Genomic DNA, 57,671 nt, shown 5'->3' with positions numbered 1-57,671 from the left:
TCATTGCGCGGCGTCTTTTCGCCTGCGGCGCAGCATTGTGGCAACCACGACGGCGGCCCCGACTCCGGCGGTCCACCAGAGCGCGTGCTTTTCCCCGTCTGCGTCCGGGCCTGGCTCCGGGACGGCGTGCCGGCGCAGTGAGCGGCCCTCGGCCACGAGCAGCAGCTTCTTGTCGCGCTTCTTGGCGCTGGCCGCAACGTCCCGCGGCGGCAGCTGCAGTTCCAACTCTGCCTTGATGCCGGCCATCAGCTGGCGGCCGCGCTCAAGCTCCGAGTCGAGTTCGGCACCCAGCAGCAGCATGAGGTTCAGGATCCAGAGCCACAGCAGCAGCACGATCATGCCCGCGATGGTGCCGTAGGTTTTGTCGTACTTGGAGAAGTTGCTGACGTAGAAGCCGAACCCGGCGGAGGCCACCACCATGGCGACCAGGGCCACTGCCGCGCCGACGCTGATCCAGCGGAATTTCGGCTGCCTGACATTGGGCGTGAAATAGTACAGGACCGCGATCAACACAATCGCAAGAATGGCCAACACCGGCCATTTGGCGATGTCCCAGACGCCGAGGGCGGCGTCGCCTACGCCCAGCACGCCGCCGATGGCCTTCGCAACCGGCCCGGAAACCACCAGCATCAGGGCGATGGCGGCAATCATCAGCACGGTGGCCAATGTCACCAGCAGCAGCGCCGGGCGCAGCTTCCAGACCGGCCGGCCCTCGTCGGTGCCGTAAATGCGGTTCATGGCGCGGCTGAATGCGCCCACATAGCCGGAGGCGGACCACAGGGCCGTGACCAGGCCGAGGGCGAACGTCCAGCCGGCGGCCGGCGAGGAGACAAGATGCTCAATGGGACCTTGGAGGGTTTGCACCATTTCCTTGCTCACCAGGCGTGCCACGAGGTCCAGCATGACCTTGGCGGTCTGCTGGGCCTGTCCCACCAGTCCCAGGATGGACACCAGTGCCAGAAGCGCCGGGAAGAGCGAAAAGACTCCATAGTACGTCAGTGCGGCCGCCATGTCGGTGCACGCGTCGGAGCTGAATTTTCCCACGGTGCGCTTGGCCACGTACTTCCACGATTGCGCCGGCAGGCGGCCTGGTTCCTTGGGTTTCCGCGGGTCATCGGGCGCCGGTGCATTCACCTTGTCAAGGGCGGAGTAGCTCGGTGCGGCGTACTGGCTCATCTGGCAGTCCCTTCCGTGGGGGCCGTGGACGTGGTTTTACCCTAGCGTGTGCAGCGGCCTGGACACGTCTTTGCACCTGCAGTGTTTGGCTGGCTGTCCCCGGTGGCGTTCACCGGCGCCGGAACCGCCGCGCCATGCGGCTGGGCCTGGGGGGAACCGGGCCGGGTTCCTGGGCGCGGGACGCGGCGCGCTGAGCCGGGGCCGCCCGTGATTCGGCCCGGGCACGCCACGCGGCGAGTTCGGCGTCGAGGTCCCGCAGCCGCGTGGTCACCGGGGGCCCGCCGGACAGCTGGCGGCGGGCCTCGATGATCCGAGCGTTGAAGTCGGCCAGGATGGCCCGCACGCGCGCCTCGGAGGCCTCGGCGTCCAAAGTTTGTTCGAGTTCAGCGTCTTCCTTGCGCAGCATTAAAGCCGGTGGGCCAAGGCCGCTGACGTGTTCGCGTTGCAGGAGCCCCTTGATCCACCAGTCGGGGTCGTCGGCGCCGCCCAGGCCGGGGATGGGCTTGCCGGCGTAGGCCAGGTTGTCGAAGTCCCCGCGGGCCATGGCGGCGTCAATGGCATTATTGGCGACCTCCCAGACCTGGTCTGATTCGTGGAACGCGCGTGGCGCGGTCTCCTGCCCCTCTCCCTCCCGGCCGAGGGTGCGCCCGGCCGCGCGGGCATGGTCGTCGGCAGGAACGGGCGTTTCCGCAGCGGCCCGGGCATCCCGGTACCTGGCCGCCCGCAGGGCATGGTCGCCGGATTCCCGGTGCTTGTTGCCGCGTGCCATCCGGCCACCCCGTTCCCCTGCCGCGGATTTCCTGTAAACAACCCTAGGCAGTGCTTCCGGCCAGGGTCAACGGCCCGCGGCATTCAAGGCAACGGGAAACGGGCCATGGGCGGCGGGCCATGGCGTGCCGGCCCCGGGAGGCGGACGGCGGAGGGGAGCCGCCCGCTACCGTGCCAGCGCCGCCGTGACGTCCGCCGCCACGGCCGCCAGGGCGCGGGCGGCCTCCTCCCGGGCGGCGGCGAGTTGGGCACGCCCGGCGGCGGGCACGATGACCTCCAGGTAGCACTTGAGCTTTGGTTCGGTGCCGCTGGGGCGCACAATCACCCGGCTTCCGTTTTCCGTCAGGTACAGCACGCCGTCCGTGGCGGGCAGCTCCGGGGTGCCCTCTGACAGATCTGTGAAGACCTCGACGGGGGAGCCGTCGAAGGCCTCCGGGGGCTCGGCGCGCAGATGCGCCATCATGGAGGTGATCTCCCCGAGGTCCTCCACCCGGATGCTGATCTGGTCGCTGGCGTGCAGCCCGTGCTCCAGGGCAAGGTCGTCCAGCACGTCAAACAGGGTCCGGCCCTCCGCCTTGAGCGCCGCGGCCATTTCGGCGATGAGCAGCCCTGCGGAGATGCCGTCCTTGTCCCGGACCAGTTCCGGCGCCACGCAATACCCCAGCGCCTCCTCGTAGCCGAACGTCAGGTGCGGCACCCGCGAAATCCACTTGAAGCCGGTCAGGGTCTGCACATGCGGGTAGCCGGCGGCGGCCGCAATCCGGCCCAGCAGCCTGCTGGAGACGATCGAGTTGGCGAACACGGGCACCTGGGCGGCATCCGGCGTCGTACCGGTTTGGGCGCGGCCGCCGCGGGAGGCCAGGTGGGAGCCAAGCAGGGCGCCCACCTCGTCGCCGTGGAACTTGCGCCACTGCCCGGTGGCCGGGTCCGGGGCGCCCACGGCGGCGCGGTCGGCATCGGGGTCGTTGGCCAGCACGACGTCGGCCCCCACCTTGTGTGCCAGGGCGAACGCCAGGTCGAGGGCGCCGGACTCCTCGGGGTTGGGGAAGGAAACGGTGGGGAAGTCCGGGTCCGGGGCGGACTGTTCGGGGACGGCGTGGATGTCGGTGAATCCGGCCTTGGTCAGCACGTCCAGGGCGGTGCCGTGCCCTACGCCGTGCATGGAGGTGTGGACGATGCGCAGGTCCCGTGACGGGAACTTTGCCGGGTCGGCGAGGGCCGTGACCGCGGCAACGTAGCCGGCGGCGAGGTCGTCGCCAAGCACCGTCCAGCCGGATTTGGCCAGCGGGATGGAGGAGGTGTCCCCGGCCTCCGCCGTGGTGGAGAACGTGGCGATGTGGGCGGCGATGCCGGCATCGTGGGGGGCCACGATCTGCACGCCGCGGGCCTCCGGTGCCACGGCCCGGCCGCCCAGGTAGACCTTGTACCCGTTGTCCGCCGGCGGGTTGTGGCTGGCGGTGACCATGACCCCGGCCTCGCAGTTCAGGTGGCGGACGGCAAACGCCAGCACGGGCGTGGGCAGGGCCGCCGGAAGAAGGAAGGTCTCGATGCCGGCCGCCGTGAAAATGGCCGCCGTCTCCGCGGCGAACGCGGCCGAGTTGTGCCGGGCGTCGTAGCCCACCACGGCGCGCGGGGTGTAGGCGGGCTGCTCGGATTGCTCCGGTGCGGGCCGGTCCGGGCCGGGCGGGTCCTGGCCCGGGTTGTCGCTACCGGGCAGGGGGGAGGGGAAGGTGTCGGGCGTTTCACGGCTGGATCCGTTCCGGGCGAGGTCCAGCAGGTGGGCGGCCACCCCGGCGGCCGCGCGGCGTACCACGGTCCGGTTCATGCGGTTCGGCCCCGGCGCCATGGCGGCGCGCAGCCCCGCCGTGCCGAACTGGAGGTTGCCGTCGAAGCTGTCCTCGAGCTCGGCGAAGGCGTCCGGGCTGCTGCCGGCACGGCCCGCCAGCGTCTGCAGCTGGGCTGCCGTGGCGGGGTCGGGGTCGTGGGCGGCCCACTGGGAGGCCGCGGCGGTCAGGGCGGCGGTTTCGCGTGCTGCGGCCGACTGGGAACGTGTTTGCGAAGAATGGGTCACCGGACCAATCTAGCGGCAGGGCGGGCGGCAGAGGTACACGGGGGGTGCCCCGCCCTGTTCCGTCCTGCGTGGCGCCCGCCACGGCCGGTGCGCAGTGGAGTGCCGGGCGCCGCCGTCGTGGCGTCGGCGGCGCGGAACGGGCCGGCCCGTGACCCGGTTCTTCCTCCACAGGACGGGTGACCCCGGGACTTGTCCACATTTGTCGGATGGGGCGTGTTGAGGCCGGCTGTTTCCGACCACGATGGAGTCATGAATTCGCTCAGGGGAACCCCCAACTTTCCGTCGCGGCGGCCATTGCCCGGCTCGGACAGGTTGCGCGGCAGTCCGAGTTGCTGTCTCTCGGGATCACTACCCGGCAGCTGCGCACGGGCGTCCGATTCCCGGCGGTGCGGTCCACCGCCTGTCCGGTGAACCGCACGCTGCTGGAGGTGTTGCGCCAATGTGTGACATGTGGCAGTGACCTGGAGGCACTCGTCATCCTGGAATCGGCGGTCGTCAAGAACAAGTGCAGCATCGACCAGCTCCGCACTGGGTTCTCGCGGAGGGGCGACACGCGTGCCCGCGGCATCGTCGAGAAGATCGATCCGCAGTCCATGGCCATCACCGAAACCGAGGGCAGGTTCCGGCTCAGGGACGCCGGGCACCTGGACCTGTTGGTGGACGGTGTCCTGGGCCTTGAGGGGGACGGGAAGGAACACCACGACACGGCGTCCGGCTGGGCCGAGGATCTGCGAAAGGACACCATGTATGTCCTGCGCGGCATGTGGCGGCTGCGGATTCCGGCTGCGGTGGTGCTCTACCGGCCGGATGTCATGCTGCGGAGGGTCCGACAGGCCCGGGCCATGATCCGGCCAGCACCGGGCCCGGGCCGAACGTGGCGCGGGACATTGTCCTGCGCCACGGCCGCAACTGGCATGGCGAGCAACAGGACGGCGGCGCGGGACCCGCGGACGCTACAGCTTGGCGATGATGTCCGCCAGCAGCCGGGAGATGCGCGGCCCGGCGGCCTGGCCGGCCTCGAGGACCTCGGCATGGCTGAGCGGCACCGGGCTGATGCCGGCGGCCAGGTTGGTGACCAGGGAGATGCCGAAGACCTCCATGCCTGCGGCGCGCGCGGCAATCGCTTCCAGCGCCGTGGACATGCCCACCAGGTCGGCGCCGATCCGCTTCGCGTACTGCACCTCGGCGGGTGTCTCGTAGTGCGGACCCGTGAACTGGGCATACACGCCCTCGTCCAGTGACGGGTCGACTTCGCGGGCCAGGGCGCGCAGGCGGGAGGAGTACAGGTCGGTCAGGTCCACGAAGGTGGCGCCCTCCAGGGGAGAAGCTGCCGTCAGGTTTATGTGGTCGCTGATGAGCACGGGCGTGCCGGGGGTCCAGGCCTCGTTGAGACCGCCGCAGCCGTTGGTCAGCACCATGGTCTTCGCTCCCGCGGCTGCCGCGGTGCGCACGCCATGGACCACGGCGCGGACGCCCTTGCCCTCGTAGAAGTGGGTGCGCGAACCCAGGACCAGCACGTTCTTGCCATCCGGGGTGCGGATGGACGTCAGCGTGCCAACGTGGCCCACGACGGCGGGGGCGGAGAAGCCGGGCACGTCCGCGGCGTTGAGGGTGGCGGTGGTCCCGCCGATGAGTCCGGCCGCCTCTCCCCAGCCGGAGCCCAGGACCAAGGCCAGGTCGTGTTGTTCGACGCCGGTGGCTTGGGCAATGTAGGCGGCGGCCCGGCGGGCCAGGTCCGCAGGGTCGGTGTCGGGGAAAGCTTCTTGGGTGTTCACGAGACCAACCTACCGGCAAGCCCTGGGACGCGCCACGCGCCCTGCGTCCCTGAGTCCGCGGGCTTGTAGAACTTGGTGCCTGTGCCCGGATAGGCGAGAATGTTCAATTGTGACCAGCGATCAAGATGTTAACCACCCCTTTGCCGTTCCGAGCCTGGCGATCCTTGGCGGTGGCCCCGGCGGCTATGAAGCCGCCATGGTTGCGGCCTCCATGGGCTCCGAGGTGACCATTGTGGAGCGGGCCGGCCTGGGCGGCGCCGCGGTGCTGACCGACGTGGTCCCGTCCAAGACGCTGATCGCCACGGCCGAATCCATGAACCGCAGCATTGACTCCACCGAACTGGGCGTGAGCTTCAACGCCGACGACGGTGACGTCAAGACAGCACTGCGCGCAGACCTCAAGCTGATCAACCGGCGCGTGAAGCTGCTGGCCCGGGAGCAGTCCACGGACATCCGCCGCGGCCTCGAGGCGCTGGGCGTGCGCATTGTGATCGGCACCGGCCGGCTTCTGGACGGGCGCACCATCGAGGTGGACCGCGGCGAGACCAAGGAAATCATCAAGGCCGACGCGGTGCTGGTCTCCGTCGGCGCCCACCCCCGCGAGCTCGCCACGGCCCAGCCGGACGGCGAACGCATCCTGAACTGGACCCAGCTTTACGACCTCGACGAACTGCCCGAGGAACTCATCGTGGTGGGCTCCGGTGTAACTGGCGCCGAGTTTGCCTCCGCCTTCAACGGACTGGGCTCCAAGGTCACCCTGATTTCCAGCCGCGAGCAGGTGCTGCCCGGCGAGGACTCGGACGCCGCCGCCGTGCTGGAACAAGTGTTTGAGCGCCGCGGACTGCGGGTGCTGTCCCGTTCCCGCGCCCAAGCTGTGGAGCGCACCGCCGACGGCGTCATCGTCACCCTGGGCGACGGCAGCAAGGTCACGGGCACGCACTGCCTGGTCTGCGTGGGATCCATCCCGAACACCACGGACCTTGGCCTGGAGGCTGCAGGGGTGGAACTGACCCCCAGCGGCCACATCAAGGTCGACGGCGTTTCCCGCACCAGCGCCCCCAACGTTTACGCCGCCGGCGACTGCACGGGCGTGCTTGCGCTGGCCTCCGTGGCGGCCATGCAGGGCCGCATCGCCGTGGCACACCTGCTGGGCGACAGCGTGCGCCCGCTCATGCTCACGCGGGTATCCTCCAACATCTTCACCTCGCCGGAGATCGCCTCCGTGGGCGTGTCCGAGGCCGACCTGGACGCCGGCAGGTACCAGGGCGACGTGGTCAAGCTGCCGCTGCAGACCAATGCACGGGCCAAGATGCGCAACGTCAACGACGGCTTCATCAAGATCATCGCGCGCAGGGGCTCGGGCACCATCATCGGCGGCGTCGTCGTGGGTGCCGGTGCCTGCGAGCTGATCTTCCCCATCGCCCTGGCCGTGGCCCAGAAGCTGCACGTGGACGACGTCGCCAACACGTTCACGGTGTACCCGTCCCTGTCCGGTTCCATCGCGGAGGCCGCGCGCCGCCTCCACGTCCACATGTAGCCCGCGTCTACAGGTAGCCCACGTCCACATGTAGCCCACGCCGCTGTAAGGTCATCCCGGCCCGGGGGCGCGCGGCAGCCGGATGCAAAAGCAGGCGCCGGCGGTGTCCGTGCCGGCCGGCTCCACCGTGAGCCGCAGTCCGAGCCGCTGGGCCAGCCGGGCGGCGATGGAGAGCCCCAGCCCGCTGCCCACGGGCCGTTGCCCGGCGTACCGCCGGTAGAGGACGCCCCGTTCAAACGCCACGGCGGCGTCCTGGACGGTCAGCCCGGGACCGCTGTCCCGCACATCCACCGCAACGACGGCGGGTCCGGCCCCGACGGCCGTCCCCATCCCTGATCCTGCCGCGGATACCGGGGATGCCGGCGAATATTCCAGCCTGGCTTCGAGCACCAGGGGTTTTCCTGCCGGCGTCACCCGCAGCGCGTTGCCGACCAGGGCATCGATGATCTGCCGCAGGCGCTGCCCATCCGTAACGACGGTCAGCGGGCCGCCACCGGCGGGCAGGCGGACTTCCAGCCGCACGCCGGCTTGGACTGCGGCCCCGCGCCAGGCCTCCTCCACCTGGTCCAGAAGGGCCGCGACATCCACGGGCCCCGCCTCCAAGGCAAAATCCTCCGCCTCCAGACGCGCCAACGCCAGCAGGTCCCGGACAAATCCGTCCAGCCGGTCCGTTTCAGCGGCCAGGACCTGCCCCACGCGGGCGACGTCGTCCGGCGGGACCAGCCCGTCGACCAAGGCTTCCGCGTATCCCCGCACCGCCGTCAGCGGGGTCCGGATCTCGTGGGAGATGGACAGCAGGAATTCGTGCTGGCGGGCCTCACTGGCCATAAGGGCATGATCCAAGGTGTTGACCGCCTCTCCGATGGCCCGCACTTCGGTCATGCCGGACGGCGCCAGCTCGACCGTGCGCTCGCCGGCGGCGATCCGGCGGGCGGCCGCCGCTGTCCGCACCAGTGGACGGGAGAGCCGCCGGGCCAGCAGGGTGCCTGCCAGGACCGCAATCAACAGTCCGATGGCGAGGGCCAGCAGCGTGCGCCCAAGCACTTGGGCGGACTCAGCGTTGACATCCTGAAGCGAACGGGTCAGCACAATGCCGCCGCCACGCTTCAGGACCCGTGCCTCCACCAGCAGCTGCCCGCCGTTCGCGTCCAGGGTCCGGGAGATCTTCTGCCCGGAGAGCACCTGCCCGATCTCGGCAGGCGAGAGGAGGTTGGCGGCGGCTCCCCGGACGGTTCCGGAGGCGGTGATGGTGGACAGCTTGTAGGTGTCCGGCCCCAGCAGGTAACGCTCCCGGAGGTCAAGGGCGCGCGACGCCCCGGGGACCGCGGCGTAGGCGTCCGCCTGCCGGGCGAGTTGCTGCCGGGCCTGGTCCACGGTGGCCGAGCTGATGAGGGGAAAGGCAACCAGCCCGGTGACGAGGACTGCCAGGACGGCGACGGCGGCAGTCACCAGCGTTATCCCTCCGCCCACCGAGTGAAGCCACGCCGTCGCGCCGTCGCGCAAGTGGGCCGTCCTGCGGGCCGGGCGTGCGCGATCGTTGTCCTTCATGGACGGCCGCTGGCGGGCGGCAGGCTGCGGGCCGTGTAGCCGACGCCGCGCAGGGTGTGGATCGGGCTGGCGGCGCCCAGCTTGGACCGGAGTGCGGCAATCTGGACGTCAACGGTCCGCCCTGCAGTGTAGCTGGCCTGCCCCCACACCGCGGAGAGGAGCTGTTCGCGGCTGTAGACGCGGCCGGGGCTGGCCAACAGGTAGGCCAGCACATCGAATTCCCGCGCCGTCAGCTCGACGGGGGTGCCGCCCGCGCTGACCGTGCGGTTGTCCGGATTCAGCGCCACGGAGCCGACCCGAAGCACTCCGCTGCGCGGGACCGCCGGGCCGCGGCGCAGCACCGTCTTGACGCGGGTGACGAGCTCGCGGGGGGAAAACGGTTTGGTCATGTAGTCATCCGCGCCCAGCTCCAAGCCCAGGATCTTGTCCACTTCCTCGTCCCGGGCCGTGACAAAAATGATGGGGGTCCAGTCATCCCGGGCGCGCAGCCGGCGGCAGAATTCGATCCCGTCAATGCCGGGCAGGCCGACGTCGAGCACAATGGCCACCGGCCGCTGGCTGTGTATCCTTTCCAGTCCTGCCTCACCGCTTGTCTCGACATGGACCCCAAAGCCGGCACGGCGCAGGTACAGGCGCTCGACGTCCGCGATCGCGCCGTCGTCTTCCACTATCAGGACCAGGCCGCGGGACTGCGGTGCCTCTGGGCCGATCGCTTGCTCCATGGTTCCATTGAACGCCCTGCGGACGCGCGTGGGGAGACGCGCCGCGCATTCTTTACCTGGCGCTTACATTCCCCAAACCGGGGGTGCATGCCGGTCAGCCATAGTGGAATCCCCACCGACCGGGGGAACATAACGAGACCCCGCACCCCCCTGCAGCCCCAGGAGCAGTCATGACCAGAGCCATCTTGAACACCGACCCCAACGCGACCACCACCGGGGCGCCGTCGGGCAGGCGGTGGCGCAAGCGCGCCGCGGCCGCAGCCGCCGGCGCCCTGCTCATCGGAGCGGGCGTCCTCGGGGCGACGGCCGCTTCCGCCGGAACGTCCCCGTCGCCAGCGCCCAGCCTGTCCGCGGCGACCGCCAGCGCACAAACTTCCGGCGCCCAAACTCCCGGTGCCCAGGCACGCGGAGCAAAGGCTCCACAAGCAGCCGCGAAGCATCCTGGCAGGCGTCCGGAGGTCCGCCTGCTCCGCAGGGAACTGCGCATCGACATCCAGGCGAAACCCGGGTTCGGGGACAAGGCCCATGTGGTGGCGTACGGCCTCATCCACCACCCCGCCGCCTTCGCCACGCTGCCCGCGCAACTGCGTACCGACCTGTTGTCGCTGGAGGCGGCCGCGGCGGGATCCCGCGACGCGGACGCGGCATCGATCAAGGACACCGCCCTGGGCGGTGGTTACGGCGCCACAATCCAAAAGGAAGCCAAGGCCATTGCCGCCAGACTTGCCGCCGCGCCGGCAACCCGGGCGCCGGCAACCCAGGCACCGGCATCTCAGGCGCCGGCGACCCAGGCACCCTAGCGGCCAGGGGCTGCCGGCCCCGCCCCATGAGAACTGTGGGTCGGAAACTGCACGATTGCACTGGACCATTTCGTCCGCCTCTCCGGTTGCACCACGCCGTTTCCGACGCAAAGCCGGCAGTGGCACAAGGCAGTGGCACAAGGCAGTGGCACAACGGTGGTGGCAGGGGGGGATCAGGCGGGTGTGGGGGCGCCCTGAAAATGCTGTTCGATCAGGGCCCGCACCTCGCCGTGGCAGCCGCCGCAGCCCGTGCCCGCCCTCGTCCGGGCGGACACCTCGGCCACGGTCCCGCAGCCTTCGGCCACGGCTGCGGCGATGGTCCGCTGGTCCACCCCGGCGCAGCGGCACACCGTCCGCGAGGGGTCGTTGGGCGCCGGCAGTCCCGCACTGTCCAGCCCGAGCAGCGCCGACCTGTCCGCGGGAAGCTCGGCGCCGCGCTCAAACAGCAGCACCAGCTCGGCAGCCGCCCGCGGCATGCCCACGCTGACGAACCCCTCCAGCACCCCGTCCCTGGTGGCCATCTTCACGTACTTGCCGTGTTCCGGGTCCGCCCACACGCTGACCCGCAGGGGCGCGGGGGCGCCAGCCACCGCGCCGGGACCGCCCGCCGGGTTGTCCAACGGCAAGGGGTCGAATGGCCCGGCCGCCACGTTCCCGGCGGCCGCCACATCCACGCCGCGGGCCTTCAGGAGCATGACGGGAGCCTGCTCGGCGGCCAGCGGCGGGGCCGGTTCCGCGGGCCGGACCAGAAACCCCGCCAGCCATTCCGCCTGCCGCCAGCCGGGCCCGATCAGCCCCTGCGGGCCGGCGCTGCCTGCGCATTCCCGGCAGCCGGCGTCAAGGCAGCGGATCTCGGCACAGTCGCCGATGGCGAAGACCTGGGGGTCGTGGTGGGCCTGCAGGGAGTGGTCCACCAGGATGCCCCGGGCCGTGCGCAGGCCGGACCCCGCCGCCACCTCGGTGCGCGGCCGCACCCCGCAGGAGAGGACCAGCAGGTCGCCTGGGACGGTGCCGCCCCCGTCGAGCTTCAGGGCCGTGAAGGAGGCCTCCGGCGGAACGTCCCCGGCAGGCGCCGCGTCCAGGACCACCGCCGTCGAGCGGGCATGGGCCGCCACGGCGATCCCGCGGGCCTGCAGCGCCCCGGCGAGCACCTGGCCGGCGTCGGCGTCGATGCTGCGGCCCAGCGTGTGGGCGCCGTGGTGGACCACCGTGACGCGGGCGCCCTCCTCGGCCGCAGCCAGCGCCGCCTCCACGCCCAGGATCCCGCCGCCGAGCACCACCACACGCCGACCGCCCAGCACGGCGCGGTGCAGGGTGGCGGCGTCCTTGAGGTCGCGCAGGGTGGTGACGCCGGCCGGCAGGCGCAGGGGCACGTTCGGGTCCGGGTTCAAGCCGTGGAGCTTGGGCACCACGGGCCGGGAACCGGTGGCGAAGACCAGCTTGTCGTAGTGCACGGCCCGGCCGTCGGAAAGGTGGACCAGCTGGCGGGCGCGGTCCACGCGCCGCACGCAGCGGCCCAGATCAAGCACGACGCCGGCCGCCTCCAGTTCCGCCGTGGCCGCCAGCGTGATGGCGTCCACCGTGGTCCGGCCCACGCCGAGATCGGCCACCAGAACGCGGTTGTACGCCGGGTGCAACTCGTCGCCCACCACCGTGACGCCCAGCTGCCCGGACTGGACGGCGGGCAGCAGCCCGTCGACCAGCCTGGCGGCGACGGGGCCGAAGCCGATGACCACGATGTGCGGCATGTGTGCCCTCGCCACCTGCGGCCCGGGGCGTTCCAGCGGCATCATGCGCCGCCCCTTTCAGTGGCCGGCGTTCCTGGCCGGGCGCCCGCCGCACGCAAGGCACCAGCCATGTCCACGGGGCCAGGGTCTGAAGCTCCCCTCGCCCCGGCCCGGAGCCCGGTGACGACCCGGTGCCCGGTGCTGCCCTGGCCTGCCGGGACCCTGCCGGGCGCCACCGTCACGGAGCTGGTCTTGAACTCGGGCATCCCGGACACGGGGTCCGTGGCGGAGGAGGTCAGCAGGTTGGCGCCCTGCAGGCCCGGGAAGTGGAACGGCAGGAACACGGTGTCCAGGCGCTGCGCCGTGCTGTATTCGGCGGTGCAGTGCGCCTCGCCGCGGGCATTGGCCACCGTGACGGGGCCGCCGTCGGGGATGCCGCGGGCGGCGGCCGCTGCGGGGTGGATGAGCAGCCGGGCCCCCGGGCTCGCCGCTGCCAGCTCCGGCACGCGGCGGGTCTGTGCCCCGGACTGGTAGTGCTCCAGCAGCCGCCCGGTGGCCAGCGCCAGGGCGCCGCCGGCGAACAGCGGGTCCCGGGTGACGGCGTCGTGCCCGCCCGTGGCGGCGGGGGCGACGGGCACCAGGGCCGCCCGGCCGCCGTCGTGCGCAAACGCGTCCAGGAACAGCCGCGGCGTCCCCGTGCCGCCGGACGGGTACGGCCAGTACGCGGCCGCGCCGCTGTCCAGCAGCGCGTAGTCGATCCCGGAATAGTCGGCGGGCCCGCCGGCCGACGCCGCCCGCAGCTCGGTGAAAACCGTCTCGGGGTCATCGCTGAAGCTGGACGGCGCGCCAAGCCGGGCGGCCAGCCCGGCCATGATCCACAGCTCGGAGCGGGCCCCGGGCGGCGGCGGCACGGCCGCGCGGCGGCGCAGCACGCGGCCCTCCAGGTTGGTCACGGTGCCGTCCTCCTCGGCCCACTGCAGCGCGGGCAGCACCACATCCGCCAGGGCCGCCGTCTCGGACAGGAAAAAATCGCACACCACCAGCGCGTCGAGGCTGCGCAGCCGGTCAACCACGCGGGTGGAGTCGGGCGCGGACACGGCCGGATTGGCCCCGTGCACAAAAAACATGCGGACCCCTCCGGGCCGCCCCAGCGACGCGAGAAGTTCGACGGCGGGAAGCCCCGGCCCGGGGATGGCGGCCTCCTCGACTCCCCAGACCTTGGCGACGTGGGCGCGGGCCGCAGGGTCCGTGATCTTGCGGTAGCCGGGCAGCTGGTCAGCCTTCTGGCCGTGTTCGCGCCCGCCCTGGCCGTTGCCCTGGCCCGTCAGCGTGCCGTAGCCGCTGTGCGCGGAGCCGGGCAGGCCCAGCAGCAGGGCCAGGTTGATGGCGGCGGTGGCGGTGTCGGTGCCGTCCACGTGCTGCTCCACGCCGCGGCCGGTGAGGATGTAGCTGCCGCCGCTGCGGGCGCCGGCGGCCAGCAGCCGCGCTGTTTCACGGAGCTGCGCCACGGGGACGCCGGTGGTGCGGCTGGTCCGTTCCGGCCACCAGGCGGCCACGCTGCGGGCCAGCGCGGCGTAGCCTGTGGTCCTGTCGGCGAGGTACGCCTTGTCCGCCAGGCCGTCGTGGATCACGAGGTGGCACAGGCCCAGAAGCAGGGCCAGGTCCGTGGCCGGGACGGGCTGGAGGTGGAGGCCGGCGCCGTCGGCAGTGAAGTCGGCCGTGGCCGTGCGGCGGGGGTCCACCACCACCAGGCCGCCGGACTCCCGGGCGCCCCGCAGGTGCTGCACGAACGGGGGCATGGTCTCGGCCACGTTGGAGCCCAGGAGAAGGATGGTGTGGGCGCCGTCCAGGTCCGAAACGGGGAACGGCAGGCCCCGGTCCACCCCGAAGGCGCGGTTGCCGGCCGCCGCGGCCGAGGCCATGCAGAACCTGCCGTTGTAGTCGATGCGCGACGTTCCCAGGGCCAGCCGGGCAAACTTTCCCAGCTGGTAGGCCTTCTCATTGGTGAGCCCGCCGCCGCCAAACACGCCGACGGCGTCTGCGCCGTGGGCGGCCCGGGTCGCGGTGACCTGGGCGGCCACCCGCCCCAGGGCCGCGTCCCAGCTGGCGGGGCGCAGCACGCCGTCGTCCGCCCGGACCAGCGGGGTGGTGAGCCGTTCCGGGTGGTCCAGGAGGGCGGCCGACGTCCAGCCCTTGCGGCACAGGCCCCCGCGGTTGGTGGGGAAGTCGCGGCCGGCTATCTCCGGCGGGCCTCCGGCCGCCGGGGTGATGGTCATGGCGCACTGCAGGGCGCAGTACGGGCAGTGGGTGTCCGCCCCCACTAGATGCCTACCAGGGAGGCTGCGGAGGAGCGGCGCAGGTAGACGAACCATGTCACGGCCATCAGCAGCAGGTAGGCGGCGACGAAGCCGGTGAAGGCGCCGGCGTAGCTGCCGGTGGCCAGCCGGGAGGCGTTGAGGACCTGGGGCACCAGAAAGCCGCCGTATGCGCCGAGGGCGGAGATCAGGCCGAGCGCGGCGGAGGCGCGGCGGGCCGAGCTGACGGCGCCCTGGCTGGCTGTGCCCTGGCTCGCTGTGCCCTGGCTGGGGGAGCGGAGTGCGAAGACCAAGGGGATCATGCGGTAGGTGGAGCCGTTGCCTGCCCCCGCGGCCGCGAACAGCACCAGGAACAGGGCGATGAACAGCGGAAAGCTGCCCAGCGGGAGCGTCAGCATTTGTGTCAGGGCGGTGAGGGCCAGAACGGCGAAGCAGGCCACGGTGACGCGGGCGCCGCCCCAGCGGTCGGCCAGCCGCCCGCCGAAGGGCCGGGCGAGCGACCCGACCAGCGCCCCCAGAAACGCCAGCGAGATGGTCGCTGTGCCGAGTGTGAACCCGACGTGCTGGCCGAAGGTGTCCGCGATCAGCTTCGGGAACACGGCGGAAAAGCCGATGAACGAGCCGAAGGTGCCCACGTAGAGCAGGGCCAGGATCCACAAATGGGGTTCCCTGAGGCAGGCCAGCGATCCGGCGATGTCAGACTTGGCGCTGGAAAGGTTGTCCATGCACTTCCAGGCACCCCACGCGGCCACCAGGACCAGAGGCACCCAGAGCAGCCCTGCCAGCGGCAGCCTGAGCGTGCCCGCGGCGAAGGCCGTGACGGCCACTGGGACCATAAGCTGTGCGACGGCGGCCCCCAGGTTCCCGCCGGCAGCGTTCAGTCCCAGCGCCCACCCCTTCTCGCGTGCCGGGAAGAAGTAGGTGATGTTGGCCATGGAACTGGCGAAGTTGCCCCCGCCCAGGCCGGCCAGCGCTGCCACGGCCAGCATGGCGCCGAACGGGGTGCCAGGGTTGCCCACGCAAACGGCCAGTCCCGTCGTGGGGGCCAGCAGCAGAAGTGCGGAGACGACGGTCCAGTTACGGCCTCCGAAGCGCGCCACCATGAAGGTGTAGGGGATGCGCAGCGTGGCGCCGACCAGGGACGGGACGGAGATCAGCCAAAAGAGCTCGGAGGAGCTGAAGTGGAAGCCGGCCGCGGGCAGGTACACCACCACGATCGACCACAGCTGCCAGACCACAAAGCCTAAAAATTCGCAGGCGATGGACCAGCGCAGGTTCCTTGTGGCAATGGTGCGGCCGCCGCCTTCCCACTGCTGCGTGTCCTCGGCGTCCCAGCCGTGGATCCACCGGCCGCTGGCGCCCTGCCGGCTGATTCCTCCGGCGGGGCCTTCGGCGGTGAGGGCCGGCTCCGTTGTTGCGTCGACTTTCACGTGTGACCTCCAGCGTTGAAAGAACAGTTGGTGTCCTTGACGCTATGGGGCCGCCGTTTCCGGGGCGGTCACCCGGTGTGAACTCCCTGTGACATCTCCCTCACCGGGTCGCCGTCGCAGCGGTGAGGGGCACATTGCCCCGTCAGGCGGTGTCCATATCCTGATGCGGATCGTCCATTGGGTGAACGCCGTTCGATGCTATCGGGGACAACGGCGTGGCTGGGGCGGCTTGTGCGGGCCGCAGGGGCACCCTGGTGGCCTCGCTGCTGGTCATCGCTTTCACGCACATGGGCCTCCCCTTCGGGCCGCCGGCGGCAGCACCGTCCTGGTGGGGCTGTACCTTTCCGCGATGGCCGTCCTGGCGCTCATTGCGCCGGCGACCATGAAGGAAACCCGCGGCCTGGAGCACGTCTCCAACGTCAGCTGGGCCCGGATCCAACTGTGACGCACCGGGTGCCAAATCCGGGCGGATTTTCAGCGACAAGCGCTTCACAGGTGGGTTGCCGCACGGCAGCGCTCCCGGCTCAGTCCTCGATGGTGGCCAGGACGGCTCCCGCCGAGACGGTGTCGCCCGCCGCGGCGCCGAGTCCCGTGACGGTGCCGGCGCGGTGCGCGGTGAGCGGCTGTTCCATTTTCATGGCCTCCAGGACCACGATGAGGTCGCCCTCGGACACCATATCGCCGTTGGCCACGGCCACCTTCACGATGGTGCCCTGCATGGGCGACGTCAGCGCGTTGCCGTTGGCGGACGCGGGACCCGCGCTGCGGTTGCGCCCGGACTTCTTGGCCTTCTTCGCCGCCGCGCTCCCTGCACCGCTTCCCGCCCCGAACGACGCCGGGAGCGTCACCTCGAGCCGCTTGCCGCCCACCTCGACGGTCACGCTCTGGCGCGTGCCGGCGTCGTCCGTTGGGACAGCCGCCCCGGCGAGGTCAAAGGCGGGGATGGTGTTGTTGAACTCGGTCTCGATCCAGCGGGTGTGGATGGTGAACGGGGCGCCGCCGGCGGGGGCGAAGGCGGGGTCCGCGACCACGGCGCGGTCGAACGGCAGGACGGTGGGGAGGCCGCCGATCTCCATCTCGGCGAGGGCGCGGGCGGCGCGCTGCAGGGCCTGCTCGCGGGTGGCGCCGGTGACGATCAGCTTGGCGAGCATCGAATCGAAGTTGCCGCCGATCACCTCGCCCTCGGTGATGCCGGAGTCGACGCGGACCCCGGGACCGGTGGGCAGCGTCATGGTGGTCACCGTGCCCGGCGCCGGCATGAAGCCGCGGCCCGGGTCCTCGCCGTTGATGCGGAATTCAAACGAGTGGCCGCGGACGTCGGGATCGCCATAGCCGATGTCCTCACCGCGGGCAATGCGGAACTGCTCGCGGACCAGGTCGATCCCGGTGACCTCCTCGGAGATGGTGTGCTCCACCTGCAGGCGCGTGTTGACCTCGAGGAAGGAGATGGTGCCGTCCGTGCCCACCAGGAATTCGCAGGTCCCCGCGCCTTGGTAGCTGGCCTCCTTGAGGATGGCCTTCGATGCCTCGTAGAGGCGCGTGTTCTGCTCCGCGGAGAGGAACGGCGCCGGCGCCTCCTCGACGAGCTTTTGGTTGCGGCGCTGGAGCGAGCAGTCCCGCGTGGAAATGACGACGACGTTGCCCGCCGCATCTGCCAAACACTGCGTTTCGACGTGGCGGGGGGAGTCGAGGAAGCGTTCCACGAAGCACTCGCCGCGGCCGAATGCCGCGACGGCCTCCCGGACGGCGGATTCGTACAGTTCGGGGATTTCCTCCCGGCTGCGCACCACCTTGATGCCGCGCCCGCCTCCGCCGTAGGCGGCCTTGATGGCCAGCGGCAGGCCGAACTCGTCGGCAAAGTCAAGGACTTCCTGGGTGGATTCCACCGGGTTCTTGGTGCCGGGGACCAGCGGGGCGCCCACCCTTTCGGCGATGTGCCGGGCCTTGACCTTGTCGCCCAGGGCGTCGATGGCCTCGGGGGAGGGGCCGATCCAGGTCAGTCCGGCGTCGATCACGCGTTGGGCGAACTCGGCGTTTTCGGCCAGGAAGCCGTAGCCGGGGTGGACGGAGTCGGCTCCGGAGCGGCGGGCGGCGTCGAGGAGCTTGTCCATGACCAGGTAGGACTCCGCTGCCGTGGTGCCGCCGAGTGCGAAGGCTTCGTCGGCCATGCGCACGTGCAGGGCCTCCCGGTCCGGCTCGGCGTACACAGCCACGGAGGCAATGCCCTCGTCGCGGGCCGCGCGGATGATGCGGACGGCAATTTCGCCGCGGTTGGCGATCAGGACTTTGCGGAGCAGGCTTGCGCCTGCCGGCTGTGAATTGGTCACACGAGACTCCTTCTATTCTTCAGTGAGCCTAGCGTGAGTGTGAGGGTTTGGCCCATGCATCATGCTGTTTCGGCGTGTATCGGCCCCGGTGTTTGTGGGGTTTCTACAAAATGCCCTGCCTTGAAGTGGAGCCCCGTACCGTCCCAATGGCGCTCCACTTGCCAAGTGGAGCGCCAGCGGGGGTCATCCGGGCTCCACTTCAAAGTGCTGCACCCACAAGTCGGTGATTGCCACCCCGGATAGCGCCAGCAGCCGCCGCAGCGTGGAAATGGACAGGCCCACCACCGTGTGTGGATCGCCGTCCACGCCGGAAATGAACGCGCCGGCCAGGCCGTCGATGGTGAAGGCGCCGGCCACCTGCAGGGGTTCGCCCGTGGCAACGTAGGCGTCAATTTCAGCGTCCGTGACGTCCTCAAACCGGACCACGGCGCTGGTGACCTCCCCCCGCCCGGCGCGGGATCCGGCGTCGCGCGGGGAAGAGTGCGGGGTGGCCAGCCAGTGGCCGGTGTGGAGGATGCCGGACCTGCCGCGCATCTGCCGCCACCGCTCACGCGCCACCTCGGGTTCCCACGGCTTGCCGTACGGCGCGCCGTCCAGCTCAAACACGGAATCGCAGCCCAGCACCAACACCCCGGGCTCCCCGCCGGCCGGGCTCCCGGGCTCCCCGCCGGGCGGGCTCCCGGGAACCACGGCGGCCACGGCCTCGGCCTTGCAGCGGGCCAGCAGCAGCGCGATTTCAGCCGGTGCCAAGGGACCGGCGGCGGCGGTGGCGGCGTCCTCGTCAACGTCGGACACCAGGACGGTGTGGACGATGCCGGCGTCGCTGAGCAGCTTGGCGCGGGCGGGGGAGGCCGAGGCCAGGATGAGCGCGGGAGTCATGACACCAGCCTAAGGTGCCGTGCGTGGCGGTTTGACGTGAGGCGGTGAACGATGATTCACTATTTGGGTGAACGCGCGTTCACCAACCCCCAAGCCTGTGAAGGAAGCCCGTGCCGTCCCATTTGGCCGTCCGCGATAATCCCAGTCCCGCCGGAAAGGGTGCCGCCGCCAAGGGCCAGCGTGCCGGCAGGCCGTCCGCGCCCAAGCGGACCTCGCTCGTCATTACCATCCTGTGCCTGGCCGGGACGGTGGTCGCGCTGCAGCAGACCATGGTGGTGCCGCTGCTGCCGGACTTCCCCAAAATCCTGGGCACCTCCGCCGACAACGCATCCTGGCTGGTGACCGTCACGCTGCTCACCAGCGCCATCGCCACCCCCATCATTTCCCGGCTCGCGGACATGTTCGGCAAGCGGCGGATGATGGTGGTCGCCATGGTGACCATGGTCATCGGATCCGTCATCGCCGCGGCGGGCGGCACGTTCCTCATGCTGTTGATCGGCCGCGCGTTCCAGGGCCTGGCCGCCTCCCTCATCCCCGTCGGCATCAGCATCATGCGCGACGAACTTCCCCGCGAGAAGGTTGCCTCGGCGGTCGCCCTGATGAGCGCGACGCTCGGGATCGGCAGTGCCCTGGGCCTGCCCCTGGCCGGCGTGATCTACGAGTCCCTCGGCTGGCAGGCCATCTTCTGGATCTCCGCCGTCATCGGGGTGCTGCTCATCATCGCCGTGATTGCCATCGTGCCTGAATCCGCCGTGCGCACCCGCGGCAAGTTCGACGGCGTCGGCGCGGTGTTGCTGACAGCGGCCCTGACCTCGCTGTTGCTGGCCATTTCCAAGGGCGGCGAATGGGGTTGGACCAGCGAGCCGGTGATCCTGCTGTTCATCGGGACAGTGGTGTTTTTGGCCCTCTGGTTCCCCTATGAGCTGAGGGTCAGCCAGCCGATGGTGGACCTGCGCACCTCCGCCCGCAAACCGGTGCTGCTGACCAACATCGCCTCCATCCTGGTGGGCTTCTCGATGTACGCAAACATGCTCACCACCACCCAGCAGCTCCAGCTGCCCAACCTTGGCGGCTACGGGTTTGGCCTGAGCGTGGTGGTTGCGGGGCTGTGCATGATCCCCTCCGGCCTGGCCATGGTGGCCCTGGCCCCGGTTTCCGCGGCGATCACCAAGCGGCACGGCGCCAAGGTCACGCTGATCGCCGGCTCGCTGGTGCTGGCCGTCTCCTACGTGGCGCGCGTCTTCCTCACCGGCGAGGTCTGGATGGTCATCCTCGGCGCCACCGTCGTCAGCATGGGCACGGCCATCGCCTACGCCGCCATGCCCACCCTGATCATGCGCTCGGTGCCGATCACGGAAACGGCGTCCGCGAACGGGTTGAACTCGCTGCTGCGCGCCGTCGGCACCTCCACCATGTCCGCCGTCGTCGGGGCCGTCCTGACCTCGGCCGTGGTCCACGTCGGGCCCCTGGCGCTGCCCACCGAGGACGCGTTCAAGGAAGTGTTCTGGTACGCGGCCATCGCGGCCCTGCTGTCCATCGGCGTCTCCGTGTTCATCCCGCGCGTCCAGGCGGCACCCGGGCTGGCGGGCGGGACGTCCACCGGCGTGTACGACGCCGGTGCCCGGCCGGGTGCCGCGGGTGCGGCCCGCCCGGCGGGACTTCCGGCCGCCGTCGTCCCCCCTGCCGCGGCAGGGGACGGGCGGCCGGCGGATGACGAAATTGTGGTCGGCGGCACCGTGATGGGCGCGGGCGGGAAGCCGATCCGGCAGGCCGTGGTCAACGCCCTGCACACCAACGGCGAACCAGCCGACTGGAGCCGTGCGGACAACGCCGGCCGCTACTCGCTGGTCCTGCCGGCGTCCGGGCGCTACCTGATTGTGTCCAGCGCGGACGGCTGGGCCCCCAGCTCGCAGGTCCTGGAGTTTGTGGATTCCTCCAGCACGGAAAACATCCGGCTCACCCTGAGGCTGACGCTGTCCGGCACGGTGGCCGACGGCGGCCGGGCCCTGGAGCACGCCCTGGTCACGCTGACCAAGGCCAGCGGTGAATTTGTCATGTCCACGTTCAGCGACGGCTCGGGACGGTATGAGGTGCCGCTTCCAGCGGCCGGCCGGTACATTCTGACGGGGCTGGAGCCGGAGGGCCTGCGCAGCCAGTCGGTGCAGCTCTCCCTGTCCTCGCGCCCGGCCGTGGTCGACCTGGACCTGGGCGGCAGCCCGGAGCCGGCCACGGCCGAGCATGCCCGGGCGGGCGCCTGATGGGCCGGCCCAGCACACGGGATGCGGTGGTCGAGGCCGCCCGGCAGCTTTTTGGCGAGCGCGGCTACACGGCGGTGACGGTCAAGGACGTGGCCTCGCTGGCCGGCTTTTCGCCCGCCATGGTCATGAAGGTGATGGGCAGCAAGGCCAAGCTCTACGCGGCGGCCGCACCGGACGTGCCCAGCTCGGACCTGCTGCTGGAAAAGGACGAGCCGCTCGGATTCGCCCTGGTGCGCAGGATCCTGCGCCGGCGCCGGCATGGCGAGCCGGAGCCGTGGTCCATGGTGCCGCTGCTGGTGCAGGACGCGCCGGACAAGGACGCTGCGCGGGCAGAACTTCGTGAACGGTACATCAGCTGGATGGCCGGGCAAATCGACGACACCTCGCCGGGGCGGCAAAAGTCGCAGCTGGTGGTGTGCGTGGTCATGGGGCTGGGAGCGGGCGTCCGCGTCCTGGGCCTGCTGGACCACGGGGAAATGGCCGACGAGGCCCTGATTCAGCAGTACGGCGCCATCGTCCAGGGCATCATCGACGAGCACGCCCCGGACCGTTGAGGTTTGAGATGGTGACCGCCCCTCAGCGGGCGGCGCGGTCGAAGCCTTCCACGAGGCGGGAGCGGATCAGGAACCGCTTTCCCTCGGGGGCCTCAACGGAGAACCCGCTGCCGCGACCGTTGACGACGTCGACCGTGAGGTGCGTGTGGGACCAGTAGTTGAACTGCTCCTTCGACATCCAGAACTCCAGCGGCCCGCAGTCTGGCAGCTGAAAGAGCCCCAGCATGATGTCCGCCTCGGCGGTGATGAATTCGCCCGCCGGATAGCACATGGGCGAGGAGCCGTCGCAGCACCCGCCCGACTGGTGGAACATCAGGGGGCCGTGGACTCCCCACATCTTCTGCAAGAGCTCGACGGCGGTTGGCGTCAACGCCACGCGGGACACCCTCTCGCCGGGAATGGTGATTCCTGCATTCAGGACGGCTGATGCTGCGGCCATTGGACTGTTCCTTGCCTTGGGTGGTTGGGCCTGCCCCGCGACGCTCCCTCACCTGCGCCGTGCACTTTGCAGCGGGTGAGGGAGCGTCGGGGAAAGCGTCCCCGTTTGCAACCGGGCGTCGGGGAAATGCGCCCCGCTTGCGCGGGAGCGTTTAGTACTTGATGACGACGCGGCCGTCGATCTTGCCGGCGCGCATCTCGTCAAGCACCTCGTTGATTTCGCCAAGGTTGCGGGTGGAGACCGTGGGGTGGATCAAGCCGCGGGCATAGAAGTCAAGGGCCTCCTCCATGTCCTGGCGGGTGCCCACGATGGAGCCGCGGATGGTCAGTCCCTTGAGCACCACGTCGAAGATCGGTGCCGGGAAGTCGCCCGGGGGCAGGCCGTTGAACACGATCGTGCCGCCGCGGCGGGTCATGCCGATCGCCTGGCCAAACGCGGCCGGGTGCACGGCCGTGACGAGCACCCCGTGGACGCCGCCGGTCTGGCGCTGGACCGACTCAACCGGGTCTTCCAGCGAGGCGTTGACGGTGATTTCGGCCCCGTGCTTGCGGGCAAGTGAGAGTTTGTCCTCGGCAATGTCAACGGCGGCCACGCGCAGGCCCATGGCGACGGCGTACTGGACAGCGATGTGCCCCAGGCCGCCGATGCCGGAGATGACAACCCATTGGCCCGGGCGGGCCTCGGTCATCTTCAGGCCCTTGTAGACGGTCACGCCGGCGCAGAGGACGGGGGCGATCTCCACCGGATCGGCCCCTTCCGGAATGCGCGGGGCAAACTCGGCATCGACCAGCATGTACTCGCCAAAGGAGCCGTCCACGCTGTAGCCGGCGTTTTGCTGGGACTCGCACAGCGTCTCCCAGCCGGTGCGGCAGTATTCACAGTCGCCGCAGGCACTCCACAACCAGGCGTTACCCACGAGGTCGCCGAGTGCCAGGGAGGTGACTCCCTCGCCCAGGGCAACGACCTCACCCACACCTTCGTGACCGGGGACAAACGGCGGGCTCGGCTTGACCGGCCAGTCGCCTTCCGCGGCGTGCAGGTCCGTGTGGCAGACGCCGCTGGAAATCAACTTGACCAGGGCCTGGCCGGGCCCGGGGGTGGGGAGGGGATACTCCTCAACGGTGAGGGGCGTGCCGAATTCCTTCACTACTGCTGCATGCATGGTGGACATGGGGTTCTCCTTTGAACACTGGCTGAACACTTGGGTGGAACGTGGTGGCTGCGGAAGGGGTGCGCCGGGCACCCAAGGGCAGATGCCCGGCGTCGTGCGTGGAAAAATTGAGGAAGCGTCTGGGGAAAGTGCCCCGCTTCTGGGGGAGCGTTTCCCGTGGGGTTTAGAAGAAGCCGAGCTTGTCCTCGCTGTAGCTGACCAGCAGGTTCTTGGTCTGCTGGTAGTGGTCCAGCATCATGGCGTGGTTTTCGCGCCCGATGCCGGAGGACTTGTAGCCGCCAAACGCGGCCCCCGCGGGGTAGGCGTGGTAGTTGTTGACCCAGACGCGGCCGGCCTGGATTTCGCGCCCGGCACGGTAGGCCGTGTTGCCGTTGCGGGACCAGACGCCGGCGCCGAGCCCGTAGAGGGTGTCGTTGGCGATGTGGAGCGCGTCGGCGTAGTCGTCGAACTTCGTCACCGCCAGGACGGGGCCGAAGATCTCCTCCTGGAAGATGCGCATGTCGTTGGTGCCCTCGAAGATGGTGGGCTGGACGTAGTAGCCGCCGGCCAGGTCGCCGGGGAGGATGTTGCGCCCGCCGCCGGTCAGCAGCTTGGCGCCCTCCTGCCTGCCGATGTCGATGTAGGAGAGGATCTTCTCCATCTGGTCGTTGGAGGCCTGCGCGCCGATCTGGGTGTCGGTGTCCAGCGGGTTGCCCTGGATGATGGCCTCGGTGCGGGCCACGGCGTCGGCCATGAAGGACTCGTAGATGTCGCCCTGGACGAGGGCGCGGGACGGGCAGGTGCAGACTTCGCCCTGGTTGAAGGCATAGAGCGTGAACCCCTCCAGTGCCTTGTCGTAGAAGGAATCGTCCTTGTCGGCGACGTCGCTGAAGAAGATGTTCGGGCTCTTGCCACCCAGCTCCAGCGTGACCGGGATGAGGTTCTGGGACGCGTACTGGCTGATGAGGCGGCCCGTGGTGGTCTCGCCGGTGAACGCGATCTTGCGGATGCGCTTGGACGAGGCCAGCGGCTTGCCGGCCTCCACGCCAAAGCCGTTGACCACGTTCAAGACGCCGGCCGGCAGGAGGTCGCCGATCAGCTCCATGAGGACCAGGATGGAGGCGGGCGTCTGCTCCGCCGGCTTAAGGACGACGGCGTTTCCGGCCGCGAGTGCCGGCGCCAGCTTCCACACGGCCATCAGGATGGGGAAGTTCCAGGGGATGATCTGGCCGACCACGCCGAGGGGCTCGTGGTAGTGGTAGGCGGTGGTGTTGTCGTCGAGCTGGGTCAGCCGGCCTTCCTGGGCGCGGACCACGGAGGCGAAGTAGCGGAAGTGGTCGGCCGCGAGGGGGATGTCCGCGTTGAGGGTTTCGCGGACGGCCTTGCCGTTGTCCCAGGACTCGGCGACGGCCAGCAGCTCCACGTTGGCGTCGATGCGGTCCGCGATCCTGTTCAGCACGGCCGCACGCTCGGTGGCGGACGTCTGGCCCCAGCTCGGGGCGACCTTGTGCGCCGCGTCCAAGGCCAGCTCGATGTCCTCGGCCGTGCCGCGGGCCACCTCGCAGAACACCTTGCCCGTGACGGGAGTGATGTTGTCAAAGTATTGGCCCTTGACGGGGGCAACCCATTCGCCGCCGATCCAGTTCTCGTAGCGGTCCTTGAACGTGACCTTCGAACCCTCGGTGCCGGGCTGTGCATAAACAGTCATTGTCTGAACTCCTCTTGCGGTGGGGGACCTCGATGTCCTTGCCCTGAAGCGTACGTGCGGCTACGTTGCAACCACGTTGCATGGGAGGCGTCCTGTTCTGCACTCCGTTCATGCGGGGCGTTGCGCAGGACACTGTCCTGCGCCGTCGGCGTTCGGCGCGGTACGCACAACAGGACGGCGCTACGCTTCGAGCGACTCCAGATGGGCCACCAGGGCGGCGCGCCGGGGCGAGCGCGGCGGCAGGAGGCGCAGGGCGCAGTGCCAGGCCTCGGCGTCGTCCGCTGCCTCCGGGAGCTGGAGGTAGGCCAGCACCACGTCGGGGCTGGCGTCGCCCAGGATCGCCTCGCGCAGCAGCAGCCCGGTCCGGGTGCGCAGCTCCTCCACGGCCGGGGCTTCGGAGCGGGGCAGCACTGCGCCCTTGTAAATGTTCAGGGCGAGCCGGTGCGCGCCGCGGTCCAGGTAGCTGAGGACCTGCCCGGCGTCGACCACCAGCGTGCGGGGAAGCCGGTAGGGCCGCGATTCCGGGACCAGCGACGGCCCGTGCCTGCGCAGGAGCTTGCGCAGGCGCACCATTTCGGCGCGGATGCTGGTCAGGGACGTGCCCACCGGATAGACCATGTCCGAAAGCTCCTCGGCCGTGAGCCCGGCCGGGTGCAATGCCAGCATGGCAAGTATTTCGGTATGGCGCTCGCTGAGCGTGAGCGCCTGCCCGGCCAGGTGCAGCACGCCCTGGTCGCGGCCCAGGATCTGCAGGCTGTCCCGGTACAGCGGCTTGGCGAACGACGGCGGCGCCCCGGCCGCCGCGGTCCTCCCGGCGGTGCCGCGGCGCGGTTCCGCGGCCCGGAGTTCCAGCCGCTGGATGCGCAGCTGCGCCTCGGCCGCCGCGACAGTGGCCTGGACCAGCGAAAGGGTGTTCGCGCCCACGGCGTCGATCCCGCCCGTGATGTCCACGATGCCCAGGATGCCGCCGGAATCGGGGTCGTGCAGGGGGACCGCCGTGCAACTCCAGGAATGGACGGCGGGGTTGAAGTGCTCCTCGCCCCGGATTTGGACGCCCCGGCCCAGCACCAGCGCGGTGCCGGGGGCGCTGGTTCCGGCCGCCAGCTCGGACCAATCGGCGCCTTGGGCAAAGTTGATGCGTTCGCCGTTGCGTCGGGCCGCGGAATCGCCCTCGACCCACAGCAGCCGGCCGTGTTCATCGCCCACGGCAACCAGCAGCCCGGTGTCGTGGCTGGGCGCCACCAGGAGGTGCTGGATCACTGGCATGATGGCCGCCAGGGGGTGGTTGCGGCGGAAGTCCTCGAGCTCGCGGCTTTCCCACACCACCGGCGGGCTGGCCCCCTCGGGGGACGGCAGGGCCTCCAAGGACCGCTGCCAGGAGTCGCGCACCAGGGCGCGCACCTGATCGCGGCCGTGCCCGGCCTGCCTCTGGGGGGATGGCAACAAGGACTCTCCTAAGCCACGAATGTCGGCAGCCACGGATGTCGACGGGGGAAGCGGGACCGGCCGGCCCGGGGCCGGGCGGCGTGGTGTGACTCACAGTCTAGGCGAAGAGGCAAGGCTACCGCCGTGGCGCATCGTCGATGAACGACACCTTGGCCACATACTGCCGGTACAGGGCAACGGCGTCGTCGGTGGAGAGGTGCCCAAAGGCCAGGGCGGCGTCGAGGCCGTCCAGTTCCGCGTTGCAGGCCTCGGCCGCTGAGACCTGCGCGGCAACGGCGTGCGAATTGGCCAGGTTGGTTGACAGCGCCGCGGCCAGGGACAGCAGGACCGCGGCCAGGCACAGGACCCGCCAGACGATTGAATCGTCGGCCAGCGAAAAGATGCCCTGCACGGAGCTGGTGAACCGGGTCCCTCCGACGGCCGGGCCCACCGTGACAAGGGCCGCGAGGGCGCTGCCCACGATGCTGATGTTCGCCAGCCGGTTCCGGCGCGGCCGGGCTCCGCGGAGGAACGTCGCGACGGCGGAGCGCCGTTGTTCGATGCGTGCGGAGAGCTCCTCCCGTGCCTGCGGATCCTCACTCACGATTGCTCCTCCCGGCGCCCCTGGAATGGGGGAGTGCCGTGCATCACATTCTAATGCAACCCATCCCGCGCACGGGGGCGTCGCGGTTGCGTGAGCGCCCGGAGCCTACCCGGCGGCAGCGGGCTCCGGTTCGGCCGTCATGGACGCCGCGGCGCCCGTCCCGGTCAGCGACACCAGCCTGGCTCCCTCGACATCCACATCCGGGAGGATCCTGTCCAGCCATTTCGGGATCCACCAGGCGGAGCTGCCCAAGAGGTGCATGGCGGCGGGGATGATGGTCATGCGGACCACGAACGCGTCGATCAGCACGCCGAACGCCAGCGCGAAACCGAGGGGCCGGACCATGGTCAGATGGGAGAAGATGAACCCGGAAAACACGCTGGTCATGATGATGGCAGCGGCCGTGACCACTGGTGCCGCGTGCTTGAACCCGGTCCGGACGGCCTGCCTGGCGTCCTGCCCGTGGACAAACGCCTCGCGCATGCCGGAGGCAATGAACACCTGGTAGTCCATGGCGAGACCGAACAGCACGCCGATCAGGATGATGGGCAGGAAGCTGAGCACCGCGCCGGGGTGGGGCACGTCGAAGATGCCGCCCAGCCAGCCCCACTGGTACACGGCCACCACGCCGCCAAACGCCGCAACGAGGGAGAGGAGGAACCCCGCCGTCGCCAGGACCGGCACCAGGATGGAGCGGAACACCAGGATCAGCAGTATCAGGGAAAGTCCGACGACGATGGCCAGGTAGGGCGGCAGCGCCGCACCCAGCTTGGCTGAGACATCGACGTTCGCCGCCGTCTGGCCCGTCAGCCCGATGCCGACGTGGTGCTGGGCCTGGATTGCGGCACCTTCGCTCCGGAGGTCGTGAACCACCTGGACGGTGCTGGCGCTGGCCGGACCTTCCGCCGGAATGACCTGATAGACGGCCGTGCGGAGGTTCTTGCTGACCGAGACGGGAATGGCGGCCTTGACGTTGGGCACCTTGCGGAGCTGGTCGGCCACGTCCAGGTTCAGCACCGTGGCGTTTTGCCGGTTGAGTCCGGCCGGCAGCGAGCCCACCACGATGATTGGCCCGTTCATGCCCTCGCCAAAGTTGGCGCCGGTGATGGAGTACGCCTTGAAGGCGCTGGAGTCAACGGGTTCGGAGCCGCCGTCGGGCAGCGCCAGGCGCAGTCCTGCCGCCGGGATCGCGACAACCACCAGGGCCAGCACGGCCGTGACCAGCGCAATGACGGGGTGCCTGGTGACCAGTCCGCCCCAGGCGCGGGCGCTGCGGGCGATGTCCTTGGCGTCGTGGCGGGCTGCCGCGTCCCTGGTGGACAGGCCGGCCGCCTCGGAATCGTGCCGCTTCCTGGCGGCCGCGTTCCTGGCCCAGGTGCGCTTGGAAATGACGCGCCTGCCCATCAGCGACAGGATGGCCGGCGTCAGGGACAGGGCGATCAACACGGCAACGGCAACCGTGGCGGCCGCTGCCAGGCCCAGGATCGCGAGAAACGGCAGGCCCGTCACGGAGAGCGCGGCCAGGGCAATGACGACGGTCAGCCCGGCAAACAGCACGGCGTTGCCGGAGGTGCCCGTTGCCTTGGCAATGGATTCGCGCATCTCCATGCCGGCCAGCAGCTGCTGGCGGTGGCGGTTCACGATGAACAGCGAGTAGTCAATGCCGACGGCCAGTCCAAGCATCAACGCGAGCATGGGGGAGATGGAGGACATTTCAATGACGCCGGTCAGCGCCATGGTCCCGCCCACGCCGATGCCCACGCCGACCAGGGCCATGACCAGCGGAAGTCCGGCGGCAATGAGCGTGCCCAGCATGATGATCAGCACGGCGGCGGCCACGGCGATGCCCAGCACCTCGGCAATGCCAAACAGTGAGGAGACGTCCTCGACGATTTCCTTGCTGTAGCCCACGGTGACCCCGCTGGAATCCAGGGTGTTCAGCTTGTCCTGCAGCAGCTGCCGGTTCGCGGGGGTGACAGCGTTCATCGATTCGGAAAATTGCACCTGGCCGATGGCGGCCTTGCCGTTTTCAGACACGAAGCGAAGCCCGGATGCGGCTTCTGCGGAGCGCTGGCCCGTGGCAAGCTCGGACTTTTTGGCCGCGAGCTCCTTCGCGGAGGCCTCGTATTTGGACTGGCCGGCGGCAAGCTGCTCCTGGCCGGCGGCGAGCTGTGCCTTTTGTGCATCCAGCTGCGCCTGTGCCGCAGTGAGCTGCGCCGAGGCGGCTGCGGCCTGCGGGGACCCGGCCGGAAGGGCCGCGATCTGCTTCTTTTGGTCGTCCAGCCGGGCCTGGCCTGCGTCGAGTTTGGCCTGGCCGTCCGCAAGCTGCGCGGCCGAGGCGTCGAGCGTCTTCTTCCCCCCGGCCAGCCGGGTCTCGCCGGCCGCCAGGGCCTTGGCGCCCTCGGCCAGCCTGGCCTGTGATTCCTTGAGGGCGGCCGTGGTCGCGAAGGGGTCGATGACGCCCTTGACGGTGGGCACCGAGGTGGCCGTGGCCAGCGCGGCCGAGATGGCCTTCTCCTGGGCGGGCGTGAACGCCAGGCCGTTGGTGCTGGTGAAGACCACCGTGCCGGAACCGCCGGACGCCTCGGGGAGGTCGGCCTTGAGCTTGTCCGCCATCTGCTGCGTCTCGGTGCCGGGAATCTGGAAGTTGTTGGTCATGGTGCCCATGAACAGTGCCGCGGCCCCGCCCACCAGGCCCATGATGACGGCCCACGCGACGATCACCAACCACGCACGGTGAGCGGAAAATCGGCCAAGCCGGAACAGCCAGAGAGCCATGTTGCGTCCTTCGGGTTGAATGGCCGGCGCGGGCGGGGCGCAGGCCAAGGTGAAAACCTAGTTGCTGAATCCGTTGCGGACCAGGGAAATGGTGGTGCCGAGCAGTTCGCGCAGTTGCGCCACGGAAGCGGGGGAGGTGTTGGTGCCGCGGTCTTGGAACCACACGCCGAATGCCGCCTTGCAGCTTCAGACGACGGCCCCCACCATGGCCTGGATGTACAGTTCGTCCGTGGCGGGCGGAAGGCGGCGGCGGGCAACGTCGGCGATCTTGACGCTGCAGTCGTCCCAGGCCTGGAGTTGGAACCGCGCCAGCTGGGGATCCTGGGTCAGGGCGAACGTTTCGGCCAGTACGGCCAGCCCGCTGGTGCTGTTTTCGGAGGAAAGGGCATGCTGTGCCGCTTCCAGGATGGGCTCGTCGGCCGGCCGGGACTCCAGCTCGGCGATGACGGTGTCCAGGTAGTTTTCCGTGAAGCTGGCAACGGCCGCCTCCACCGAGGAGAAGTAGTTGAAGAACGTGCGCCGGGAAACCCCGGCGGCGGCTGCGACGTCGTCGGCCGTGAACTCGTTGAGGGCCTTGGACCGCAGGAAATCGAGGGTGGCGCCGGCGATGGCCTCCCGCGTGGCGGCCTTGTTCAGCTCGCGGCGGGACGGGGTGGCGGGGGAGTCGGGGAGCGTTGGGGAACACGTCACGTTCCTACACTAAGTGCAAGTTTGCACTCCATGCAAATTAAAGGTTGTGCGTGTCATTGGCCGGGCCGCGTCTGCGGATTGGCGGCCAGGTATGCTGACTGGCCGGTGGCTCCGGGCTGCCCCCCGGGGATCGGGATGGCGAACACCGCGGTGCCGTAGGAGCAGACCTCGGTCCAGTTCTGCCCCATGTCCGAGGTGTCGAAACGGGCGGCCACAATGGCGTTGGCGCCCTTGCTCTCGGCCTCGGCGACCATCCGCGCCACCACCTCCAGGCGGCTCTCGTACAGGGCCTTGGTCATTTCCGGCAGCTCGCCGCCGCCCAGGGACCGGAACCCGGCGCTCAGCTGGGCGCCGATGTGCCGGGCGCGGACGGTCAGCCCCATGACCTCGCCAAAGACCGCGTCGATCCTGTATCCGGGGATGTCGTTGGTGGTCACGATGATCAAGGGAGGGCCTTTCGACTCGCTGGCCGGCGGCGGGCCGGCCCGTGTGCAAGATCATACCGCCGCCGACGTAAAGGCTCCCGCCGCGACCGGTGCGGGGCGCGCCCAGGTTCCGTTTCACCGTGGTGCCGCAGCTGATCTCAGCCCTCGCCGCCCGATCAGCGCCTTGACGGCGGTGAAAACGGATCGCCCCCGGGTAAACGACCGGTGGCGACCGCAGCCCTGGACCCCGCCATCATGGGTTACGCACCGGCCGTGGCCCTGCAAAAGCTGTTCGCGCAGGCCGGGACCACGGCGGCCGACATCGACACGATCGAGCTCAACGAGGCGTTCGCCGCGCAGCCCGACGCCGGCCCCGCCGCACGCCGCCCCTCACCGCCCGCCGCTGCCTGCCAGCGGCGGGCGGTCCTGCTTCCAGCCTGGCTGCAAGCTGTCCTGCACGGCATCGCGGTGCAGGTCTGCATCCAGCCGGTGGCTGTCCGCCACGATCTGCAGAAGGCCGGCCAACTCGGCGCACTGCCCCTCCGTCAAAGAACCGAGCAGCTGCTTCTCGTGCTCCTCTGCGGCCGCGCGTAGCCGGCCCAGCAAGTTCCGGCCGGCATCCGTCAGGTGCAGCTCGTAGTTGCGGCGGTCGGTGCGGCTGCGCACCCGTTCCACCAGTCCGCGTGATTCCAGCGAATCGAGCAACGGCACCACCCTGCTGGGAACCGCGCCGAGCCTGTCTGCCAGGGTGCGCTGGCTCAGGCCAGGGCTGCGGCCGATCAGGCGCAGGGTGCCGGCGTCGCTCGGGGTCAGGCCGAGTTCCCTCGTCCGCTGCGCAAAGAGGGAAGCGGACAGGGAGCCCAACTGCGAAAGAAGGAATGCCGTGCGCCGGGGCCCGCCGTTCGGTGGTGTGTCCATGCCTTTATGATACATGCTTGACAGAATCATTCTTTAGATGAATCATTCTACTATTGCATTGATTTGAGGAGGATGATTTCACCATGTCGGAAGAACCCACCATCGGGTCGGTTGCCGGGCGGAGGCGCCAGGGCGGCCCGCACCCTGGGATCCTGGCCGCCGTCAGCCTCGGCATTTTCCTCCTGTCGCTTGTGCTGGCGCTCCTGCTGCCCGGCGGGCGCGTGTTCATGTCCCCGTTCGCGCCCGCCAACGACGTTGCGCAGTCCTACCGCGACAGTGTCCTTTCGGTCCGGCTGCAGGGCATGCTGCTCTTCGGTTCGGCCGTGCCGCTGGGCATCTTCGCCGCCACGGTCTATGCCCGCCAGCTCCGCCTCGGTGTCAGGGTGCCGGGGCCCGCCATCGGGTACTTCGGCGGCATTGCCGCGGCGACATTCCTGATGCTCTCCGGCCTGCTGACCTGGCTCCTGAGCCGGCCCGAGGTCACCTCGGATGCGGTGCTGACCCAGGCCATGGCGTTCCTCGCTTTTGCCACGGGCGGCGTGGGTTCCGTCACCGGGCTGGGCTTGTTGGTGGCGGGACTGGCCGTCCCGTCGCTGGTACTGCGCTTCATCCCCCGCTGGCTGGCCTGGGCGGGACTGGTGATTGCGGCCTTGTCCGAGCTCAGCTTCCTGTCCCTGGCCGTCGAACCGCTGCAGTTCCTGCTGCCCATCGGCCGGTTTGGCGGCATGCTGTGGCTCGTCGCCGTCGGCTTCCAGCTGCCCGTGAACCGGGCCGCGGCAACCAGGTCGCCGGGCAGCCCCGGTCGCAATGCCGGATCCGGCCCCAACAGCGGCGCCGACGTCGGGCCCCGCACCGGACCCCAGGCCGGGCCCCACGCCGGACAGGCGAGCAAAAGGCATGTACGGCCATGAATGCCACAACAGGCGTTTCGAATGAACCATTGGCCGGGAAGGTGGCCCTCGTGGTGGGTGCCAGCCGCGGCATCGGCGCCGCCATTGGCGCCGCCATGGCGCGGGCTGGCGCCACCGTGGTGCTCGCCGCCCGGGACCGGAGGGCGTTGGCGCAAAGAGTGGCGGAAATCGAGGAATTGGGCGGCCAGGCGCTGGCCCTGCAGGTGGACGTTCTGGCAGAGGATTCCGTCCAAGGCTTGCTGGAGGAAGTGGCCCGCCGCCACGGCCGGCTTGACGCCGCCGTCAACAACTTTGCCGGCGGCGGCAGGCCACCGGCCCCGCTCGCGGATTGGGAGGCGGCCGACTTTGACAGCGCCGTCGCCACCGATCTGCGTGGTGTGTTCCTCTGCCTCAAATTCCAGCTGCGGCTGATGGCGAAAAACCCGCACGGCGGCGCCATTGTCAATATGTCCTCGACTGCCGGCGAACAGGGGGTCGGCGGACTGGCCGGCTACGTCGCGTCCAAGTTCGGCGTGGGTGGCCTGACCCGCGTGGCAGCGCTCGACTACGCCGCCGCCGGCATCCGCGTCAACGCCATCGCTCCCGGCCCCATCCTCACCGACCGCCTGGCCGCCGCCGGACCCCGCGCCCGGGAGATGGCGGCCGCCGCCGTCCCGCTGGGGCGCGTGGGCCGCGTGGAGGACGTTGCCGCTGCGGCCGTGTGGCTGTGCTCGGCACAATCCGGCTTTGTCACCGGCACTGTCCTGGCGGTCGACGGCGGACGGCTGGCCGGAGTGCCCGCGTTCGCCGTCAACCCGGGGCGCCGAGACTGAAGGCCCGGTTGCGGCGGGCGCATGCGCCGAACCCAGGTTGGGTCGTGCGTTTGCGTAAACCGGCGGCCCCGGAGCGGTACGCCGGCGCCATGCCCGCGGCGAGTTTTGCCCCAGGGAGACGTCCAGCCAAGGCCATTCGGAGCCCGAGGCGGACGCCGGCGCACCACCCGGCGCATGTCTGAGTTCCCGGCACCCGTCCGCCGCATAAGGGAAGCGGCCGAACCCTGGGCGCCAAGGCCACGGCGGGTCCGGCGCATGGGCTTCGTGGCGTCCCTGCCACCGGGTCACGGCGGGCCGGACGCCGAAGACCCGAGCCGCCTAGTACTCGAGCAGTGCGGCCTTGAGCGTGTCCAGGCCCACGGAGCCAAGGTTGAGCGCCTGCGTGTGGAAGTCGCGGAGCGAAAAACCGGAACCGTCCCGCAGGGCACGGGCGTCTCGGATGTCCTCCCACAGTCGCTGGCCGATCTTGTATGACGGCGCCTGCCCCGGCCAGCCCAGGTACCGGTGGAATTCGAAGTCGAGCTGCCCGGCGGAGATGTCCAGGTTCGCCCGCAGGAATTCCAGGCCGGCCTCCGCCGTCCACGTGCCGGAGCCCCACCGTGCCGGGATGGCCAGTTCCAGGTGCACGCCAATGTCGAAGACCACGCGGGCGGCGCGCATGCGCTGCGCGTCCAGCATGCCCATCCTGTCCCCGGGATCGGCCAGGTACCCCAGCTGGTCCATGAGCCGTTCGGCGTACAGTGCCCACCCCTCGCCGTGCCCGGAAACCCAGCAGACGTTGCGCCGCCAGTTGTTCAGCAGCCCGCTCTGGTAGGTTGCCGTGGCGACCTGAAGATGGTGTCCGGGCACGCCCTCGTGGTAGACGGTGGTGGTCTCCGCCCAGGTGGTGAACGTGTCCTCGCCCTCGGGCACCGACCACCACATGCGGCCCGGCCGGGAGAAGTCGTCCGACGGTCCCGTGTAGTAGATGCCGCCGTCCTGGGTGGGCGCAATCCTGCATTCCAGGGTCCGCATGATCTCCGGGATGTCGAAGTGGGCCCCGGCGAGCGCGGCCACCGCGGCGTCGGACGTCTTCTGCATCCAGGCGGTCAGCGCGTCGGTACCGTGCAGCGCCCGGGCCGGGTCGGCATTGAGCAGGGCCTTGGCTTCCGCAACGGTGGCCCCGGGGCGGATCTGCCCGGCCACGGCCTCCTGTTCGGCGATGATCCGGTCCAGTTCCGCCACGCCCCAGGCATACGTTTCCTCAAGGTCGACGGAGGCGCCCAGGAATTCCCGCGAGGCCAGTGCGTAGCGTTCCCGGCCCACGGCGTCCCGTTCGGGTGCCTGGGGGAGGAGCTCCTCCCGCAGGAAGGCGACCAGGGTGCCGTAGGCGGCCCGGGCCAGGTCGGCATTGCCGGCCAGCGCCGCGGTGAGACCGGCCGGGAGGGAGGTGCCGGCGTCGTCCGCGGTGGGGGAGAGCGCGGCCCCGCCGGCGAGGGTGGCGAAGAAGCCCTCCGCCGAGGCGTGGCGCCCGCACTGGTCGATGACCGTGGACACCTGGCGGCGCGCGGACACCAGGCCGCGCGCGGCGCCGGCGCGCAGCGAGGATATGTAGCCGTCCACGGCGGCCGGGACGTTGGCGAGGCGGCCGGAGATGTGTTCCCAGTCGGTGACGGTGGCGGTGGGCATGAGGTCGAAGGTGGCGCGGATGCCCTGCGCGGGGGAGGCAATGTTGTTCAGCTCCGCCAGCGGCCAGCCCGTTTCGAGGGTTTCAAGGGTCAGTCCCAGCCGTTCGCGCATGGCGTGCAGGGTGACGGCGTCGACGCTGTCCACCGGCTCCAGGGCGGCAAGCCCGGCCAGGGCGTGGCGGGCGGCGTCGGCCGCGGCGTCCAGGCCGGCGGGGGAAAAGTCACGGTATTCGGTCTCGTGGCCGGGCATTCCCAGCTCGGTGGCGAACCCCGGATCGAGGGCCAGCAGCTTCTCCGTGTAGGCGTTGGCAGCGGCGTCGATGGCGCTGGCGGGTCGGGTCAGGCGTGCGGGATCAAGTGTCATCCCACGAGCCTACACACCCGGTTCCTGCGGACTTCCGCTCCAGCCGCAAGCCGGGCTGACATACTGGGTTCGTGTCCGGCATCCAGGCAGTGGCAGCGACGTTCAGGAAGTCGCTGCGGCTCGATTTCTCCCAGTCCGACCCGGTGGTTGCGGCGCGCAACGCGTGTGGGGTCGCGGTTCCGCTGGTCCTGGGCGTGGCGCTGGGCAATACCTCGATTGCCGTGTTCGGTGCCGTCGGCGCCCTTTTTGCCTCCTTTGCCGACCGCCCGGGAAGCTACCGGCTGCGGCTGGCCCGGATGGGCGTGACCTCCCTGGCGGCCGGGGTGGGCGGCGGGCTCTCGGTGCTGTGCGGGCATTCCGTGCCCCTGTCCCTGCTGCTGGTGGCGGTGTTTGCCTTTGCCACGGGCATGTTGCTGTCGCTGGGAGTCAACGTGGCCCAGGTGGGCACGGCGGCGACGGCCGTGGCCATTGTGCTCAACCGCTTCCCCCTGCCGCCATCCGCCGCGCTGCAGATAGCGGCCGTGGTGACGGCGGCGGGCCTGGTGCAAAGCCTGCTGGCCCTGGCCGGATGGCCCCTGCACCGCCACGCCCCGGAACGGGCCGTGCTGGCGGACCTCTACGAAGGTCTGTCCGCCCGCACCCGCTCCGCGCACCCGAAAATGACCGCGCCCGGGGCCGGCGTGCTGCTGGACAAGGCCCGGGCCACCATCACCGGATTCGGCCACGGGCACGGACCCAGCATGCTCTCCTACCGGGGGCTGCTGGACGAGGGGGAGCGGATCCGGCTCGAGGTCATGGCGCTGGGCTACTGCCTGGAGCGCTTTGAACGGGCCGCGGCACAAGACCAGTACGACGCCGTCCGCCGCCTGCTGCGTGAAGCCGGCCTGGCGCTGGACGGGGTGTCCGCCGCCCTGCGCAGGGGCCGGGTGTTTGACGACACCGCCCTGGCCCCGGTGGCGGAGGCGGCCGCCCGGCTCCGCGACGTCATGGCCCGCCACCCGGACTCGCCCACGGGCCGTTTTGCGTCCCTGCACGCCCGGGCGCTGGCGGGCCAGTTGCGCGCGTGTGCCCGCATGGTCACGCCGGGCGCCGTGGAGGGCCGGGTGGAGCAGCGGGCCGGGCGGGTGGGAGGAGTGCGGATGTCCCTCCAGGCGCCGCTGGGCGTTCTGCGGGCCAACCTCCGGCTTGACTCGGCCGTGGCAAGGCACGCCGTCCGGCTGACCGTGCTGGTGACGGCCACGGACTGGCTGGCCCGGCTGCTGCCCGGCTCCGACAGGGGCTACTGGATCCCGCTGATGGTGCTGCTGCTCCTGCGCCCCGATTTTGCGGCGACACTGCACCGCACCAGTTCGCGGCTGGCCGGGACCCTGGTGGGGCTGGGCGTGGGAACGGGCGCCACCTACCTGCTGGGCCACGGCAGCCCCTACGCGCTCGTGGCCCTGATTGCCGTGTTCGTGTTTGGCGTCCGGCTCTCCGGCGCGCCCAACGCGTTCTTCATGGGCATCTGGACCGCGGCGTACCTGGTGGCGCTGCTGGAGCTGGCCGGGATCCCGGCCGGTGCCGTGGCACTGCCCCGTCTGCTGGACACGCTGGTCGCGGGCATCCTGGCCGTGGCCGCCACCGTCGTGTGGCCGGCCTGGGAGCGCACATACCTGCCGGCCCGCATTGCCGGGCTGCTGGCCGCGTACCGGCACTACCTGGCGGCCATCACCGATCCCGAACGCAACAAGGAGGGCATCGACGCCACCCGGATCCGCGCCCGCCTGGCCCGGTCCAACGCGCAGGCCTCGCTGGAGCGCACCCAGGCCGAGCCCGTTGCGGGGCAGTCCGCCCTGTTCACGGCCGAGGGCGTACTGGTCCAAAGCCACCTGCTGGTCCAGGCTGCCATGATTCTCGACGCCGCCCGGCTCTCCCTGCGCGCGGGGGAGCAACCGGTGGAGGGGCTCATGCGCCAGCTGGCGCCCTTCATGGCCGACTGCACCACCACCCTGAAGGCGTGCGAAACCGCAGTGGCCGGGGGCGTCCCGCCCCGCGGCGCCGTGGCGCTCCGTGCGTCGTACCTGGCGCTCCGGGAGGCCATGCAGCGCGACCCGGTCCAGGCCGAAACGGTGCAGGTGGCCGTCCTGGACGCGGCGGACAGGATCGCCAACGCGCTCGACACCACGGTTCACCTGCTCAAGGAGCGCGGCGCCCGGAGCCGGCCCGGCTAGCAGCTCAGCGCCCGGACCGCCGCCACGCGCCCGCGCCCGGCCGGGGCGGCAGGTGCAGCTGCGCGCGCCGCGCCCACGCCCGGACCGCCGGCCGCCTGGGAGCCGCCTCCGTGCCTCCCTCCAGTGCAAGCACGACGGCGGCCACGGCCGCGAGCTCCTCGGCGCTCGGATTCCCGCGGGTCACCGAAAGAAAAGGCTCCGTCTGTGACTCGACTGACGACGGCTGAGCCGGCACTTCGGGTTCGTTGCTCACAGCGGGATGTTCCCATGCTTCTTGGCGGGCAGGCTGGCCCGCTTGTCGCGCAGCGCCCGCAGGCCCTTGATGAGCTGGAGGCGGGTGTCGGACGGGGCGATGACGGCGTCGATGTAGCCGAGCTCGGCGGCCTGGTACGGGTTCAGCAGCTCTTCCTCGTAGTCGCGGACGATCTCCGCGCGGCGGGCCTCGACGTCGCCGCCGTCGGCCTCCACCGCGGCGAGGTCCCGGCGGTAGAGGATGTTGACGGCGCCCTGGGCGCCCATGACGCCGATCTGGGCTGTGGGCCAGGCCAGGTTGAGGTCGGCGCCGAGCTTCTTTGAGCCCATGACGATGTACGCCCCGCCATACGCCTTGCGGGTGATGACGGTCAGCTTCGGCACGGTGGCCTCGGCATAGGCGTAAAGCAGCTTCGCGCCGCGGCGGATGATGCCCTGGAATTCCTGGTCCTTGCCGGGCAGGAAGCCGGGGACGTCCACCAGGGTGATGAGGGGGATGTTAAATGCGTCGCAGTGGCGCACAAAGCGGGCGGCCTTCTCCGACGCGGCAATGTCCAGGGTGCCGGCGAACTGCATGGGTTGGTTGGCCACGATGCCCACCGTGTGGCCTTCGACGCGGCCGTATCCGATCATGACGTTCGGCGCGTACAGGGCCTGCATCTCCAGGAAGTGGCCGTCGTCGATGATCTGCTCGATGACCCGGCGCATGTCGTAGGGGTGGTTGGCGGAGTCCGGGATGAGCGCGTCCAGGGCGTGGTCGCCGCCGTCGGGCTCCGGTTCCTGCTCGTGTTCGGTGACGGGGGCCTCGGCCAGGTTGTTCGACGGCAGGAAGTCCAGCAGTTCGCGCACAAACTCGATGGCGTCGGCCTCGTCCGTGGCCAGGTAGGTGGACGTGCCGGTGGTGGTGTTGTGCTGGCGGGCACCGCCCAGGGTTTCCATGTCCACGTCCTCGCCCGTCACCGTCTTGATGACGTCGGGGCCGGTGATGAACATGTGCGAGGTCTTGTCCACCATGACCACGTAGTCGGTCAGGGCGGGGGAGTACGCGGCGCCGCCGGCGCACGGGCCCATGATGAGGGAGATCTGCGGGACGACGCCGGAGGCGTGGACGTTGTTGCGGAAGATGTCCGCGAACATGGCCAGCGAGGCCACGCCTTCCTGGATGCGGGCGCCGCCGCCGTCGTTGATGCCCACCACGGGGCAGCCGTTGCGCAGCGCGAACTCCTGGACCTTGACGATCTTTTCGCCATTGACCTGGCTCAGCGAACCGCCGTAGACGCTGAAGTCCTGGCTGTACACCGCCACCAGCCGCCCGTCCACGGTGCCGTAGCCGGAGACCACGCCGTCGCCCAGCGGCTTCTTTTTCTCCATGCCGAAGGCGTGGGAGCGGTGCACGGCGAGCGCGTCAAATTCCACAAAGGAGTCCGGGTCCACGAGGAGGTCGATGCGTTCGCGGGCCGTCTGCTTGCCCTTCGCGTGCTGCTTTTCGACGGCCGCCTCGCCGGAAGGCACCGCGGCCCGGGCCAGCCGGTCACGGAAATCGGCAATCTTGCCTGCAGTTGTCGAAAGGTCGTGGCTCATAGGTACTCCGGCTCGATAGATGGCAGCTTGCTTCCCTTAAGTGGGAACCGCACAAAAGGGCAAACACTACTGACAGTCTAATGACGGACTTGGCCCGCGCCTGTGTGGAGACCCTACAAAGTCGGCCACGGCGAACCGCAGTTCCTCCACCGCATCCGGGCCGGGCGCCGCCGCCTGCGGGTTGCTCCGGCGTCCTGCTCCGGCGTGCGGCCCGCGCCGGATAAGATTGCTGCCATGAGCCGCACTCTCCCCACACTGGACGAACGTGCGCTCACTGCTGCGCTGGTCCGCCCCCGCGGACCCTTTCGCCGCGTCGACGTCGTGGCGGAGACCGGCTCCACCAACGCTGACCTGGCCGCCGGAGCGGCAAGGGACCCCCGTGCCTGGCCCGACCTGAGCGTGCTGGTCGCCAATTCCCAGGTGGCCGGCAAGGGCCGCCTGGACCGTGTCTGGGAGGTGCCCGCCGGCGCCGCCATGATCTCCAGCGTCCTCTTCCGGCCCACCGATGCTTCCGCGCACCCCGGCGCGCCCGCCTTTGCCCCGGCCGGCCATGCCTGGCTTTCGGTGGTGGCCGGGATTGCCCTGTGCCAGGCCGTGGCCGCGGAAACCGGCGCCGAGCCTGTCCTCAAGTGGCCCAACGACGTCCTGCTCCATGGCCGCAAGCTGGCCGGCATCCTCGCCCAGCTGGTGGCACCCTCCGCCCCCGCCCCCGGGGCGGCTGTCTCCGGGGCGGCCGCCCGGGGCGCCACAGGCACCCCGGCGCACGACGGCGGCAGGCCGGATCCCGCCGTCGTCGTCGGGATGGGCGTGAACATCAGCCAGCAACGCGCGGAGCTGCCCGTGGACCGGGCCACGTCGCTGGAACTGGAAACGGGCGCCGCGGCGGACCGGAACACCCTGCTGCCCGCCTACCTGTGCCGCCTGGCCGCGCTGTACCGCGACTTTGTGGCCGTGGGCGGCGACGCGCTGCAACCTCTGGCCGGCGGCGGGTCCGTGCACGCCCTGGCGTCCGGCCTGATGTCCACGCTCGGCACGGAGGTGCGGGCGGAGCTGCCCGGCGGCACCATGCTTTTTGGCACTGCCGTCCGGCTTGGCCCGGAGGGGGACCTGGAGCTTCGCGATGCGGGCGGGACCGTGCACACCGTCAGGGCCGGCGACGTGGTGCACCTGCGCCGCGCCGGGCACGGCGGCGGTGTGGACTATGCGTAGGTGGCTGGCGGACGGGGAGCAGGTGCAGCTGGTGTGCCGCCCGCATGCGCGGATACTGGCCTGCCCCGTCGCCGTGGGGCTGCTGCTGGTCATGGCGGCGTCCGCAGGGCTGGCCAAGCTGCAGCCGGCGCAGTTTGCCGGCTGGGCGCCGCAGGCGGCGGAGCTGCGGCAGCCGGCCATTGTCCTGCTGCTGACGGCGGTGGGGCTGCTGCTGGTGACGTATCCGCTGCGCCGCGTGGTCCGCTGGGCCAACACCACCTATGTGCTGACCGACCAGCGCGTGGTGGTGCGCCGCGGAAGGCTGCGCCGGCAGCAGGAGGACTTCTACCTGGCGCGCGTGGAGAGCATGGCCATGCGCCAAAAGCTGCGCCAGCGCCTGGTTGGTGCGGGGGACCTGGACTTCCACCTGGCGGCGGGCGGCGTGCGGACCGTCCACGAGGTGCCGCACGTCGCGGAATTCCGGAACCACGCACACCGCGTCTGGACACAATTGTTCAGGGAGTCCTTCCAGCAGGCTCCCGGTGCGGCGTACTACGCTGATGGGGTTGGCTCCGATGTGGACGGCATGAAAAACAACTTGACTGGAAAGGAGCTGCGCAAGCTTGGAAGAGACCATTGATCCTCCGGTGCCGCTGCTCCCGCCCGCCTCGCGGAGCCAGACCAAGGCGTTGGAAGCGCAGCTTTTGGGCGGCGAGCGCACGCTCAAGCGGCGCGACGTCGCCGCCGGAGCCGGGGTGTCGCTGCTTTCGGCGCGCAAGATTTGGCGCGCCATGGGCTTCCCCAACCTGGGGGACGACGACGTTGCCTTCACCCCGCGCGACCAGGACGCGCTGAGCATTGTGGTGACCATGGTCCGGGAGGGGCTGCTGACGGAGGAGACAGCCATCTCCGTGACCCGGTCCATCGGCCAGATGACCGACCGGATGGCCGTCTGGCAAATTGAGGCACTGGTTGAGGACCTGGTCGCGGAGCACGGCGTCAGCGACGCGGAAGCGCGGCGCGCCGTGGTGTCCGAGCTGCCGAACCTGATCAAGCCGCTCGAGGAACTGCTGGTGTATTCCTACCGGCGCCAGCTCAACGCCGGCATTCAGCGGCTGGCCGTCCGCGCGGCCGAGGGCCTGGCCGAGAGCGCCCTGGGCCGCGAAGGCGACGAGGACGACACCCCGCTGCCCCTGGCCCGCGCCGTGGGCTTCGCCGACCTGGTCAGCTACACCTCGCTGTCGCGGCGCATGAATGAAAAGACCCTGGCCAAGCTGGTGCAGAGGTTTGAAAACATTTGCGCGGAGATCATCAGCGTGGGCGGCGGGCGCCTGGTCAAGACCATTGGCGACGAAGTGCTGTTCAATTGCGAGACCCCGGTGGCGGGCGCCCAAATCTCGCTCGCGCTGGCCGAGGCCATGGCGGCGGACGATTTCCTGCCCGAAGCCCGGGTGGCCATGGTGTGGGGGCGCGTGCTGTCCCGCCTGGGCGACATTTACGGCCCCACCGTGAACCTGGCCGCCCGTCTGACCTCGCTGGCCGAGCCCGGCACCGTGCTGGTGGACTCCGTCACGGCCACGGCGCTGGCCGGCGACGACCGCTTCATCCTCACCGGGCTCCCCATGGAACACGTGCGCGGCTTCGGCGAGATTTCCCCGGTGCTGCTGCAGCGCGGCCAGGGGCAGGGCATCGTCGTCGACTGACTGCCGCGGGGCGGGCGCGTTGACGCTCCCGGCGCGGCGGGCGCGTTGACGCTCCCGGCGCGGCGGAACCGGCGCGGATGGGACGATCCGGGTGGCCGGGCCGGGAACCGGCAAGCAAGGGGCACATCTACGGGAAACGCCAAGGTGGCGGGCCTAGGCTGGCACCCGACGGCTGAATTGCAGAGGCGGCACCGTCCGGCCCGGTCGGTCGGACAGGGTTTTAGCCGGCCGTGCATGGCTCGGTCCGCATGGATTCGAAGTGAGGATGACTGATATGGGTTTGGCGGTGGGGTCACCTGCTTTCGGCGGCGGCAAGGCGGAAACGGTCCGGCGCCCAGGCCACCCTGCCGTTGTTCTCGCACTGGTGCTGGCCGGCGTTTTGGCCCTCTCCGGTTGCGCGGGCGCGGGCCTGGCCGCAGGCAACAACGCCTACCCCGCCGCGAGCAAGGCCTCACAGGCCGAGCCCCACAAGGTGGTGGTGGTTGGCGATTCCTTCAGCACCGGCATGGGCAGCTCGGTCGCGGACGCGTGGCCCAGCCTCATCGACGCGACGCCCCTGAACCCGGAAGACAACTTCGACGTCGTCAATGTCTCCCAAAACGGCAGCGGCTATGTCACTGTCGGGGACAACAATTCAACCTTTGTCTCCCAGGTGAAGGGGGCCGTGACCCCGGACACCCAGATCGTGGCGTTCTTCGGCTCGGAGAACGACATGGGAAATTCGAAGGCTGACATTCGTGCCGCGGCGGAGGCAGCGTTTGACGCGGTCAAGGCCAAGTCGCCCCACGCCGTCGTCCTGGCGGTGGGCCCGCCGTCGTACACAACCTCGCCGGAGGCCGCGCGGCTTGCCGTCAGGGATGCCCTGAAGCAGGCCGCCTCCCGCGCCGGTGCCCTGTTTGTAGACCCGATCGCGCAGGGCTGGTTCATCGGCCAGGCGGCCGAACTGGTCGGGCCGGACGGCGACCACCCGTCGGCGGCGGGCCAGCGCTACCTGCAGGCGCAGCTGGAGAAGCTCATCAGCGAAGAAGTTCCCGCCATGCCGGCGCCCACTCCAACGTCGAAGTAGGCAGCAATGAGTTCCCGAACGCGGGCCCGGCCGGGCACCCGGATCAGCAGCCAGACCATCGCGGTGGACGGGCACACGCGCACGTTTTGGACGGCAACGGCGGCTGGCGCCGAGGCGGCGGCGCCGTCGGCCGTGCTGCTGGTGCTGCACGGATCGAGCCAGAGCGGGATGCAGGTCCGTGCGTTCAGCGGGCAAAGCTTTGACACGCTTGCGGCGGGCGGAAAGGTGGCCGTGGTCTACCCGGACGGGCTGAAAAAGGCCTGGAACCACGCCGCCAGGGACGCCAACACGGTGGACGACGTCGCCTTCCTGACGGCCCTCGCGGACCACTTTCACGCGCTGTACGGACCCATCCCGGTGATTGCGGCCGGCTACTCCAATGGCGGCCAAATGGTGATCCGCCTGATCCATGAGATCCCTGACAAGCTCGACGGCGCGGCAATAGTCAGTGCCACCCTGCCCCGCCCCGGCGGCCTGGCCTTTGCGGACAAACACCTGCCGCTGCCCGTGCTGCTCATCCACGGAACCCGCGACCGGGTGGTGCCCTACCGCGGCGAGGGCAGATTGTGGGGCCGGTGGGCCCGCAACCCGGGACCGTCGGCGCCGGAGACGGCACGGTATTTCGCGCACCGCAACGGCATCACCGACGCGCCAGTGGAAACGGTGTTGCCGCACCGGCCCGAGAGCGGGCGGACCTCGGTCCGGGCCCGCCGTTACACCCAGGAAGGCCGCCTACCCGTGACCCTGTACACCGTGGTGGGCGGCGGGCATGTGGTGCCCAACCGGCGGAAGCGTGCCATTTTTGTCCTGGGCCGGACCACGCAGGACCTCAGCGCGGTGGAAGCCGTCGCGGACTTCTTCCCCGCGCTCCGGCAATGACTGCGCAGCGGAGCTGAGCCCCGCCGCTGGCTGGGATCCCGCCGTGGGCTGCGATCCAGCCGTGCGGCGTGCGGGGGCCGGCGTGGGTGCCGGCGTGCGGGTGACGGCGGCCTGCGGTTCAGCGGGCGGCGCGGCGCGCGAGCCGGGCCAGGTCCAGGCGGTTGGCGGCGCCCGTCTTTCGCAGCAGGTTCGAGATGTGCGAACTGACGGTTTTTTCGCTGATCACCAGGGCTTCGGCAATTTCCGCGTAGGTGCGTCCGGCCACGACGAATGCGAGGATCTCGCGCTCACGCTGCGTGAGCCCCGGCGGCGCAGCATCGCCCGGGGCCGGGTCGCCGGCAACGGGACGGTCGACGGCGATCCGGGCGCCCGCGGCCAGATTGCGCAGGAGTTTCCGGATTGGCGCCGCCTGGAGTTCCTCAGCGAGCGTGAGCCCCCGGCGCAGGACGGTGGTGGCCAGCCCGCGCTGGGAGTGGCCATGCAGCAGGAGGGACTCCGCGGCCCGCCAGCACGAATAGACCTCTTCCCAGCGAAGGGATGCCGCCTGGCAGGCGTCGGCCGAGCGGATCCAGTCAGTGGCAATGCCCGCTTTCCTGCGGGCGCGGCCCACCTCGGCCAAATACAGCATGTCAAAGGCCGCGATCTGCACCTCGTACAGCTCGGTGCCCGTACCGGTTTCCCGCAGCACGGAGGGGAACCGGCCCACCAGCCCATCCATGAGCGCGAGCAGTCCGCCGGGCGGCCGGCCGTCGTCCGTGGCCTCCTGGATAAGGTCCGCCAGCGCCCTGGCGGCCAGGGGCAGGAGCCATTCGCACATGGTCGGGTGCTGCCCCTCCTTGTTGACCCCTGCCGTGGCCGCGGCGTAGGCCGCCTGCGGATCGGCCGCCGCGAGCAGTACCTCGGCGCGGACGGCGTCGAAGCTGAGGTTGTTGTACCCGGACTTGTGGGCGAAGAGTTCCTCGGCGCGGGCGAGGTGCGACGAGGCCTCGTCCTGCCCCCCCTGCCAGGCCGCGAGCCGGGCGGCCGTGAGCCGGGCGGCGACGTCGCCCATGGCTCCGGGGTCCGAGCCCAGCGCCACGCGAAGCGCCCGCGCGCATTCCTGCCAGCGGCCGATGGCCAGGTAGCTGCTTGCCTCGTCCGCGGCCATTTTTGACATGTAGGAATGCGGGGCCCCGAGCGCGGCCAGGTGCTCCCTGCCGGCGCGCATCAGATCGGCGAAGGCCTGGCTGGTCCACGCCTCGGTGGCGTTGGCCTGCCAGACGGTGGCGTGGAGCAGGGCCCAGAAATCCCGGGCCTGGACCGCGGGGACTGCCGCCTCCGCGGCCAGGACGCGGGCCTCCGCGGTACGCCCGCCGATGAGCGCCGCCATGGAATTGGCGGTCAGGGCGTAGGAGAGGGCCCGGGGGTTGCCTGCCTGCCAGGCAACCGCGAGTGCCTTTGCGGCGCGTGCCTCCGCCTGGGGATCGCCCCTCCACAGCCCGACGTGGGCAAATTCGGCCAGGGCATAGGCATACTGCCAGCTGTCGGGTGCCGTGCCGGCCAGCCGGACAGCAAGGTGCAGCTGGTGGCTGGAGAGGAATTCCCGCCCCGTGGAAAAGCGAAGCAGCGTCCGGCGCACCAACAGTTCGGCGGCGTCGAGCGGCCGGTCTCCGCTGTCAATTCCCGCCAGCAGTGCCTCCACCGCTTCCAGTTCCTCGTCCTGGGCGCCGCTCTGTTCCGCGGCGGTCCGCAGCCTGGACCGCAGCTCTTCCCGGCTCTCCGCCGCATCCGGCAGGACGCCGTGAAGGTCCACCGCGCGGCGCAGCAAGCGCAGCATTTCGGCCGCACCGCCCGCCTGCCCCGCGGCGGCGGAGGCACGCAGGGCCCACCGGTAGGCGTCGGCGCTGTGGCCGGCGGTGTAGTGGTGGTCCGCCAGTGCAGCCAGCGATTCAAAATCAGGCGGTTCATGATCGGCCAGCCGGCTCTCCTCGCGGACGGCAAATGCCGCATGCCAACGCATGCGCTCCCCGGCGTCGGCCCCTTGTTCAAGGACCTCGGCGATCAACGGATGGTGAAACCACCAGTACGCTCCGTCCGTGCTGCACTCGACAATGCCGGCATCGGCGGCCTCGTGCAGCAATGCCGGCAGGGGGTCGGACAGGGGGTCGGACAGGGTGTCTGCCCGGGCCACGGCGGCGAGGTCCTCCGCTTGCACCGGCCTGCCACCAACGGCCATAAGCTGCGTGAGCCGGCGGGCCCCGGCGGACAGGCTGTGCCACGAGCGCAGGACGGCAGCCTTGAGGTCTGCGGGCAGTTCGGGCGGCAAATGGCGTGCCGCCGGTGCCAGGCCTGCGACGACCAGCCGGTTGAGGTAGGCGTTTCCGGCCGTGTGGGAGAAGACTTCCTGAAGCAGGGATTGGTGCGCGGGAACGCCCAGGAGGAGTGCCAGCTGCGCTTCGGTGTCCAGGCGGTCAAGGGGTCCCAACCCCAGCCAGTCAATGCGGGGCAGGCGCCGGACGTCGGCGAGCCAGCGCTGCAGCGGATGGTCCTCGCCAATTTCGCCGGTTCGCAGGGTGGCGATGACGGCCAGGCGCCTGTTGGCCGGACCGGCAATCAGGTACATCAGCACGTCCAAGGTGCTTTGGTCCGCCCATTGCAGGTCGTCAATGACGAGCGACACGGGCCGGCGCTGGCAGAGCACATCAAGCCACGCGTCGATCGCGACGGGCACGTCGTGTGGTGGCTCGCCGGCCTTTGGCAGCGACGGGCGCCCATCGCCCTCGAACCGGGGGGCGTCGCGGAACGCCGTTCGCAGCGCCAGAAAGGGGACGGTCATGGACGTCAAGGGCAGGCAGGCGCCGGCAAAGGTCCAGCCGTTGAATGAGGGGGATTTACATGCCTGCTGCACCAGGGCGGTTTTTCCGACGCCGGCGTCCCCGCACACCACGAGTGTCCCGGCCGTGCCCGCGGCGGCGCCAGCCAGAAACGCACGCAGAGCACCCAGTTCTGCCGTCCGCCCCACGATGTCCGCGCCATCGGCGCCCGCGTTCCCGACCACCCTACAAGTTTCGCACCGTCAGGCACGGGTGGGCCGGAAACATCAGGGCTCCATGCGAATTTCTAAGGGGTCGATCCGGATGCCGCGCGGGGTGTTCCGGAGGAGTGTGGAGCCATCAATCCATCTCCAAGGAAGGGCAGGAACATGTATTCTCCACATTGCGCGGCCAGATGGGCGGGCCTATCCGCCGCCGCCCTCATTTTGGCCATTGCCATACCAGCGCCGGCCGTTGCCCGGCAGGACACGGGAACGCTGCAGGGAACCGTCCAAGTCACCGCGATCCACCACTGCGCGTTGACCAGGATCGGCGCCCAATTTGTCCGCTGTGACTCCCTGACGGGGGCCGGGGCGCCCGCCGCATCCTGGGTGCCCGAAAGCTGAGTCCCCGGCCTGACGGGAGTAGGGCAGGCAGCGGGAGGGGGTGCACCGTGAGGGCACCCCCTCCCGCTGCCTGCGTGACCGGGGCCGGACTTCGGCCGGCGGTCGGCCCACGGCAACCTAGGCGAGCCAGGCCGTGGCCTCTGCCGGGAGCAGCCCATTGTCGAGCGGGACGCTGCTGAGCACCACCGTCCCTTCGGGCAGTTCCACCGCGGTGCCGCCGAAATTCGTGACGACCTGCCAGCCGCCGGGGCGCACGAAGTGCAGCAGCTCGGCCCTGCCGTTGGACACCCACTCGAGCGTTTCATCCGTCTGAAGGGAGCGGCGCAATTCGAGGGCCCTGCGGTAGAGGGCCAGCGTGGAGGCCGGGTCAGCGTCCTGGACGGAGACGGCAACGTCGGCAAACCATCCCGGCTGCGGCAGGTGCGCGGGGCCGTCGCCAAAGCCAAAGGAGTTTCCCGCAGGCGTCCAGGGCAGCGGCACGCGGCAGCCGTCGCGGCCCACCTCAACGCCGGCATTGCGGAAGAACGTTGGGTCCTGGCGGGCGGAATCGGCAATCTCGGCTACCTCGTGCAGGCCCAGTTCCTCGCCCTGGTACAGGTAGGCGGAGCCGGGCAGCGCCAGCATGAACAGGGTGGCCGCACGGGCCCGGCGCAGTCCCCGCCAGCGGTCCAGCCCGGATTCCGGCCCTCCAGCCAGCAGCCACGCCTTGCCGTCCTGGCCGGGCGCGTCCTGGCCGGGCGCGTCCAGCGGGGCCAGGCCGTAGCGGGTGGCGTGCCGGACGACGTCGTGGTTGGAGAAGACCCAGGTGGAGGACGCGCCCGTGGCCTCGGCCTCGGCGAGGTTCTTCGAGACGATCGCGGCAAACTGCCCCGCATCGAAATCGGCCTGCAGCAGGTCGAAGTTGAACGCCTGGCCCAGGCCTGCCGTGGTGGCGTACCGGGCGCGCCGGCTCTGGTCCACCCAAGCCTCGGCAACGGCGGTGCGCGGGGGGTCGTACAGGTTGAACAGGGAGCGCCACTCGGCATAGATTTCATGGACTTCGTCGCGGTCCCAGAACGGGTGCGAGCCGTTGTGCAGCGTCTCCAGCGCATCAATGGCCGCCTGGGACGGGAGCGGCTCGCTCAGGTCCTTCATGAGCGCGTGCGCCACATCGATGCGGAAGCCGTCCACGCCGCGGTCCGACCAGAACTTCAAGGTGGCCAGGAAGTCGTCGCGCACCTCGCGGTTGTCCCAGTTGAAGTCGGGCTGTTCGGGGGCGAAGAGGTGCAGGTACCACTGGCCGTCCGGCACGCGCGTCCAGGCCGGCCCGCCAAAGACGGAGACCCAGTCCGACGGCGGGACCTCGCCGGTGCTGCCCAGGCCGTCACGGAAGATGTAGCGTGCGCGGGCGGGGGAGCCCTTTCCGGCCGCGAGGGCATCCTGGAACCATTCGTGCCGGTCCGAGGAGTGGTTGGGCACGATGTCGGCGATCAGCTTCAGGCCGGCCCCGTGAAGGGCGGCGGTCATCGCGTCAAAGTCGGCCAGGGTGCCCAGGCGCGGGTCGACGTTGCGGTAGTCGGCAACGTCGTAGCCGCCGTCGGCCAGCTCGGACGGGTAGAACGGGCTCAGCCACACGGCGTCAACGCCCAGGTCCTTCAGGTAGCCGACCTTCGCCGTGATGCCGGCGAGGTCGCCGAGGCCGTCGCCGTTGGCGTCGTAAAAGCTGCGGGGGTAGATCTGGTAGACCGCTGCCTGCCGCCACCAGTTGGGGTCGGCGGCGAGCTCCTGCGGGAGGACGGCGGGGAGGGTGGAAGGGCGCATGGCTGCCTTTTCTGGGTAGGGCCGGAGCTGCCGGAAGGCGGCCTCCGGATGTGGCGGAACTGTTTTATTTAGATTCTAAATTTATATACTGATAATATTAGCGCGACCGGGCGGCGACAAGTCAAGGGGCATTTTGAGGGCAACGGCAAGCACTCCTGCGCAGCTGCGCCGCGCCAACATGGGGGCGGTGCTCGCCGTCATGCGACATTCCGGCGCAGTTACCGGCACCGACCTGATTGAGGCGACAGGACTGGCCCGGGCGACGGTCATTGCCGTCTGCGACGACCTGGCCAACGCAGGCTGGATCCGCGAGCTGCAGGCCCTGCGGCCGCCATCCCAAAAGGGCCGGCCCGCGCGCGTCTTCGAGTTTGACGCGCGAGCGGGGGCCGTGGTGGGCATTGATTTTGGCGTCGCGAAGACCACCGTGGTCGTGGGGGACCTGCGCGGCGGGATCCTGGCCAGGGCCACCGAAATACTGGGCGCCCTCGCGGGTGGCGCTCCGGAACGCGTGGCCGCCTTGAACCGCGCCATCGGCGCGGCCCTGGCCGGGGCCGGGGTGGCTCCGGCGGAGGTGCTGGCGGCCGGAGTCGGACTGGCCGCGCCGGTGGACCGGAACGGCAACATCCCGCACAGCCAGGCGTTCTGGGAACACTTTGACATCGGCATCCCGGAAGAGCTTGGCGAACGCTACGGATGGCCCGTGCTGCTGGCCAACGACGCCAACCTGGCCGCCATGGCGGAACACTGGATGGGGGCCGGCGTGGGGCTGGACGACCTCGCCGTGATGCTCGCCGGCGAGCGGATCGGCTTTGGCCTGATGGAATCGGGCAGGCTGCTGCGCGGCGCGTCGGGGCGCGCCGGCGAGGTGGGTCGGCTGGAACTGGTCAATGGCGTGGGGACGGCGGACGGAATCGCCCCGCTGGTGCGCGAGCTGGCGGCCCGGGAATTCGCGGCGGCCGGCGTCGCCGTCCCGGCCCGTGGCGCCAGTCCGGCGGCCCCACGGCAGGTGACGGCCGAGGCCGTCTTCGCAGCAGCGGCTGGCGGCGACACGCCCGCCCAAAGGGTGCTGGATGCGGTGGCCCGGCGGATGGCCCGCGTCATCGCGCTGCTGGCGACGTTCATGGACCCGGAACTGGTGGTGATCGGCGGAGCCGTGGCGGAATCCTCGCGCGCGCTGCTTGCACCCTTGGGGGAGGAGCTGGCGAAGTTCATGCCCACGCCGCCGCGTGTTGCCGTGTCCTCGCTGGGCGATGCCATCGTGACGCTCGGTGCGGTGCGCCTGGCCCTTGACCATGTCGAGGACAACGTGCTGGACCTGGTACCGGCACGTGCGGCGGGCCCGGCGCCCGTGCGCTCCACACACGATTAGGACACCGGGCGGATCAATCCGCTCGGATTGTCCTGGGGCCGCCTGCACGGGTCTGCCCTCGATCGTGGACAGACAGCTGTGAGTCGGCGACGGTTGACGGGCAGCGCTGAACAGGAAGGGTTGAACAGGCAGGGCTCGGTGAGTCGCTAAACGGCACGGTGCAGTGTTGCCCGGGGCTGTCGGCCTGCGGTCCGGCACGCGCCGCCGCGCCAGGCCGCAGTTGCCGGCACCGTGCGGCATCGGTTCATCGGGGGCACGCAACGGGTGCCACATTTGACCGGGGATTGGCAAGCAAATGAGTGCTGCAACCCCAAGTCCAACGGCCGACGCCCGGTCCATCGTCATCGCAACGTGGATCCGGGCGCCGGGTGTGCCAGCGCGGACGTGGATCCGGGCGCCGGGTGTGCCAGCGCGGACGCGCACACCGGCGGTCCTCGCCCAACGTGCCGACGCCTCCATCTTGGGGCCGGGCCGGCCGAGCGAGGGTGAAGCCGCCGACTTCTGGCTCCACGTGCACCGTTCTGTGAGGGACCGGAAAGGGTCGGTAGCAAGCGGCAAGCGGCAAGCGGCAAAGTGCTCGCCGCGGTCGCTGCTGAGCGATGGAAGGACACCTCGGAAGGGCAAGGCGCCGCAGGACGCCGCCGCGGACGGTCCGGACAACATGGGGAAGCAGTCGTGGCTGGCACTGAGGGTGGACAAGACCCGAAGGGGTGCAAGGTAGATGGCGCGCAAAGTGGCCGAAAGCTGCCGTAACTGCGGGGCGGAGCTGGCTGCGGGCTCGGCGTTCTCCACCCTGCGGGGGATGGCCGTGACCAGCCCCGCGGCCTCCCCGGCCCCGCGCGCCGTTCCCCTGGCTTGCCCGGCCCATGCGCAGCTGGCCGCCGCCGGGCTGGCCATGGAGGTTGCCGGACGCCGCTTGGCAGCCAAGATGGTCGACGGCGTCCTCCCCGCCATCCTGATGGGCACCGCCCTGGTCACGGGCACTGCCCTGCTGTCGGTCAAGGAGTCCAACAGCTTCCGGACCATCGACTTCTCCTGGCCGGCGGTCCCGGGTCGCATCGCCTCCGTGCTGTCTCTGGCCTACGTCCTGTGGTTGTGGTTCCGGGAGGCCAGGACCGGCAAAGTGCCCGGCAACATCGCGTTCGGCGTGCGCACCACCCACGTGGACGGGCTGCCGGCCAGCGTGCCGGCCACCTTCCTGCGCAACTTGATCATCGCGGCGGCGTCGATTGCGTTCCATGTGGGCTCGGTGGTGGTCGTCTCGAATGCCGGGGATGCCAACGCCCGGAGGCAGGGCTGACATGACAGGATGGCACACACCCCCGTCTCCAACGGCAGGACCGGACGCAACCCCTGGAAACCGGCGGCGTCGGCCGCCGGGCCCGGCCAAGCCAGCCCCTTCGCACCACCGGCCGCCCCGGCCACCGCCAGACCCGACGCCGGGTCCGGCCCCGCTGCGGGTCCCATCACGACCGCGCCCTTTTCGATGCCGGCCCGGCACGATCCTGCCCTGTGCGATCCAGCCCCACACGGTCCGGCCCCACAGGATCCGGCCCCGCACATGACGGCGGGAGGCGGGCCGGACAGCTTCACCGCCGCCGGCCCGGTCGGCGCGGAAGCGGACGATCTGGGCGAAACCCGGGTCCGGCCCGCCGCCGCAGGCGCCCGGCCGAGCCTTGCCTTCGACGACGGCACCACGGAAGTTGCCCGGTCCGTGGTCGTCATTGGCCGCAACCCCGCCGGATACGATGGGGAGATGATTGAATACCTGGTCCCCATCCGGGACTCCAACAGGTCCGTCTCCGGGACGCACCTGCAGGTCCGCGCCGCCGGCGAGGACCTGTGCGTGACCGACAGCAATTCGACAAACGGAAGCACCGGCACCAACGCTGCAGGACAAAAGTCCGAGCTTCAGGGCCGCACGCCGTCCCTGGCCGACGTTGGGGCCGCGGTCCACGTCGGCGACCGCTCCTTCCGGGTGGACCGCGCGTGAGCGTGGAGCCGGGCGCGGATGACGGGTCCAACGACTGGCCCAACGGCGGCGGGCAGGGCGCACAGCAGGAGGAGGCACCGGCGTCGGGCGGGCAGCACGGCATGGCCCTCAGCTTTGGATTCGGCACCGACCGGGGGCTGCGTCGAGAGTTGAACGAGGACTCGTTCCTGGCCGCCGACCCCATCTTCGCGGTGGCCGACGGCATGGGCGGTCATGAGGCGGGCGAGGTGGCCAGCCGCGAGTGCATCAGCGTGCTCAGCCAGCAAACCGTGCTGGCCGCCGGATCGCGCGGTGCCACGGCCGTGGACCTGCAGCAGGCGCTGCGCCAGGCCGACTCCAGGATCCGCGAGATTTGCCATGCACGCGCCGGCACCACCGTCACGGGCGTGGTCCTGGTGGAGGAGCGGGGGGTGCCGTATTGGCTGGTGTTCAACGTCGGTGATTCTCGCACCTACCGGCTGAGTCAGGGCAGTTTCGGACAGGTCAGCGTGGATCATTCAGAGGTCCAGGAACTGGTGGACGGCGGCCTAATCACTCCGGCCGAGGCGCTGGTCCACCCCCGCCGCCACGTGGTGACCCGTGCGCTGGGCACCGGCCCGGACACCGAGGCCGACTATTGGCTGGTCCCGGTCGAGGACGGGGACCGGATACTGGTCTGCTCCGACGGCCTCACCGGCGAGGTCAGCGATGAGGGAATCCACCGGGCACTGATCACCCTTCCCCACCCGCAGGATGTGGTGGACTCGCTCATCCAAGCCGCGCTGCGGTCCGGCGGACGGGACAACGTCACGGTGGTGGTGGTTGACGCCAGCCATGTGGACGGGACCGCCCCGGAAACCATGACCAAGCCGTTCGCGTTGACGGCCGAGGAGGACGCCCGGCCCCGCGTGCCCGGCAACGGCACGGAACAGGCGGAGCCGCCGGCCCCCGCCCACGAGACGACCATTCCGCACGAGGAGAACCATGGCTGACACGAACTACCGATCCGGGCAATGGTTCGGCATTGTGCGCTCCGGCGCGGTCATTGTCCTGGAGGCCGGGACCGACCCCGCCACGGTGGACTGGCTGTGGCAGTACCTGGGCAGAGACACGCCCACCATCCACGGGGTGCTCAACGCCGTGACCTCGCATTTCGGCACGGACCTGACGGGCATGCCGGCGTTCGGCATCCTCGTTGCCGGCGACCGCCTGCACGTTATCCTGCGCGGCGGCATGTCCCTGGCCGTTGAAACCGGCGGCACCGCGGACGAAGTCTCCGGCCGCGACGTCACCACCTGGAGCGAACGGTCGCTGGCGTTGCCCGACGCGCTGGTGCTTGCCCTCGACGGCGATATGCCGACAGGGCCCGATTTACCCCTGCTGCCGGTCGGCGAGTCCGTGGTGCTGCTGTCCGAGTTGCGGCGCGGGGTCCCCTCCTCGGTGGACACCGCTGCCGGGCAGGGTACGGCCGGGGCGGGGGCAGGTGCCGGTGCAGGTGCCGTGGTCGGGGCCGGGGCTGTGCCCCTGGACGTGGACGACGCCGGTCCCTCCCCGGAGCCTGCCTCACCCCTGCTGGGCGGAACCTTGGGCGACGCCGGTGGATCGCCCGTCATTGCGTTCGACGCTGCCGGCGGGCCGAAGGAAAGGGATGCAGCAGCCAGTCACGGCGGGACGGGCGATCGTGGCGACACCCCAGTTGGCGACCCCTCAGTTGGCGACCCCTCAGTTGGCGACCCCGAGGCGGTGGATGTCGGAGTCCTGGACCAGGGCGCCGGCAGGGACGGCCATGAAGCCGAGCCCGGTGTCGACGCGGATGAGGCCGGGCCCGGTGTCGAAACTGCCGACGGGGAACTTGAAGAAGACGCCTACGCCGGCTTCGCCATGGCCGCCGACGCCGAGTGGAACGCTGAGCTGGACGAGCCTTCCCGCTCCGAACAGGACGCCATCAACTTCGAAGGGCACGGCGCCGGCCACGAACTTGGCCATGACACCGGCCATGTCCTAGGCCACGAACTCGGCGAGGATGAGGGATTCGGTGACGCCGGGGGCGCCGGCCACGCAGCCGGTCACGAGGATGGCCACGATGACGGCCGCGATGCCGCACTGCACCCCTCCGCCGTGACCCTCGGCGAGGGTCCGGATTCGGGGGCCGAGGAGGACTTGGGGCAGACCAACTACCCCCGCGTGGACCACGACGATGTGCCAGCCGCTGCGGCCGTGTTCGACGCCGGCGATTCGGGCGGGGCCGGCGATTCCGGCGGGGCAGCAGGCAGTGCCGACGCCGAACCGGCCGACGTCGGCAACACCACCAACTACGACCACCTCTTTGGCGCCACCGAACTGCGCTCCGAGGAGGACGCGGCGATCCGCTTTGACGGGAACGGCCAAGAAACTGCCGAGCCTGTGGAGGGGCCGGCAGCGGCCAACATCCCGCCGCAGCCGCAGCTGCCGCCCTCGGCGGGGCAGCTGCCTGTGAAGCCAAGCGACGTGCCGGGCGAAGACCGCGGCCCGGGCGGCGCCCCGGATACTTGGGAGGCGTCCGGGGAGGCACCCGGGGAGGTGCCGGCACCCGCTTGGCAGCCGCCGTCGGGCGTCCAGATTGATTCGGTGACGTGGGGCAACGGCAACTCCGTCGGAGGCGGTGCCGCCCCGCAAGGCGACGCGGACGGCGCCGTGGACACGGACCGCAACGGCCACACGCTCATGCCCGGGGAGGCTGCCGGAGATGAAACGGCCGACGGCGGGGCGGTCGAAAGCGGGGGCGCCCCGGCCACCGCGCCGCTGGAATCGCGCCCACCCACGGGGCCCACCGTGCTGGCGCGGCTTTGCCCGTCCGGCCATGCCAACCCTCCCGGCCGCTCCAAGTGCTCGGAGTGCGGTGCCGCGATCGACTCCGAAGCACGCGAGGTGCGCAGGCCGCGCCTGGGCCGCATGCACATCTCCACGGGCGAGCTGATCGACCTGGACCACTCGCTGGTGATCGGCCGCCAGCCGTTCGTCTCCCGGGTCATGGGCGGCGAGATGCCGCGCCTGGTCCAGGTGCAGAGCTCCAGCGGCGACATTTCGCGGTCCCACGTGGAGGTCCGCCTGGATGGCTGGGATGTGCTGCTGGTTGACTTGGAGGCCACCAACGGCACCGTCCTGGTCCGCGAAGGGCAGGCCCCCCGCCGCCTCGGCCAGGGCGAACAGGCCATCCTGCACAACGGCGACATCGCCGAGCTGGGCGACGGGGTCTCGCTGCTGTTCGAAGGGCTTTTGTGAGCAGCAGGCGTCCGCCCGCCCCGCCCGGAAATGCCCGGGTTCAGGTTCCTCCCGGTCCTGGGCTCCGGCGGGTACCTGTTTGAGCTGGATCGGCCGCGGCCTCATTGACGACGGCGAGGTCCAGCTGGCCCTCTTCGGGTCCGGCGTCACCACGGCCCTGCAGTCGCGGCGGAGTCCCTGAAATGTTAGACGCCGGGTACCCGGCGCGCATGCCTCGGCTCGCGGAAGTCGGCGGTGGCCGGCAGGCCGGTCTGGGACGAGGTGTTTACCGCCAACGACGGGGTGGAGCCGGAACTGGCACGGCTTCTTGAACTCGTGGAATCAGGGGAGCAGGACGTGGCCTTGTTCATTGAGGGCGTCACCGGGTTTGGCGACTCCGTCCTCCAAATGGACCTGGTCAACCGCACCCAGATTGCCGCCATGGCCGGCGCGTAGACGTTCCGGTGATCGATCTGGTCCCGTGTGCCAGGGCCCGCCCGTCCAAGCATCGCTCGGTTGCAAGCGGGGCACTTTCCTCCACCGCTCGGTTGCAAGTGGGGCACTTTCCTCCGGCGCTCGGTTGCAAGTGGGGCACTTTCCTCCGGCGCTCGGTTGCAAGTGGGGGTGAATGCTGGAACGCTCCCCCAATCGCTGGTAGTGCAGCCCCGGGTGGGTGGGCCCGGCGGACGGGCCTGTCGAGATCCCGTGGCCGGGCTTGTCGGATGCCCCCGGTTGTACACGTCCGGCGGGCGGGGCCCGCCGGACCCTTGCTACAGGTGGCCGGGCCCGGTGACCAGCAGCGTCGAGGTCCGGGCCGAGGCCCGATGATTACGCCCGGGACAACCGGGCCGGGCGGGCCCGCCGGGGCCCGCGTGGCCGGGCCCTGGACGGGGCTTTTCTGGTGGTGCTCCCTGCACAGGGGGACCCACACAAAAGGTGGTACACATATTCGAATAATCATCTGGTTTTGTCAGTGGCACCCCGTAATGTGGGGGACATGGAAGCAACGGCACGGACACCGGGACACCCCGGACCCACACGGGAGGGCAGGGACGGCGGCGGGCACGTCCGCCGCCTCATCGCCCTGGCCGAAACCCTGGCCCGCGCCGCCACCACCCCGTCCCCCCGCCCCGGCGCCGCGGCCGGTCCCGGCGCGGCGGCCGGTCCCGGCGCCGGTTCCGGTGGCCCGTTCGGTGTGGACGTGGACGCCCTGAA

The 57,671-nt window shown here is 70.3% G+C and carries 43 protein-coding genes and 2 pseudogenes; 20 read left to right on the top strand and 25 right to left on the bottom strand.

Annotated elements, in window-relative coordinates; translation table 11 throughout:
* The 4 genes from G6034_RS05460 to G6034_RS05445 form a co-directional block, all read right to left on the bottom strand.
* Nucleotides 1–1,176, bottom strand: coding sequence for a YihY/virulence factor BrkB family protein (locus G6034_RS05460; RefSeq protein ID WP_218063608.1), 1,176 nt, complete (start codon nucleotides 1,174–1,176; stop codon nucleotides 1–3).
* Nucleotides 1,177–1,285: 109 nt separating this feature from the next.
* Nucleotides 1,286–1,945 (bottom strand): DnaJ family domain-containing protein, encoded by a 660-nt coding sequence (locus tag G6034_RS05455; RefSeq protein ID WP_176634090.1) that lies wholly within the window; start codon nucleotides 1,943–1,945, stop codon nucleotides 1,286–1,288.
* A 165-nt stretch (nucleotides 1,946–2,110) separates the two neighbouring features.
* Nucleotides 2,111–4,015, bottom strand: coding sequence for a phospho-sugar mutase (locus G6034_RS05450; protein ID WP_425485465.1), 1,905 nt, complete (start codon nucleotides 4,013–4,015; stop codon nucleotides 2,111–2,113).
* Nucleotides 4,016–4,968: 953 nt separating this feature from the next.
* Complete coding sequence (locus G6034_RS05445) at nucleotides 4,969–5,790, bottom strand: purine-nucleoside phosphorylase (protein WP_176634089.1); 822 nt, start codon at nucleotides 5,788–5,790, stop codon at nucleotides 4,969–4,971.
* Between the two features lie 109 nt (nucleotides 5,791–5,899).
* On the opposite strand from G6034_RS05445, the gene G6034_RS05440 reads away from it, so the two are divergent.
* On the top strand, nucleotides 5,900–7,327 hold the full coding sequence (locus G6034_RS05440; RefSeq protein WP_176634088.1) for an NAD(P)H-quinone dehydrogenase: 1,428 nt from the start codon (nucleotides 5,900–5,902) through the stop codon (nucleotides 7,325–7,327).
* Between the two features lie 51 nt (nucleotides 7,328–7,378).
* On the opposite strand, the gene G6034_RS05435 is transcribed toward G6034_RS05440, so the two are convergent.
* Entirely contained in the window at nucleotides 7,379–8,875 is a 1,497-nt protein-coding gene (locus tag G6034_RS05435; protein WP_176634087.1) for a sensor histidine kinase, read from the bottom strand.
* On the bottom strand, nucleotides 8,872–9,597 hold the full coding sequence (locus G6034_RS05430; RefSeq protein ID WP_218063606.1) for a response regulator transcription factor: 726 nt from the start codon (nucleotides 9,595–9,597) through the stop codon (nucleotides 8,872–8,874). Before G6034_RS05430 ends, G6034_RS05435 begins: the two co-directional genes overlap by 4 nt.
* Before the next feature lie 170 nt (nucleotides 9,598–9,767).
* On the opposite strand from G6034_RS05430, the gene G6034_RS05425 reads away from it, so the two are divergent.
* Nucleotides 9,768–10,397: a hypothetical protein gene (locus G6034_RS05425; RefSeq protein WP_176634086.1), complete on the top strand. Its 630-nt coding sequence runs from the start codon at nucleotides 9,768–9,770 to the stop codon at nucleotides 10,395–10,397.
* A 173-nt stretch (nucleotides 10,398–10,570) separates the two neighbouring features.
* Here the strand turns inward: G6034_RS05425 and G6034_RS05420 are convergent, their stop codons facing one another.
* The 5 genes from G6034_RS05420 to G6034_RS05400 all read right to left on the bottom strand — a co-directional run bounded on the left by G6034_RS05420 (nucleotide 10,571) and on the right by G6034_RS05400 (nucleotide 19,075).
* Nucleotides 10,571–12,190 carry an FAD-dependent oxidoreductase gene (locus G6034_RS05420; protein ID WP_246295318.1) on the bottom strand — a complete coding sequence of 540 codons (1,620 nt, stop codon included), beginning with the start codon at nucleotides 12,188–12,190 and terminating at the stop codon, nucleotides 10,571–10,573.
* The gene (locus tag G6034_RS05415) at nucleotides 12,187–14,400 is read right to left on the bottom strand and encodes a molybdopterin oxidoreductase family protein (protein ID WP_246295317.1); all 2,214 of its coding nucleotides are present in this window, start codon (nucleotides 14,398–14,400) and stop codon (nucleotides 12,187–12,189) included. The genes G6034_RS05420 and G6034_RS05415 overlap by 4 nt, the downstream gene beginning before the upstream one ends.
* A gap of 44 nt (nucleotides 14,401–14,444) precedes the next feature.
* Nucleotides 14,445–15,869: an MFS transporter gene (locus tag G6034_RS05410; protein WP_176634084.1), complete on the bottom strand. Its 1,425-nt coding sequence runs from the start codon at nucleotides 15,867–15,869 to the stop codon at nucleotides 14,445–14,447.
* Between the two features lie 524 nt (nucleotides 15,870–16,393).
* Complete coding sequence (locus G6034_RS05405) at nucleotides 16,394–18,196, bottom strand: ATP-binding protein (RefSeq protein WP_176634083.1); 1,803 nt, start codon at nucleotides 18,194–18,196, stop codon at nucleotides 16,394–16,396.
* A 183-nt stretch (nucleotides 18,197–18,379) separates the two neighbouring features.
* Nucleotides 18,380–19,075 carry a Maf family protein gene (locus G6034_RS05400; protein ID WP_176634082.1) on the bottom strand — a complete coding sequence of 232 codons (696 nt, stop codon included), beginning with the start codon at nucleotides 19,073–19,075 and terminating at the stop codon, nucleotides 18,380–18,382.
* Between the two features lie 110 nt (nucleotides 19,076–19,185).
* On the opposite strand from G6034_RS05400, the gene G6034_RS05395 reads away from it, so the two are divergent.
* Both G6034_RS05395 and G6034_RS05390 read left to right on the top strand, forming a co-directional pair.
* A complete protein-coding gene (locus G6034_RS05395; RefSeq protein WP_343037944.1) occupies nucleotides 19,186–21,333 on the top strand; it encodes an MFS transporter in 2,148 nt (715 codons plus the stop codon).
* On the top strand, nucleotides 21,333–21,887 hold the full coding sequence (locus tag G6034_RS05390) for a TetR/AcrR family transcriptional regulator (protein WP_176634081.1): 555 nt from the start codon (nucleotides 21,333–21,335) through the stop codon (nucleotides 21,885–21,887). Before G6034_RS05395 ends, G6034_RS05390 begins: the two co-directional genes overlap by 1 nt.
* A gap of 22 nt (nucleotides 21,888–21,909) precedes the next feature.
* Here the strand turns inward: G6034_RS05390 and G6034_RS05385 are convergent, their stop codons facing one another.
* The 8 genes from G6034_RS05385 to G6034_RS05350 all read right to left on the bottom strand — a co-directional run bounded on the left by G6034_RS05385 (nucleotide 21,910) and on the right by G6034_RS05350 (nucleotide 31,127).
* Nucleotides 21,910–22,326 carry a DUF779 domain-containing protein gene (locus tag G6034_RS05385; protein ID WP_176634080.1) on the bottom strand — a complete coding sequence of 139 codons (417 nt, stop codon included), beginning with the start codon at nucleotides 22,324–22,326 and terminating at the stop codon, nucleotides 21,910–21,912.
* Nucleotides 22,327–22,477: 151 nt separating this feature from the next.
* Nucleotides 22,478–23,488, bottom strand: a complete 1,011-nt coding sequence (gene adhP, locus G6034_RS05380) for an alcohol dehydrogenase AdhP (RefSeq protein WP_176634206.1) — start codon at nucleotides 23,486–23,488, stop codon at nucleotides 22,478–22,480.
* 172 nt (nucleotides 23,489–23,660) lie between these two features.
* Nucleotides 23,661–25,184 carry an acetaldehyde dehydrogenase ExaC gene (gene exaC / locus G6034_RS05375; RefSeq protein ID WP_176634079.1) on the bottom strand — a complete coding sequence of 508 codons (1,524 nt, stop codon included), beginning with the start codon at nucleotides 25,182–25,184 and terminating at the stop codon, nucleotides 23,661–23,663.
* A 180-nt stretch (nucleotides 25,185–25,364) separates the two neighbouring features.
* Complete coding sequence (locus G6034_RS05370) at nucleotides 25,365–26,627, bottom strand: GAF domain-containing protein (protein ID WP_246295316.1); 1,263 nt, start codon at nucleotides 26,625–26,627, stop codon at nucleotides 25,365–25,367.
* Nucleotides 26,628–26,745: 118 nt separating this feature from the next.
* A complete protein-coding gene (locus tag G6034_RS05365) occupies nucleotides 26,746–27,213 on the bottom strand; it encodes a hypothetical protein (RefSeq protein WP_176634078.1) in 468 nt (155 codons plus the stop codon).
* Between the two features lie 105 nt (nucleotides 27,214–27,318).
* Entirely contained in the window at nucleotides 27,319–29,991 is a 2,673-nt protein-coding gene (locus G6034_RS05360; RefSeq protein WP_176634077.1) for an MMPL family transporter, read from the bottom strand.
* Between the two features lie 186 nt (nucleotides 29,992–30,177).
* Nucleotides 30,178–30,681, bottom strand: a complete 504-nt coding sequence (locus G6034_RS05355) for a TetR family transcriptional regulator (protein WP_343037943.1) — start codon at nucleotides 30,679–30,681, stop codon at nucleotides 30,178–30,180.
* 53 nt (nucleotides 30,682–30,734) lie between these two features.
* Nucleotides 30,735–31,127, bottom strand: a complete 393-nt coding sequence (locus G6034_RS05350; RefSeq protein WP_176634076.1) for a YbjQ family protein — start codon at nucleotides 31,125–31,127, stop codon at nucleotides 30,735–30,737.
* Between the two features lie 204 nt (nucleotides 31,128–31,331).
* Here G6034_RS05350 and G6034_RS20085 point away from each other — a divergent pair.
* A pseudogene (locus tag G6034_RS20085) lies at nucleotides 31,332–31,454 on the top strand (acetyl-CoA C-acyltransferase); the annotation flags it as partial.
* A gap of 42 nt (nucleotides 31,455–31,496) precedes the next feature.
* On the opposite strand, the gene G6034_RS05340 reads toward G6034_RS20085, so the two are convergent.
* Nucleotides 31,497–32,024 carry a MarR family winged helix-turn-helix transcriptional regulator gene (locus tag G6034_RS05340; protein WP_176634075.1) on the bottom strand — a complete coding sequence of 176 codons (528 nt, stop codon included), beginning with the start codon at nucleotides 32,022–32,024 and terminating at the stop codon, nucleotides 31,497–31,499.
* An 83-nt stretch (nucleotides 32,025–32,107) separates the two neighbouring features.
* Here G6034_RS05340 and G6034_RS05335 point away from each other — a divergent pair, with 83 nt between their 5' ends.
* Nucleotides 32,108–32,935 carry a hypothetical protein gene (locus tag G6034_RS05335; RefSeq protein ID WP_176634074.1) on the top strand — a complete coding sequence of 276 codons (828 nt, stop codon included), beginning with the start codon at nucleotides 32,108–32,110 and terminating at the stop codon, nucleotides 32,933–32,935.
* Nucleotides 32,932–33,747 (top strand): SDR family NAD(P)-dependent oxidoreductase, encoded by an 816-nt coding sequence (locus G6034_RS05330; protein ID WP_176634073.1) that lies wholly within the window; start codon nucleotides 32,932–32,934, stop codon nucleotides 33,745–33,747. Before G6034_RS05335 ends, G6034_RS05330 begins: the two co-directional genes overlap by 4 nt.
* A gap of 318 nt (nucleotides 33,748–34,065) precedes the next feature.
* Here the strand turns inward: G6034_RS05330 and G6034_RS05325 are convergent, their stop codons facing one another.
* Nucleotides 34,066–35,778 carry a DUF885 domain-containing protein gene (locus tag G6034_RS05325; RefSeq protein WP_176634072.1) on the bottom strand — a complete coding sequence of 571 codons (1,713 nt, stop codon included), beginning with the start codon at nucleotides 35,776–35,778 and terminating at the stop codon, nucleotides 34,066–34,068.
* A gap of 71 nt (nucleotides 35,779–35,849) precedes the next feature.
* On the opposite strand from G6034_RS05325, the gene G6034_RS20265 reads away from it, so the two are divergent.
* Nucleotides 35,850–37,988 carry an FUSC family protein gene (locus G6034_RS20265; protein ID WP_176634071.1) on the top strand — a complete coding sequence of 713 codons (2,139 nt, stop codon included), beginning with the start codon at nucleotides 35,850–35,852 and terminating at the stop codon, nucleotides 37,986–37,988.
* Between the two features lie 4 nt (nucleotides 37,989–37,992).
* On the opposite strand, the gene G6034_RS05315 is transcribed toward G6034_RS20265, so the two are convergent.
* Together G6034_RS05315 and G6034_RS05310 are read right to left on the bottom strand one after the other, a co-directional pair.
* Nucleotides 37,993–38,172 (bottom strand): acyl-CoA carboxylase epsilon subunit, encoded by a 180-nt coding sequence (locus G6034_RS05315; protein ID WP_343037942.1) that lies wholly within the window; start codon nucleotides 38,170–38,172, stop codon nucleotides 37,993–37,995.
* A 65-nt stretch (nucleotides 38,173–38,237) separates the two neighbouring features.
* Nucleotides 38,238–39,821, bottom strand: a complete 1,584-nt coding sequence (locus G6034_RS05310) for an acyl-CoA carboxylase subunit beta (protein WP_176634070.1) — start codon at nucleotides 39,819–39,821, stop codon at nucleotides 38,238–38,240.
* Between the two features lie 234 nt (nucleotides 39,822–40,055).
* Between G6034_RS05310 and G6034_RS05305 the strand changes: the two genes are divergently transcribed.
* The 5 genes from G6034_RS05305 (at nucleotide 40,056) to G6034_RS05285 (ending at nucleotide 44,657) form a co-directional block, all read left to right on the top strand.
* Nucleotides 40,056–41,030 (top strand): biotin--[acetyl-CoA-carboxylase] ligase, encoded by a 975-nt coding sequence (locus tag G6034_RS05305; RefSeq protein WP_176634069.1) that lies wholly within the window; start codon nucleotides 40,056–40,058, stop codon nucleotides 41,028–41,030.
* On the top strand, nucleotides 41,023–41,649 hold the full coding sequence (locus G6034_RS05300; protein ID WP_176634068.1) for a PH domain-containing protein: 627 nt from the start codon (nucleotides 41,023–41,025) through the stop codon (nucleotides 41,647–41,649). The genes G6034_RS05305 and G6034_RS05300 overlap by 8 nt, the downstream gene beginning before the upstream one ends.
* On the top strand, nucleotides 41,633–42,712 hold the full coding sequence (locus G6034_RS05295; protein WP_246295315.1) for an adenylate/guanylate cyclase domain-containing protein: 1,080 nt from the start codon (nucleotides 41,633–41,635) through the stop codon (nucleotides 42,710–42,712). Before G6034_RS05300 ends, G6034_RS05295 begins: the two co-directional genes overlap by 17 nt.
* Nucleotides 42,713–42,998: 286 nt before the next feature.
* Complete coding sequence (locus G6034_RS05290; RefSeq protein WP_218063603.1) at nucleotides 42,999–43,778, top strand: SGNH/GDSL hydrolase family protein; 780 nt, start codon at nucleotides 42,999–43,001, stop codon at nucleotides 43,776–43,778.
* Between the two features lie 6 nt (nucleotides 43,779–43,784).
* Nucleotides 43,785–44,657, top strand: coding sequence for a CE1 family esterase (locus tag G6034_RS05285; protein WP_176634066.1), 873 nt, complete (start codon nucleotides 43,785–43,787; stop codon nucleotides 44,655–44,657).
* A 118-nt stretch (nucleotides 44,658–44,775) separates the two neighbouring features.
* On the opposite strand, the gene G6034_RS20260 is transcribed toward G6034_RS05285, so the two are convergent.
* Nucleotides 44,776–47,694 (bottom strand): AAA family ATPase, encoded by a 2,919-nt coding sequence (locus G6034_RS20260; protein WP_176634065.1) that lies wholly within the window; start codon nucleotides 47,692–47,694, stop codon nucleotides 44,776–44,778.
* A gap of 498 nt (nucleotides 47,695–48,192) precedes the next feature.
* On the bottom strand, nucleotides 48,193–49,875 hold the full coding sequence (locus tag G6034_RS05275) for a glycoside hydrolase family 13 protein (protein ID WP_176634064.1): 1,683 nt from the start codon (nucleotides 49,873–49,875) through the stop codon (nucleotides 48,193–48,195).
* Nucleotides 49,876–50,008: 133 nt separating this feature from the next.
* On the opposite strand from G6034_RS05275, the gene G6034_RS05270 reads away from it, so the two are divergent.
* From G6034_RS05270 to G6034_RS05240, 7 genes and pseudogenes are all read left to right on the top strand, one after another.
* Nucleotides 50,009–51,244 (top strand): ROK family protein, encoded by a 1,236-nt coding sequence (locus G6034_RS05270; RefSeq protein WP_246295314.1) that lies wholly within the window; start codon nucleotides 50,009–50,011, stop codon nucleotides 51,242–51,244.
* A gap of 721 nt (nucleotides 51,245–51,965) precedes the next feature.
* Nucleotides 51,966–52,544 (top strand): RDD family protein, encoded by a 579-nt coding sequence (locus G6034_RS05265; RefSeq protein ID WP_176634063.1) that lies wholly within the window; start codon nucleotides 51,966–51,968, stop codon nucleotides 52,542–52,544.
* A 261-nt stretch (nucleotides 52,545–52,805) separates the two neighbouring features.
* Nucleotides 52,806–53,237, top strand: coding sequence for an FHA domain-containing protein (locus tag G6034_RS05260; protein WP_176634062.1), 432 nt, complete (start codon nucleotides 52,806–52,808; stop codon nucleotides 53,235–53,237).
* Between the two features lie 101 nt (nucleotides 53,238–53,338).
* Nucleotides 53,339–54,208, top strand: a complete 870-nt coding sequence (locus G6034_RS05255; RefSeq protein WP_176634201.1) for a PP2C family protein-serine/threonine phosphatase — start codon at nucleotides 53,339–53,341, stop codon at nucleotides 54,206–54,208.
* On the top strand, nucleotides 54,201–56,477 hold the full coding sequence (locus G6034_RS05250; protein ID WP_176634061.1) for an FHA domain-containing protein: 2,277 nt from the start codon (nucleotides 54,201–54,203) through the stop codon (nucleotides 56,475–56,477). Before G6034_RS05255 ends, G6034_RS05250 begins: the two co-directional genes overlap by 8 nt.
* 234 nt (nucleotides 56,478–56,711) lie before the next feature.
* Nucleotides 56,712–56,912 (top strand): hypothetical protein, encoded by a 201-nt coding sequence (locus G6034_RS05245; RefSeq protein ID WP_176634060.1) that lies wholly within the window; start codon nucleotides 56,712–56,714, stop codon nucleotides 56,910–56,912.
* Between the two features lie 541 nt (nucleotides 56,913–57,453).
* A pseudogene (locus G6034_RS05240) lies at nucleotides 57,454–57,671 on the top strand (hypothetical protein); the annotation flags it as partial.

It is taken from the genome of Arthrobacter wenxiniae, assembly GCF_013376105.1.
In the GTDB taxonomy this organism is placed as follows: domain Bacteria; phylum Actinomycetota; class Actinomycetes; order Actinomycetales; family Micrococcaceae; genus Specibacter; species Specibacter wenxiniae.
The sequence above is the reverse complement of the archived record's forward strand: the minus strand, read 5'-3'. Positions and strand labels throughout refer to the sequence as shown.

What these genes read in the sequence shown, in the direction of transcription:
- G6034_RS05460 (WP_218063608.1), bottom strand. Translation starts at nt 1,176, where the DNA reads ATGAGCCAGTACGCCGCACCGAGCTACTCCGCCCTTGACAAGGTGAAT.
- G6034_RS05455 (WP_176634090.1), bottom strand. Translation starts at nt 1,945, where the DNA reads ATGGCACGCGGCAACAAGCACCGGGAATCCGGCGACCATGCCCTGCGG.
- G6034_RS05435 (WP_176634087.1), bottom strand. Translation starts at nt 8,875, where the DNA reads ATGAAGGACAACGATCGCGCACGCCCGGCCCGCAGGACGGCCCACTTG.
- G6034_RS05430 (WP_218063606.1), bottom strand. Translation starts at nt 9,597, where the DNA reads ATGGAGCAAGCGATCGGCCCAGAGGCACCGCAGTCCCGCGGCCTGGTC.
- G6034_RS05425 (WP_176634086.1), top strand. Translation starts at nt 9,768, where the DNA reads ATGACCAGAGCCATCTTGAACACCGACCCCAACGCGACCACCACCGGG.
- G6034_RS05420 (WP_246295318.1), bottom strand. Translation starts at nt 12,190, where the DNA reads ATGATGCCGCTGGAACGCCCCGGGCCGCAGGTGGCGAGGGCACACATG.
- G6034_RS05415 (WP_246295317.1), bottom strand. Translation starts at nt 14,400, where the DNA reads ATGACCATCACCCCGGCGGCCGGAGGCCCGCCGGAGATAGCCGGCCGC.
- G6034_RS05400 (WP_176634082.1), bottom strand. Translation starts at nt 19,075, where the DNA reads ATGACTCCCGCGCTCATCCTGGCCTCGGCCTCCCCCGCCCGCGCCAAG.
- G6034_RS05390 (WP_176634081.1), top strand. Translation starts at nt 21,333, where the DNA reads ATGGGCCGGCCCAGCACACGGGATGCGGTGGTCGAGGCCGCCCGGCAG.
- G6034_RS05385 (WP_176634080.1), bottom strand. Translation starts at nt 22,326, where the DNA reads ATGGCCGCAGCATCAGCCGTCCTGAATGCAGGAATCACCATTCCCGGC.
- adhP (WP_176634206.1), bottom strand. Translation starts at nt 23,488, where the DNA reads ATGCATGCAGCAGTAGTGAAGGAATTCGGCACGCCCCTCACCGTTGAG.
- exaC (WP_176634079.1), bottom strand. Translation starts at nt 25,184, where the DNA reads ATGACTGTTTATGCACAGCCCGGCACCGAGGGTTCGAAGGTCACGTTC.
- G6034_RS05360 (WP_176634077.1), bottom strand. Translation starts at nt 29,991, where the DNA reads ATGGCTCTCTGGCTGTTCCGGCTTGGCCGATTTTCCGCTCACCGTGCG.
- G6034_RS05340 (WP_176634075.1), bottom strand. Translation starts at nt 32,024, where the DNA reads ATGGACACACCACCGAACGGCGGGCCCCGGCGCACGGCATTCCTTCTT.
- G6034_RS05335 (WP_176634074.1), top strand. Translation starts at nt 32,108, where the DNA reads ATGTCGGAAGAACCCACCATCGGGTCGGTTGCCGGGCGGAGGCGCCAG.
- G6034_RS05330 (WP_176634073.1), top strand. Translation starts at nt 32,932, where the DNA reads ATGAATGCCACAACAGGCGTTTCGAATGAACCATTGGCCGGGAAGGTG.
- G6034_RS05325 (WP_176634072.1), bottom strand. Translation starts at nt 35,778, where the DNA reads ATGACACTTGATCCCGCACGCCTGACCCGACCCGCCAGCGCCATCGAC.
- G6034_RS05310 (WP_176634070.1), bottom strand. Translation starts at nt 39,821, where the DNA reads ATGAGCCACGACCTTTCGACAACTGCAGGCAAGATTGCCGATTTCCGT.
- G6034_RS05305 (WP_176634069.1), top strand. Translation starts at nt 40,056, where the DNA reads ATGAGCCGCACTCTCCCCACACTGGACGAACGTGCGCTCACTGCTGCG.
- G6034_RS05300 (WP_176634068.1), top strand. Translation starts at nt 41,023, where the DNA reads ATGCGTAGGTGGCTGGCGGACGGGGAGCAGGTGCAGCTGGTGTGCCGC.
- G6034_RS05285 (WP_176634066.1), top strand. Translation starts at nt 43,785, where the DNA reads ATGAGTTCCCGAACGCGGGCCCGGCCGGGCACCCGGATCAGCAGCCAG.
- G6034_RS05275 (WP_176634064.1), bottom strand. Translation starts at nt 49,875, where the DNA reads ATGCGCCCTTCCACCCTCCCCGCCGTCCTCCCGCAGGAGCTCGCCGCC.
- G6034_RS05265 (WP_176634063.1), top strand. Translation starts at nt 51,966, where the DNA reads ATGGCGCGCAAAGTGGCCGAAAGCTGCCGTAACTGCGGGGCGGAGCTG.
- G6034_RS05260 (WP_176634062.1), top strand. Translation starts at nt 52,806, where the DNA reads ATGACGGCGGGAGGCGGGCCGGACAGCTTCACCGCCGCCGGCCCGGTC.
- G6034_RS05255 (WP_176634201.1), top strand. Translation starts at nt 53,339, where the DNA reads ATGGCCCTCAGCTTTGGATTCGGCACCGACCGGGGGCTGCGTCGAGAG.
- G6034_RS05250 (WP_176634061.1), top strand. Translation starts at nt 54,201, where the DNA reads ATGGCTGACACGAACTACCGATCCGGGCAATGGTTCGGCATTGTGCGC.